The following is a 44183-nucleotide window of genomic DNA, read 5'->3' on the forward strand; positions in this document are numbered from 1 at the left end:
GGCGCCGACGGGACGCACGGCCGGGTCGGGGCCGCGCACCGCGCCGCCGCTGCCGCGCGCGTCCAGGTCTTGCAGCATCTTGTTTATCAGGCTCATTTGGTCAGTGCCATCGTTATGCCGGCGGCCAGCGAGGCGGCCGTGGCCAGCGCCGCGAACCACGGCCAGGTGCGGCGCACGGTACCGAGGGTATCGCGCGCGGCCAGGGTCACGTGGCGCTTCTCCACCTGCTGGCGCCCTTCGCCATAGGACAGCATCAGGGCCTTGTGGGCAATGATGTTGACGAGGCGGGGAATGCCGCCGGTGGCGCCGTACAGCTTGCGCACGGCGCCGCTGGAGAACAGGCGCGCGCCCGTGAAGCCGGCCACGCGCAGCCGGTGCGCCAGGTAGTAATCCAGCTCGTCGCGCCGCAGCGCGCCCAGGTGGTAGTGGAAGGTGATGCGCTGGGCCAGCTGGCGGATGGTGGGGCTGGCCAGGTGGGCATTCAGTTCGGGCTGGCCGAACAGCACGATCTGCAGCAGCTTGCGCTTTTCCGTCTCCAGGTTGGTCAGCAGGCGCAGCGCCTCCAGGCTTTCCAGCGGCAGCGCCTGCGCTTCGTCCAGGCACAGCACGACGTGCTTGCCGCGCGCGGCCAGCTCCAGCAGGCGCACCGTCAGCGACTTGACCAGCTGGTGCTGGTCGACGTCGCGCGGCAGGGTGATTTCCAGTTCGTCCGCCAGCGACAGCATCAGCGCGCGCGGTTCCAGGTAGGGGTTGGGCACGTAGGCCGTGACGAATTCCTCGCCCAACGTGGCCATGAACTTACGGCACAGCAGCGTCTTGCCCGTGCCCACCTCGCCCGTGATCTTGATGAAGCCCTCGCCGCTGCGCGCCGCCACCAGCAGGGTGTTCAGGCCTTCCTGCGAATGGGGGCTGCCGAAGAAGAAGCTGGTGTCCGGCGTGATGGAGAACGGCACCTCGCGCAGGCCGAAGTGGGCTTCGTACATCAGTTGCTCCGCAGCGCAGGATCGAGCTGCTGGATGCGGCGGGCGGCGTCCTGCATGTCCTGCGTCATGCTGCCGGCGCCGTCGACGATGGTGGGCCGGATCAGCACCACCAGTTCGCGCTTCTGCATGCCGCTTTCCTTGTTGCGGAACAGGGCGCCCAGCACGGGCACGTTGCCCACGCCGGGCAGCTGCGACTGGTCGCTGCTCATGGCCTGGCGCATCAGGCCGCCGATGGCGACGATCTGGCCGTCCTTGCCGCGCACCATGCTGTCCATTTCCGACGTGCTGGACGCGGCCAGCGGCAGGTTCAGCGAACCGGCGCTGCCCAGGTTGATGCTCTTGTTGACGGTGCTGACCTCGCTGACGGAAGGATGGACGTGCAGCATGATGTGGCCGTCCTCGTCGATCTGCGGCGTCACGTCCAGCAGCACACCGGAGAAGAACGGCTGCAAGGTAACGTTCGGCGTCGTCGTGTTGCCGCTCACGTTCGAGTTCGTCGTCGTGCTGATGCCCGTCACATAGAATTCGTCCGTGCCGATCTTCAGCACGGCCTTCTGGTTGTTCAGGGTGGCGATGCGGGGGCTGGACAGCACGTGCACCGTGCCCTGCGATTCCAGGAAGGAGATCATGGCGGAGAAATTACTGGTCTGGAAGGCCAGCCCGAACATCGTGCCGGCCGCGCTGGCCGCGTTGTTCAAGGTGGTGCCGGCCAGCGCGCCCAGTCCCGTGCCGGTGGACTGCGAGACGGCATTGCCGCCCACCAGGGTCGACAGGTTGGTACCGGGCGCGATGATGCCGGCCGAGCCGCGGCTGTTGCCGCCCGTGCGGAAGGCGGACCAGTTGACGCCGGACTGGAAGCCGCTGTTGAGCTGCACTTCGAGGATCTTCGCTTCCAGGATCACCTGGCGCTCCACGGCCAGGCGCGTGGCCTTCAGGTAGTCGCCCACGGCGCGCAGCTGGTCTGGCAAGGCGCGCACGACGATGACGCCGGACTGCGGGCTGATGACGACGCTGCGCCCTTCCCCGGCGCCGCCCACCAGCGCGTCCAGCGCGGCCTTCAGCTCGCCCCAGAAGTCCGTTTCCGTGCTGGTCTTGACGTTGCTGGCGTCTTCCTGCACGGCCTGGCCGCCGCCCGGCATGCCGTTCTGGGTCTGGCCGCTGTTGTTGCTCGTCGAGGAGGACCCGCCGCCGCTGCCGTTGCTGCCCTGGTTGGTCGACACATTGTTGATCGAAGTGGACGACACGCGGATATTCGAGCTGCCCTTGCGGCTGGCCGTCAGGTAGTTCACCTGGAACATCCTGGTCTGCATCGTCAGCGGTCGGATCGAGATGCGGTTGCCGTCGATCTTGTAGTCGTAGCCGTACATCTCGCGCACGGCATCCAGCGCCTCGGCGATCGTCACGTCCTTCAGGTTGGCCGTGATGGTGCCGGCCACTTCCGGGTGCAGCAGCATGTTGTAGCGGGTGCCGGCCACGATGGTGTTGAAGAACTGCTGGGCCGGCACATTGTTCAGCGCCACGTTGAAGCGTTCCTCCAGCACGGCCCGGGCCTTGGGCAGCTGGGCCGCCAGCGCCGGCACGGGCGGCAGCAGCGCCGCCTCGACGGCGCCGGGAGAGGCCGGTTGGGCGGCGCTTTTCGCGGCCGCCTCGTGCATCTCGCGGTTGATCGTGTCGTAGGTATCACGCCGCGCGGCCGTGTCGCAACCGGCCAGGGCCAGCGTGGTGGCGGCAACGCAGCCGAACGTGATCAATTTTTGCATGGTGTGGTTCATGGCCCGCTTGTTCATTGTTGTTCCGTCTGCTTCGTTGCCGCGGCGCTGCCGGCCGCGGTGGCGGCGACGGCGGCGCCCCGCGCCGGATACAGCCGCAGCACTTCGCGCGTCTTGCCGCGCCGCAGCACTACCTCGTCTTCGCCCACCCGTTCCACCACGGCGCCCTGGAAGGCGCTGCCCTGCCGTACCATTTCGCCACTAATCACGGCGACGCGGCGCCCGCCTGCCTCGCGCGACAGCAGGATCGACTGCAATTGGGGACGTGCCGGCACCGGAGCGGGCGCGGTGCTTGCCGCCGGTGCCCGCAGCGACGGGGGCGGCAAGGTGGGATCGGCCACCTGGGCCAGGGCGCCGGCATTGCCCAGCAGCAGCAACGAGGCGAGTAAGGCGGTCGATCCGCGCGTCACAGGGCAATCCATTTGTCGTCCAGGCTCAAGGTATACAGGGTCAAGGTCAATGTGGCCTTGTCGTGCTCAGTGGCATCGAGCGCCGCCCGGCCCCAGAACAGCTGGGCCGGCATGCGCTCCAGCGCTTCCATGTAGGCGACCATGTCGCCGTAGGCGCCGGCAAGCACGATGCGCACGCCGTGGCGGTACAGCAACGGCCCCGCCGGATGGGCGGCAGCGCCCGTCGTGTCGGCCGGTGCCGCAACGCCGGGTGGCGTGCTCGACAGCGCCGTCGGCGGCAGCACCGGTCCCGCCATGGCGCCAGGCTCGTCGTCGCCAGCGAAGCTGCCGTCCGTCGTGCCGGCCGGCGGCAAGGTCTTCAGCGATACCAGTTTCAGCCGCGCGTTCTGCTGCACCATCTGGCCCAGCAGCGCGCTCATCCGGGCCGGAGGCACCAGTGCCTTCTGCGTGGCCCGCAAGGACGTGCGCAGCGCTTCGCTGTCGGCCTGCAGGGTCAGCAGGCGCTTGCGCGCCTCCGCATCCGGATCGGCCAGCGCGGCGGCCTGCTTCTGCGCCAGTTCGACGTCGATGCCGGCCAGCTGGGCACGCTGCTGGATGAGGCTCTCCCGCAGGCTGCGTTCGCGCACGTGGGCCGGCTCGATCAGGCCGAAATACACGAGGAAGATGATGGCGGCCGCGCCGCCCAGCGCGATCATTGCCCGTTCACGGATGCTCAACTCTTCGATTTTCACCGACCACTTCAGCCACAGCGCCTTCATTGGCCCTCCCCCTGCACGCTGCCCGCGGCCTGCAAGGTGAACTCGATATAGGGGGCCAAGGCGGGTGCCAGCCCGGCCCCCGGCTCCGGCGGCGCCGCGGTGGCGACGCCTGCCCGCGCGGCTTGTGCCGGGCGAATAATCTCCACGTGGCCGAAGGCCTTGCCTTGCAGCACGGGCTGGCGGGCCAGGCCGTCCAGGTAGCCGGGCAGCAGCTCGGCCTGCAGGGCGCGCCCGCGCAGGCCGATATCGGCGGCGGCGCCGTCGATCTGCACCCCCGTCAGCCACAGGCCGTTGACCCGGCTGCGCGCCAGGGCCTGGAAGTATTCGGAATACCCGCGCGGGTTGCCGACGCGGTTCTGTTCCAGGATGGCGGCAACGCCGTGCAGGGCGCGGTTCTGCGCTTCGGCCGTGGCCAGTTGCAGGGCCACGCCGGGATCCTTCTGGCGCGGCGCCAGCGCCGCCAGCGCGGCCTGCTTGCGCGTTTCGGCCTGCTGCAGCTGGGTGCGAACCTGCGCCGCCTCCGCTTCCAGGCTGGCCATGCGGCCGCGCGCGGCGACGGCAAAGGCGAGCGAGCCGAACAGCGCAACGCCCAGCATCATGGCCAGAGCCGGTGCCGTCAGGTAGCGCTTCTGCTTCTGGAAGCGGGGGTTGAACAGGTTGATCTGCTGGCTCATGGCGCCACTCCCTCGTCGCGCAGGGCGCCGCCGACGGCCAGGAAGAAGGCATTTTGCGCCGCCGCGTCGCGCAACTCGGGCACACCCTCCAGGTCCAGCACCGTGTCCAGGTCCAGCATCTCGACAGGCAGGTACATATTGCTCGACAGGTAATCGGCCAGGCTGCTCGACCCCGTCGGCGCCACCACCAGCTTCGACACGGCCACGTACTGGAACTGCCGTTCGAAATTGTCCAGCGAGCGTTGCAGCTCCAGCGCGATGCGGTCGAAATACTGCTGGCGTGCCTCGGGCGGCCCCTCGACGTGGCCCAGTGCGATATCCATCCGCCGCGCCAGGTACAGCTCGCCCTTGAACGTTACCGTCAACAGGCCGCCGCCGCCGTCGAAGGACAGCATGGCCAGGCCCCGCCCTTCCGGCTCCAGCAGGGCCGAGATATTTCGCTGCGCCATTTCGCCGATATCGATGATGCCCAGCGCCACCTTCGCTTCGGCATACATGTTCTGGTGCGCCTCGATGACGGCGTTGCGGGCCGCCACGGCGAATACCTGGTGGTTGTGGGTCGCGCCGCCGGCAGCGACGGGAATGTCAACGACGTCCAGGGTGGCATCGGCCACGGGGAAGTCGATCATGTCCTTCAGGCGCCATCCGACGGCCGTCTTCATTTCCGCCGCCGGCACGTTGGGCGCTTCCAGCGACAGCAGCTGATACGAGCCGAACGGCAGCATGCTGCTGCAATGGTGCTGGACCGCATGCAGCTCACGGCCGACCTTGCCGATCAGCGCGGCCAGTTCCTCCAGCTTGCCCGGATGGAAGGCGCAGGCCAGCACGGCCGGCCTGGCACCCGCACTGCGCCGCACCACGGCCGCGCGCACGCCATCGCCCGCCGGCGCGATCGCCAGCCAGCCGTCCTTCTTTCCTGCCTTGTGCCAAAACGCCATGCCTTCGGTCTCGTCCTGTGAAGTCGCTTGCAGTTTGCCCTGCAACGGCTTGATTATAGTAAAGATGTGCCCCGCCGGCGCCGTGAAGACGTGCAATCTGCCCCCGCATGTCGCCTATTTGCCCCGGCGCTCAGTACATTTCGCGGATATACGTGTAAATCGTTGGCGAACGCACCACGCCGTAGGTCAGCACACCCTTTGTTGTCGGCAGCCAGCTCTGGCTGTTCAGCCACATTTCCAGCGAGCCGTTGCTGCCTGCGCCCGGCGCGGCCAGCCTCACCGTGCCGACGCCGGCCGTGAAGGTGCCGACGGTCGATGCATCGACCCGCAAGGCCAGGTTGCAGGCCGTGGCGCCGGGCAGCTTGGCGCAGTCTTGGGCGAACTGCGGGCCCGTGGCCGGCACGAAGGTCGTGACGGAATCGGTGCTGCTGTCGTACCAGCCGGCGAAGCCGGCCGCCATGCCGAAGAACTGCGGCTTGACGGGCACGGCCAGCACCTGGTCGGCCGCGCCCTGAGCACTGGGCACGTACATGCGGCCGGCCACGACGCGGATGCCCCCTTCCACTGCGGCGGCCCGTTTGGACGTCACGGCATCAAGCCCGCTCGACTCGATGGCACGGACGTAGGCCGATATCGGCTGCGGCCAGTTGTTGGCGCTGGGTGTTTCCCTTGAATACTTCAGTGCGGTCGGGAAGGTGTAGACCGCCGTCGTTTTCGCCACGCCGGCGGCGAAGGCGCTGGCCGGAATGACGGCGGCACTGAACGTCGACAGCGTGCTGCCCGCCGTGGGCGAGGTCTGCGCCGTCGTACCGTTCGGCTGCGTGAACGCCGTCAAGGTGACGTCACGCGCCAGTTCGAGCCGGTAATTCTGCAGCACGTTGTTGGCCCGGCCCATCGCCTGCACTTCCACCTGGAACGGCTGCTCCGAATAGGCCATCGTGCCGATGGCCGAGACGGGCGCCGTCGCGGCACTGGGGCAGCCGGCGGCCGTGACGCAGGCCATCGGCCCCGTGACGATGGTGTTGAAGTACGCCGGCACGAAACGGCCCACATTGATGAAGGATGCCGCCACGTTGCCGCTGCCCAGGTAGTCCTTGCCCTGCAGGGCCGCATCGAGCTGCAGCACGCCGACGTCGTCGTAGGCGAAGGTGGTGCCGGTAGCGACGCCGCCGACGAAGGCATTGAAGGCGCCCCGGAACGGCACCGGGTCGAAGTAATTGTCCGGTGCGCGGCCCACCACCATGGCCGGGATGGGGCCGGACGCCGTGGCCGCCGGCGTGGCCGTGACAAGGACCTTGACGGGCTCCGTCTCACGGCCGAAGTTCGGTGCCGGCGTGGTCAGTCCAGGCATCATCGCCTGCACGGTGAGCGCGAACGGATCGCCCGCCACGGCGAACTTGGGGTTGGTGGCCAGCGCCGGCGTGGTGGCGGCGTTGTACGACGGTGCCTGCAGCAGCAGCTTCTCGGGGCGCGACACGAAGGAGCCGGTCGAGCCGAGGCGGCCATCGCTGTCGGACACCAGCAGCTCGACCCGGCCCACGTCCTGGTAGCGCAGCTGGAATTCCACCTTCGTGCTGGGCGTGCCGGCGCCGAAGACGATATTGTTCAAGCCGCTCCACGTGCTGGACGTCTGGCCCGGAATGGCGCCCGCGTTCTCGCACAGCGGCAAGTTCAAGACCGTGCTGCTGATGTTGTACGTGGCACGCACGCCCGCGTTCGTCGTCGGGTTGTGGCACGTCATGGCGAACTTCATGCGCAGTGTGGTGTCGGCATTCGACATGGCCGTCGGCACGCCCTTCACGACGTAGGAGATGAACATGCGCAGGTCCGTGTTGGCCAGCGACGGGTCGAAGTTGACGGGGCTGCAGGTCTGCTCCGGGTCGCCGAAGGGCTTGTTGTGCACGCACGGCGCCGTCGTGAACATGAACTGCGGCGTGAAGTCGCCCAGGCCGGCACGCACGCTGAGCGTGGCCGTGTCGTTGGCGTCGTAGTAGTCGAACAGGGGGCCGCCGACGGTGGCACTGTTGGTGACGAGGCCGGAGACGCCCCGCACCGGCGTCACGGGAATCGTGATGGCCGGCAGCTTCTCGTCCACCGCCATCTTCTTCGTCGTGTCGTAGGTGCACGTCACCGTCTGGCCGGACTTGACGCAGCTCCAGCCCGTGCCGCTGGGCGTGCCGACGATCAGCGAAGCCGGCAAGGTATCCGTGACAACGATGGGACCCGCCTCGGGCAGCGGCCCGTTATTCGACACGACCAGGGTATAGGCCGTGGTGGTCGATTCCACCAACGGGCCTTCCAGGGTCATGGCGATGGCCCGGTCGGTGGCCTGCACGTTCGGCGCGGCGATGATCTCCGCGTTCATCAGCACCAGGTCGTTGCCGGACTGGTAGGTGGTCTTGGCCGAGCGCTGGCCGCTGGCGATGATGGGCGAGGCGATGGTGTAGGCATCGAAGTCGATGCCGAAGGAATTCTGGTCGTTGTTGATATTGCTGACGGAATTGAATTGGTTGCCGGCCGGGTTCAGGCTGTCCACCAGCTGGTTACCGTTGAACAGCAGGTTCTCGCCGCCGCCCGACAGCGATGAATCGCCTTCCCACGTCAACGCCCCTACCCTGCCCGTCTGCGTGCCCAGCGGCGAAGGCGTCAGGAAGTTCGCCAGCGTCAGTTCCACCTGCGAATTGCGGATGTACTGCAGGCCTTCATACACATTCAGTACGCGGAATGTGGCGCGCGCATCGTTGGTGTTGTAGACCACCAGCAGCTGGAAGCCGCCCAGCACGCCCTGCACGGCGCAGAACAGGCTGCTGCGGTCCACCGTCAGGTCCGTCGCCGTGTAGTTGGCATTGCCCTTGGCCTTGACCTGGGCCGTCACGTCGGCCGCGGCGGCGAAGTAGTTGTAGCCGACCGTGGTCGACGTGTATTGCCGGTTGGTGGGCGCCGTCGCCGTCTTGCCGTCGAAGGTGACCGTGTAGTCGGGCGTGCTGGACGAGCCCGCCCAGTACAGGTAGGCGGCCAGCACGGTCGACCCGGTCGGCAGGCCGGACAAGGTCATCGTCACGCTGCTGGCGATGGAACAGGCGTCGTTGCCGTTGGCCTTGGTGCGCAGGGATTCCTGCGTGCCCGTGAAATTGACCGTGCCGGCGAAGCTCTTGAACAGCGTGATCGGCGTATCGGCGCGGACGGTGGACGCCGACAGCAGCAACGTCAACAGCGCCAGCAAGGCGCCGGCAAGGCGGGTCATCCACATCGGGGGCGGCATCCTTTTCACAGCGTGGCCTGCACGACGCGCTGGACATAATCGAGGCCCGGCGCAGGATTCGGGCACGCCCCCGCCGCCGTGGGCTGGTTGCAGGCCGTGGCCGTGATGCGCACGGGGGCTAGGTCGGTGACGCCGTCATTCATCAAGAGGGCCGTGCGGCTGCACGTGACGGTGACGGTAAACGGCGCCAGCGGCGCCGGCATCACCACGTTTTCGGCCACGCCCGTGCAGATGTTGGCGGCGCTGGCGAGCCGGTGCATCGACACGTCCACGCCCGTGCGGGCCGCCTCGTAGGCACGCGCGCCCAATATCTCGTAGGCCGAACTGGTGTGCTGCGCCGTCGTCAACGTGACGATGGCCGCGCCGATGCCGGACAGCACCACCAGCAGGAAGATGGCGGTGACGATGGATACGCCACGGCTGCGGCGCAGGCGGCGCGCGACGGACGAACCCTTCATGGCAGGTTCTCCACCTGGGTCTGGCGCACGAGGCTGACGGTTTCGCCGCCGGTGGACGTCAGTTGGAGCGATGCCGTCACCAGCGACGTGCCGGCCTGGGTAGGCAGGGGCAGGTTGCGGAAGGCGCAGGTGGCGCGGTCGGCCAGCAGGGCTTCCGGGCCCAGCGCGTTGATATCGGCGACGCCGGACTTGGGGATGGTCCGCGTGAAATGGCGCACCAGCCTGTTGTTATTGCACAAATATGTCACGGTGCCGGCGGCGATGCGGAAGCGGTAAGGGGGTGGTGCCGCTGCCGCCAACGGCAAGCCCCCGGCCAAGGTGACGCGGTTGCCGGCAATGGCCGTGATGGACACGACGTTGTTGCGGTTCAGCGCATACACATTGGCCGGCGCCGCGCCCGTGTTGTTGATCACCAGCAGGTCATCCGGCACGATGGCGGCGCGTCCCGTCGGTGCCGGGCCGACGATATCGAACTGGGTCGATGCGCCGTCGAAGCGCAGCGGGAGCACGCCCGCCGGTGGGAGATTGTTGACGTCGACATAGCGCCCGCCCGCCTTGGTCAGAACGAACTGCAGCGCCGTATTGCCGTTGGCAACGACCACGCTGTTCGGCAAGGCCAGGCGCAGCTCGCGGTTGATGCGGCCCAGCGCCGTGTCGGCCGTGTCGGCCAGCGCGATGCGGGCAGCCGTGTCGACATGGCTCTGTACGGGCAGGCGGATGAACACGGCAACGAAGGACGCGACAATGCCCGTGATGACGATGACGACGATGGCCTCGACCAGGGTGAAGCCGCGCTGGCGGCGCGAGAGTTCTGTCATGGCCGTCATCGGATACGGTAGCTGGCCAGCACGGTGCTGCTGCCGCCGTAGGTGACGGCGATGCTGATCAAGGCAGTGGCGCCGGCCGTCACGCCGTTGAACGGGTTCGGCTGCGTGATCGTCACGGTGGCCGCGTACCCTGGTGGAAAGGCATTATTGGCGGCATCGGCGGCATATGCCCGGGGCGTGCCGTAGGCGGTGACGTAGTCGTTCACATTGTCGAACGGGCGCGCGTTATTGCCCGCCTCGGGACCGACATTGTCCGGGATCGTACAGGCGACGGCAGGAATGGCGCCGTAGTTCGGATCGTTGACATCGCACAGGGCCATGCCGGCCGAGCGGATTTCGTTCATCAGGCCTTCGGCGATGGCCAGGGCCTGCTTCTGGCGGATCGGGTCGGCGCTGCGGGCCGTGCTCAAGGCGATCACCTGCAGCACGCCGACGACGGCCACGGTGACGATGACGATGAAGATGATCAGTTCGATCATCGTCAGCCCGCGCTGGCGCACCAGCTGCACCGGTGCCTTAATGGACATACCCGGTGGCTGCCTCGATCCGTGTCGCCAGCACGATGCCGTTGCCGCTGACCTGTACGACCAGCGTGGCGAAGGTGGAAACAAGCGTGGGCTGGACATCGGCAAGGGCAAATGGGGTCCCGGCTGGATCGAAATAGAAGGTGGGGTGGGCCGTGACAGCCAGCCCGGCGGGCACGCCTTCGCAGGCCCACCGGGCGTTATTGCAGTGCAGGCGCGTGGCCGCGCTATCGCTGCTGTTGCCCCCGGGCGACTGTACCAGATTCGCCGCCGTACACGCCGCATCGTAGCAAAGGGCCACGCTGCTGCCGTTCAGCCGCACGAACACGCTGCGGTTCTGGGCGATGGCCAGTTTCTGGCCGTAGCGGATCAGGGAGCCGACCTGGTTCGAATACCCGGCCGCGTCGTAGGTGGAACGGTTGAAGAAGCGCTGCGACGCGAAGGCGGCAAGGATGCCGACGACGACGAGGACGATGACCAGTTCCACCAAGGTAAAACCCGACTGGCCGGTTTTGCTGCCGGACAGTCGGGCCGGTGTCACTTGGGCGTTGGCGCAGGTCACGTGGCGGTCGGTGGCCGCCCCATCGGGGCGGCCCATGACTATCAGCAGGAAGCCAGGGCCGGAGCCGCGCCGACCACGGGTGCGGCGGTCGCGGTGGCTTGCGTGTAGGTGAACTGGCAGCTGGACTTGCCCGTTTCCTCGACGGTGGTGACACCGGCCGCATGGGTGATCTTGTAATCGCCGCTCAGGCCAGCGGCGGCAACGATGCCGGTCGCCGACGCGGACGGGTAGCCGTTCGTCATGTCGATCGCTGCGCCTTCCAGCGTCACGGTGGCGGGGGCGTTGCCGCGGACCAGCCACTCGCCATGGGAGATCGACATCGCGCTCAGTACGGAGCCGCGGGCGGCGGCCATCTTGGCCACGCGGGCATCGTCGCCCATGTCGGCGAAACGGGGCAGCGCTGTGGCGGCCAGGATGCCGAGGATGACGATGACGACGATCAGTTCGATCAGGGTGAAACCGGCTTGCTTGGCACGGCTCAGCGAACCCACTTGTTTGAATTGCATTTGAATCTCCAGCGTAAAGAAAGTAATTTGCGACGGCAGCTACACGAGGATGATTTGCATTCTGGTCAACCGTCTACCTGGGTCAGGGCGACACTGCCAACGAGTGGTTGTGTCCCTGGCGGCTTGGCGTTGTTCGTGGGCAAGCGAGTGAATTTTATCGTGAACGCCCACTGTGTCGGTGTTCCCGTATGAAAACTTTTCTTTCCCGTGAATAGATAAACAAGTTTCTGTTGTTTTCTGTCGAAATACCAGCTTCCCGGTGCCAGGGCTTGCTCATCCGGCTTGTCGAATTCGCCCCGATACGACGCCGGCGGCGTTTGCAACAGTGCCATCGGGTTCGAGCCGACCAGTGCGGCGACGGCCGCCGCGTCGCCGGCGATCTCTGCCTGCAGCACGCGCACCAGCAGCAGGCTGCGCAAAGTTGCCACCTGCCGGGTGACGTCGGCGTGCTCCGCTTCGGCCTGGTAGCGCTGCACCCGGTCCAGCAGCACGGCCGCCAGGATGGCAAAGACGCCGGCGCAGACGGCCAGTTCGAACAGCGACGCGCCCCGCTGCCGGCGGCGGGCGTCGGCCCTCATCACTTGCGCAGGGCGACCCGCCCCAGGTCCCAGATGGGCAGGAAGATGCCCAGCGCCAGCACCAGCACCATGGCGCCCAGGAAGGCAATCAGGATCGGTTCGATCTGCGAGGCCAGGGTCTTCAGTTCGTAGTCCACTTCGCGCTCGTACATCTGGGCGATCTCGTCCATCAGGTCGTCCAGCGAACCGGATTCCTCGCCCACGGCGATCATCTGCAGCACGATGGGCGTGAAGATGCCGGCCGTCACGGCCGTACGAAGGATGCTTTCGCCCCGCTCGACGCTGTCGCGCATGGCCTCGACCCGTTGTGACAGGTAGGCATTGTCCACCGTCTGCGACACCACCGTCAGCGCCTGCACGATGGGCACGCCGCTGCGGGCGGCCAGCGAGAAGCTGCGGGCGAAGCGGGCCATGGTTGCCTTGTGGACGATCTTGCCCGCCACGGGCAGCCGCAGCTTCCACCGGTCCCATTTCAGGCGCCCTTCCACCGTGTTCATCCAGCCACGGATGCCGAAGAAGACGCCCACCGCCCCACCCAGCAGCAGATACCAGTAATTGATCGTGAAGTTGGAGCCGGCGATCAGCAGCCGCGTCATCAGCGGCAGCTCGGCATTGAAGCTTTCGAACACCTTGACGAACTGGGGGATGACGAACACGTTGACAATGATCATCGCCGCCACCATCGCGATGACGACGAACATGGGGTAGCGCACGGCGCTCTTGACGCGCGAGCGCATTTCCCTGTCGAATTCCAGGTGCTCGAACAGGCGCAGCATCACTTCGTCGAGCCGGCCCGTCATTTCGCCCACCCGCACCATGGACAAATAGAAGTTATTGAACACGCCGGGGTGGCGCCGCATGGCCGCCGACAGCTCGCGCCCCGCATCGAGCGATTCGCGCAGGTCGCGGATGACCTTGCCGAAGGATTTCGAGATGGCCGATTCCTGCAGGCCGGCCAGGCCGCGCATGATGGGTACGCCCGACTTGAGCAGGGTGTACATCTGGCGCGAGAACAGCTGCACGTCCAGCGGCGTCACGGCCTTTTCCGTCAGGCGGGCCCAGATCCCCTCGACGTCGCTGGCAGGCTGGCGCGTGGCCGTGATCTCCACCGGCGTGGCGCCGGTGCCCATCAGCTGGTCGGCGCAGGCGCCCTGATCGGCTGCTTCCAGCACGCCCTGCAGCAGCTCGCCCTTGCCGTTGCGCGCCTTGTATGCGAAAAATGGCATTACTCTTCCTGCTGGTTACTGATGCGCATGGCCTCGGCGATGGTCGTGCGGCCCTGGATCACCAGTTGCACGGCGTGGCGGCGCAGGGTCTGGCCTGCCATGGCCTGCCCGGCCGCCTTCAGGAAGTTGGCCGGGTCCGGATCGTTGGCGGCATCGACGACGGCGCTCGTCATTTCCAGCAGCTCGTAGACGCCGGTACGGCCCCGATAGCCCATGCCATTGCAATGGGAGCAGCCCTTGCCGTGAAAATATTTCGCCATGCCCACCTTGTCGTTCAGTTCCAGGCGCAGCCATTCCAGCTCCGTCGGCGTGGGCGTGTACTCGGTGGTGCAGCTTTCGCAAATGACGCGCAGCAGCCGCTGGGCCAGCACGGCCTGCAGGGAGCTGGCCACCATGTAGCGCGGCACGCCCATGTCCATCAGCCGCAACGGCGTGCTGGCGGCGTCGTTCGTGTGCAGGGTCGACAGCACCAGGTGGCCCGTCATGGCGGCGCGCAGGCCGATCTGGGCCGTTTCCTGGTCGCGCATCTCGCCCACCAGCACGATATCCGGGTCCTGGCGCAGGGCCGAGCGCAGCACACGGGCAAAGTCGAGCTCGATCTTCTCGTTGACCTGCACCTGGTTGATGCCGGGCAGCCGGTACTCGACGGGGTCTTCCACCGTGATGAGCTTTTTCTCCACGGAGTTCAGTTCCGCCAGTGCGCTGTAGAGCGTCGTCGTCTTGCCCGAGCCCGTCGGGCCCGTCACCAGCACGAGCCCGTTGGGGCGCTGCACGATGGCGCGGAATTTCTCCATCATGGGCCGTGGCATGCCGATCGCGTCCAGGCGCAGGTTGGTGTTGCCCTGGCTCAGGAGTCGCATGACGATGGATTCGCCGAACTGCGTCGGCATCGTCGAAATACGCACATCGATGCGGGTGCTCTTCACGCGCACGGCGAAGCGGCCGTCCTGCGGCAGGCGCTTCTCGGAAATATCCAGGTCGCTCATCAGCTTCAGGCGCAGCGCCAGCGCCGGCGCGATCTTGATGTCGGCCTGGGTCTGCAGGTGCAGCACGCCGTCGATGCGAAAGCGGATGTGCAGGCGGTTTTCCTGGGGCTCGATATGGATGTCCGAGGCCCGCACCTGGGCCGCGTCGTCGAACACGGACTGCAGCAGCTTGACGACGGGCGCCTCTTCCAGCCCCGGGTTGACGGCCAGCGCGCCGAAGTCGACGGACACATCGCCCATCTCCTGCTCCAGCTCGCGCGCCAGGTCCGTGATGTCCTCGGTGCGGCGGTAGATGCGGTCGATGGCGGCCAGCACTTCCGTCTCGTTGACGACGGCCAGCTCGATGTTCTGCTTCACCAGCCGGGCGATCTCGTCGTAGGCGAACAGGTCGGTGGGGTCGGACATGCCCACCAGCAGCGCGCCATGGCGGTCTTCCAGCACGAGCGCGCGGAAGCGGCGGGCCTGGGTTTCCGGCAGGAGCCGCACCAGGTCGGCGTTGATATTGTAGAACTTCAGGTTGATATAGGGGATGTTCAGCTGGCGCGCCAGCGCGCCCGCGATCTGCTCCTCGGTAACATAGCCGCTGTCGATGAACACGCGGCCCAGCTTGCGTCCGCTGCGTTTCTGCTCCGCCAAAGCCAGGCCCAGCTGTTCTTCCGACAGCAGCTTCTGCTGCACCAGGATTTCGCCCAGTCTTACCTTCTCTGGCCTTGCCATAACTAATGTTCCTCTAAATCAAGTATCGGCGCATTGTATGCTCATTGTGCCCGAAGGTCATTGCAAGCTAGCGCACTCCGTCTGATCTTTGCTACAGTGGCGGATCGTCACTATTTGATTGTCTGACATGCCCGAGTTCGCTTTGCGTCTAGCCGACGTCGTCAAACGCCATGGCCGGCAGCCGATACTCAATGGTATCTCGCTCGACCTGGCGCAGGGCGAATGCGTGGGCCTGGCCGGCGTCAACGGCGCCGGCAAGACCACGCTGCTCAAGTGCCTGCTGGATTTGTGCAGCGTGGACGGCGGCCGCATCACGCTGTTCGGGGCCGATCACCGCAAGCCGTCGGCCCGCTCCGAGCTGGCCTACCTGCCGGAGCGGTGCAACCCGCCCGCCTGTATGAACGGCAACGAATACCTGCGCTACCTGGCCGCGCTGCACGGCCAGCCATGCGGCGCGGCGCGCCGCGCGGCCATGCTGGCGGCGCTGGAACTGGACCCGGCCACGCTGGACCGGCCCGTGCGGCAGTTGTCCAAGGGCATGGTGCAGAAGCTGGCGCTGGCCGGCTGCCTGCTGCTGGACAAGCGCCTGTATGTGCTGGACGAACCGGCCAGCGGCCTGGACCCGCAGGCGCGGGCCCTGTTCAAGCGGGCGCTGCGCCACGCCCGGGCCAGCGGCGCGGCCGTGCTGATGACGTCGCACGCGCTGGCCGACATCGACGAGTTGTGCGACCGCATCGTCATCCTGCACGATGGCGCGCTGCGCTTCGACGGCACGGCCGACGCCTGCCGCGCGCACTTCGGCGCGGCCGACCTGGAGGGGGCTTTCTTGGCCGCCATCGCATGAGTACCGTCTACCTGCAGCACTTCGGCCTGCAACGGGCGCCGTTCTCGATCACGCCGAATCCCGCCTTCTTCTATGGCGGCCACAGCCGTGCGGACATGCTGGACGCCATGCTGTATGCCGTCACGCAGGGCGAAGGCATCATCAAGGTCACGGGCGAAGTGGGCAGCGGCAAGACCATGCTGTGCCGCATGCTGGCCGGCCGCCTGCCGCCCCGCATCGATGCCATCTACCTCGTCAATCCCCGCCTCGACCCGGACGGCGTGCTGTTTGCCATCGCCGCCGAACTGGGGCTGGACGCAGCCGGCCGGCGCGCCGACGAAGTGCTGCGCCTGCTGAACGGGGAGCTGATCGCCCGCCATGCACGGGGCCGCCAGGTGGTACTGCTGGTCGAGGAGGCCCAGGCCATGCCGCTCGACACGCTCGAGGCCGTCCGCCTGCTGACGAACCTGGAAACGTCGAGCCACAAGCTGCTGCAGATCGTGCTGTTCGGCCAGCCCGAGCTGGACGAGCACCTGGCGCTGCCCGCCATGCGCCAGTTGTCCGAACGGATCACCCACAGTTTCTTCGTGCCGCCGCTGCCGCGCGAGCTCGTTCCCGCCTTCCTGCTGTGCCGCCTGCGCGCGGCAGGGTATACTGGGGGCGCCCTGTTCAGCAATGCGGCCGTGCGGCGCATTGCCCGGGCTTCCGGCGGCATCATCCGGCGCATCAATATCATTGCCGACAAGGCGATGATGGCGGCGTTTGCCGAGGATGCCGTGGCCGTGCGCGACCGGCATGTGCGGCTGGCCGTGGCCGAATGCCGTTTCGCCGCGCCGGCGGGCCGGCGGCCGGCATGGCTGGCCGCAAGCGTGGCCGCGGCAGGCGCGGCGGCCCTTCTGCTGTGGCTGGCATGGCCGCTGCGGGCACATGCCGATTCGCTGCCGCCCATCCCGGCGCCGGCATGGGCAAACGGCCACGATGCACAAACACAATTGATGTTTGACGCGATTTGTAAGATGATTATTGCCTTTACAGCAAATCAACACCACTCGGCACACAATGAATAAAGTCGCGGCAACTCTGCTCTGCTCGCTCCTGGGGGCATGCGCCACGCCTAAGCTGCCGATCTCGCCGGCCCACGTCAGCGAGCCCCAGCGGCCGCCCGGCGTCATCCCCGAGCCCGTCCAGCAAAGTCCCGTGCTGCCACCGCCGCAGGCCAGCCGCAAGACGGAGACCTACAGCGTCACCGTGCACCGGCTGCCGGTGGCGTCGGTGCTGTTCGCGCTGGCGCGGGACGCCGGCCTGAACATCGACATCCATCCCGCCATCGAAGGCGAAGTGACGTTGAATGCGCTGGACCAGACCTTGCCGCAGCTGCTCGAGCGCATTTCGCGCCAGGTCGACATGCGCTACGAACTGAACGACGGCACCCTGCTGGTGCTGCCGGACCAGCCCCATTGGCGCAACTACAAGATCGACTACGTCAATATCGCCCGCAGCACCAGCAGCAGCGTCAATATCGCCACGCAGATTTCCACCACGGGCGGCGCGGCCGGCAGCACGACCAACACCACCGGGTCGAACACGGGCCAGGGCACGATCGCCAGCGCCGGCACCAGCCTGTCCACGAGCGGCAACAACAACTCGACGACCTCCGTCACGAACCGGGCCGACAATAACTTCTGGCACAGCCTGGAAAAGAACATCCGCGACATGCTGCGCCCGACCAACCTGAACGATACACTGGTCGATCCGCTGGCCCAGTTGCGCGAACAGGCGAGCCAGGGTGCGCAGCAGCAGGGCCAGCAGCCCGGCGCCGTCGGCCAGCCGGGCGCCGCTTATCCGCAACCGTACACCCAGCCGGGCCAGCCCGGATTGCCCGGAGCGGTCACGCAGCCCCAGGGCGACGCCAGCTACCCTGGTGTCCAGGCCAGCGCAGCCCAGACGGCCCGCACGGCCCAGCGCGCGGCGCCGTCCGTCATCATCAATGCCGAAAGCGGTTTGATCGCCGTGCGCGCGACGGGTCGCCAGCACGAAAAGGTGCGCGAGTTCCTCGATATCGTGCAGAACGCGTCGAAGCGCCAGGTGATGATCGAGGCCACCATCCTGGAAGTGCGTCTGTCGGACCAGTACCAGCAGGGCATCAACTGGAAGCGCATCAGCAGCAACGGCGAGTCGATCCTGAGCATGGGCGACATCACGAAAGCGCCGTCGGCCGGCTTCAGCGGCCTGACGACGGGCGTCCTCACCTTCAACTACACCAACCCCGTCACCAAACTGGGCGACATCGCCGCCGCCGTCAGCCTGCTCGAATCGTTCGGCAAGGTGCAGGTGCTGTCGAGCCCGAAGATCAGCGTGATGAACAACCAGACGGCCCTGTTGAAGGTGGTCGACAACAACATCTTCTTCACCTTGAAGGTCACGCCGGCCATCCAGAATTCCTCGGGCGGCATCGCCACCCCGGCCACCTACGAATCGCGCGTCGAGACCGTACCGGTGGGCTTCGTCATGAGCGTCACGCCGCAGATTTCCGATGCCGACGAGGTGACCATCAATGTGCGCCCCACCATCACGCGCATCGTCAGCTACGTGCAGGACCCCAACCCGGAGCTGGCCCGGGCCGGCGTCACCAGCCAGGTGCCCGTGATCCAGGCGCGCGAAGTGGAGTCGGTGATGAAGGTGCACAGCGGCCAGACGGCCGTCATGGGCGGGCTGATGCAGGATTCCGTCGACAACACGAAAAACGGCATCCCGCTGCTGTCGGCGATTCCGGGCCTGGGCAACATGTTCGCCCACCGCAACGAAGGCACCGTCAAGACGGAGCTGGTGATCTTCCTGCGCGCCATCGTCGTCAAGAACCCCACGATGGAGGGCGACTACAAGGACCTGCGTTACCTGTTGCCCGGCAATGAACCCTTGAATCGCCACCCTTACACGACGGCGCCGGTACCGGCGGGACAGCCATGAGCCTCCTGATGCAGGCGCTGAAGAAGGCGGAACGGCTGCACCACGACGGCCTGCCGCCGGAAGAGGCGGACAAGGCCGACGGCCTGGCGCTCGAGCCACTGCTGCCGCCGGCGGCAGCAGCACCGGCTTCGTCCGTGCCGCCGCCCGGCGCCGAAAGCCCGGCAACGGGCACGGAACTGGGCCTGGAGCCGCTGGAACGGGCGGACCGTCCGGCCGCGCCGCCCCCCGCTCCGTCCGAACCGCAGATTCCCCTGGTGCCGGCCGTCGAGGCGGCCTACGATCCCGTGCCGCCCCAGGCCCGCCATGAGCTGCCTGGCACACGCAAGGACGGCGCCCAGCTTCCTCCGGCCTCGCCCGGCGTTGCCAAGTCCGAGGACACGGCTCACGCCGAGCCTGGTGTAGAGGCCTTGGCCAGGCCGGGCCGCCCGGGTGCCTCGTATGCGCGTCCGCCCAATCCGAACCTGCCGCGGCTGCGCATTGCCGCGCTGGGCGGCATCCTGCTGATCATCGTGGCGGCGTTCGCCTATGTGTACTGGAAGGCGACGTCGGCACCCGGTCCCGGCGCCGCCCTGCCGATGGTGCCGATGCCACCGCCGAGCGCCACCGGTGCCACCGGCATCGTCGTCGCCCCCGTGGACCAGCCCTTCGGCCAGGCCGCGAACGCGCAGGACGCGGCGGCCGGCGAACTCGGCCAGCGCCGCGGCGACGAGGGCATGGCGTCGTACGCCCAGCCGCCCGTACAGGATCGGGCCGCCTTGCAGGCCGGCGTGCAGGCCGCGCCTCCCGTGCAGGTCACCGATCCGGAAGCCCAGCGGGCCGAAGCGGAATACATGGCGCGCCAGCAGATGGCCGAACCCGCCCGCAACTCCGAAGCGTCCGTGGCGCGCCCGGCCGCTGCCCCCCCCGATAGCGGCGACGTGCACATCGTGCGCAGCAACGGCGCGGCAATCAACCCCGTCGTGCAGAACGCCTACGCCGCCTTCACCGCGGGCGACTACGCCACCGCGCGCAACCATTACGATATTGCCCTGCGGCAGGACCCGAACAACCGCGACGCCCTGCTGGGCAGCGCCGCCGTCGCGCTGCGCGACAACCGGGGCGAACAGGCCGCCGCCGTGTATGCCCGGCTGCTGCAGCTGAACCCGAACGACCCGGACGCGCTGGCCGCCCTTGTGTCCATGCGCGGCGGCGACGCCACCCGCGCCGAGTCGCGCCTGAATGACGTGCTGAAGACCCAGCCGGAGGCGGCCCCCGTGCTGTTTGCCCTGGGCAACCTGTACGCGCGCCAGGGCCGCTGGCCGGAAGCCCAGCAGAGCTACTTCCGCGCCTATACGGCCGCACCCGGCAACCCGGACTATGCCTTCAACCTGGCTGTCGGGCTGGACCGCTTGAACCAGGGCCGCCTGGCCATCACCTATTACCAGAAGGCCCTGGCATTGAACGGGACGGCCGGCTTCGACCGGGCCGCCGTGCAGCGCCGCCTGCAGGAACTCCAGGCCGCCGTGCGTCCCGGTGCAGGCGTGGCCACGGTCGGCTCGGCACCGGCCACGTCGGCGGCCGTGCCGGCGCCCGGCGACAACTGATTGCTACATGGTACAAGCAGAAAAAATACCCCTCGGCCGGCAACTGATCAGGAAAGGCGTCATCAGCGAAGATCAGCTGCGCATCGCCCTGACGGAACAGAAGCGCAGCAGCGAGCCCCTGGGTCGCCTGCTGATCTCGCTTGGCTTCGTCACGGAAGCCACCGTGCGCGAGGCGCTCAGCGAAAACCTGAATACCCAGTCCGCCGACCTGAACAGCCTGGTCGTCGACGGCATCGCCTTGAAGCTGATCCCGAAGGACGTGGCCAAACGCTACAGCGTCTTCCCCATCGTCTACGAGCGCAATACGGACAACCTCGTGCTGGCGATGTCGAACACGAGCAATATCGTGGCGCTGGACCAGATCCACGCGATGCTGGTCAAGGGCATCACCATCACGCCGCTGCTGGTCAACGAGTCGGACATCCAGCGCGCCATCGACCAGTACTACGGCTTCGAGCTGTCGATCGACGGCATCCTGCACGAAATCGAAACGGGTGAAGTGCCCTACCAGGGCACGTCCGACGAATACAGCCACCCGATGGTGCGGCTGATCGACGCGCTGCTGGCTGATGCCGTGCAGAACGGCGCGTCGGACATCCACTTCGAACCGGAGCAGGGTTTCCTGCGCATCCGCTACCGCATCGACGGCATCCTGCGGCAGATCCGCAGCCTGCACAAGTCCTACTGGCCGGCCATGGCCGTGCGGCTGAAGGTCATCAGCAACATGAATATCGCGGAAACGCGGGCGCCCCAGGACGGCCGCATCGCCATCCGTTTTTCCGGCCGCCAGATCGACTTCCGTGCCAGCGCCCAGCCCACCACGCACGGCGAGAACTTCGTGCTGCGCGTGCTGGACCGGCAGAAGGGCATCGTGCCGCTGGACGGGCTGGGGCTGGCCGAGCAGGAGCTCGACGTGCTGCGCCTGATGATCGCCCGCCCGGACGGCCTCATCCTCGTCACGGGCCCTACCGGCAGCGGCAAGACGACGACCCTGTATTCGATCCTGAACCACATCAATACGGAAAACGTCAACATCATGACGTTGGAAGATCCCGTCGAGTACCCGATGAGCATGATTCGCCAGACGTCCGTCAACGAATCGACCAAGCTGGGCTTCGCAGACGGCATCCGTTCGATCCTGCGCCAGGACCCGGACGTCATCCTCGTCGGTGAAATCCGCGACAAGGAGACGGCCGACATGGCGCTGGCGGCGGCGATGACGGGCCACCAGGTCTATTCGACCCTGCACACCAACTCGGCGGTGGGCGCGATTCCCCGCCTGCTCGATATCGGCGTCATCGCCGATGTGCTGGCCGGTAACGTCATCGGCATCATCGCCCAGCGCCTGGTGCGCCGGCTGTGCCCGCACTGCCGGGCACCGTTCACGGCCGACACGCTGGAACGGCGGCTGCTGGGGCTGGCCCCGGAGGCGCCGCCGGCCACCTTGTACCGGGCCGTCGGCTGCGAACGCTGCGCCCACCAGGGCTACCGGGGCCGCCTGGCCATCATGGAACTGCTGCGCATGAATGCCGAGCTGGACGAACTGGTGGCGCGGCGCGCCTCGCTGCGCGAACTGCGCAGGGCCGCCAACGCCAGCGGTTTTCGCACCCTGGTGGACGACGGCATGCGCCGCGTGCTGGAAGGCGTGACGACCCTGGACGAGGTGTCGCGCGTGGTCGACCTGACGGACAGGCTGACCTGACATGCCGAACTTCCTGTACCGGGCCATGGACGCCAGCGGCCAGATCGTGCCGGGAAATATCGATGCGATCAATGCGCTCGACCTGGAACTGCGCCTGTCGCGCATGGAGCTGGACCTGATCGACTACCGCCAGGCCCGCCAGCGGGTGCAGGTGGCCGGCGCACTGGGGCGGCGCACCGTCACCTTGCGCGACCTGATCAATTTCTGTTTTCACATGGAACAGATGGCCAGCGCAGGCGTGCCGCTGCTCGAAGCGCTGAACGACCTGCGCGACAATATGGACCACCTGCGCTTTCGCGAGATCATCACCGACATGATCGAAAGCATCGAGGGCGGCATGCAGCTCTCGGCGGCGCTGGCGGCCCACCCGGACGTGTTCGACCTGACGTTTACGAGCCTGGTGCGCGCGGGCGAGGCCAGCGGCAAGGTCAACGAAGTCTTCCGCGACCTGTCGGACAGCCTGAAATGGCAGGACGAACTGGCCGCCCAGACCAGGAAGATCGTCACCTACCCCAGTGTCGTGCTGGTCGTCGTCACGGCCGTGACGTTCTTCCTGATGATCTACCTGGTGCCGCAGCTGACGGCCTTCATCGGCAATATGGGGCGCGAACTGCCGCTGCACACGAAGGCCCTGATCGTCGTGTCGAATGTGTTCATCGGCTACTGGTATTTGCTGATCGGCCTGCCCGTCGCGGCCTGGTTCGCGATACGCTGGCGCATCGAGCGCAGCGAACGCACGGCGTACGCCTTCGACCGCTTCAAGTTGCACGCGTGGGTGGTCGGCCCCGTGCTGCACAAGATTATCCTGGCACGCTTTGCAACCTTCTTCGCCATGATGTACGCGTCGGGCATCACCATCCTCGAATGCATCCGCCTGTCCGAGGGCATTGTCGGCAACCGGGTCGTGGCCCAGGCGCTGCGCCGCGCCGCGCGGCTCATTTCGGACGGCCACAGCGTCACCGCGGCCTTCGCCACCACGGGCCTGTTCCCGCAACTGGTGATCCGCATGCTCAAGGTGGGCGAGGCCACGGGCGCGCTGGACGGTGCGCTGCGCAATGTCGCCTACTTCTACAATCGGGAGGTGCGCGAACAGGTCGAGCGGGTGCAAGCCATGATCGAACCGGCCATGACCCTTGTGCTGGGGCTGCTCCTGGGCTGGATCATGCTGTCGGTGCTGGGGCCGATCTACGACACGATCAGCGCGATCAGGATCTGACATGTTCCCAAAACAGCTTTTCTACCTGACCAGCGAACAACTGCAGGCCTGGCAATGGCAACGGGGCGCGCTGTCGGCACCGGTGGTGTTTGCCGCCACGCGCGCCGGGGTCGAGGAATTCCGCGCCTACCTGCGCGAAAACAGCACGCGGCCGGCCTACCTCGTCGTCGATGTCATCGAGGAGGATTTCACCCGCCACCTGATGCCGCACGTGGGCGGCAAGCCGGGCCGCAGCCTGCGCCAGCGCCGCCTGTTCCAGCAGTACCGCGAGAGCCCGTTCCGTACGGCGCTGGTGCAGGGCCGCAGCGAGGAAGGCCGGCGCGACGACATCGTACTGCTGACGGCCCTGACCAATCCGGCCCTCGTCACGCCATGGCTCGACGCGATGGAGGCGGCCCATGCGCCGCTGGCCGGCGTCTACTCGGCCACCTTGCTGGCGCCGGCCCTGCTGGACAAGCTGGAGATGCAGCGCCCCAACCTGCTCCTGGTGACGATGCAGTCGGGCGGGCTGCGCCAGACCTACCTGCGCGACGGCCAGCTGAAATTCTCGCGCCTCGTGCAGCCCACCGAAGGCACCGACGTGGCCGCGGCCATCGAGCCGGAGACGAGCCGCACGCAGCAGTTCCTGACGAGCGTGCGCCTGCTGGAGCGGGACGAGATGCTGGACGTGCTGGTGCTGATGCCGGCCGGCGTCGTCGAACAGCTGGGCCGGGTCTGCGAGAACGGTCCCCATACCACCTTCCACTTCGTGCCGCTCGACGCGGCCGCCGCCGCCCTGCAGATGGACGGCGTCCCGGAGCGCGCCGACGAAGTGCTGCTGTACCTGCTGGCGCGCGGCGAACCGGACAGCCACTACCCGCTGGGCGAGCGGGGCGGCGACTACCTGCTGTGGCGCCAGCGTCTGTCGCTGTATGCGTCCAGCGCCGTGCTGGGCGCCGTCTGCGTGGCCTGGACCGTCACCAACCTGGTCGGCTACAACGTCGCCCAGGGCAATGCCCGGGGCCTGCGCTCGGAAACGGCGCACTACCAGGCGGCCTACCGCAACAGCATGTCGAGCATGCCGCCGGCCCTGGACAAGACGGCCAACATGAAGGCGGCCGTGCAGATCGAGCGCATGGTGGCCCAGCAGGGGCCATGGCCCCTGCACATGCTGACGATGGTCAGCGATGCGCTGGAAAAGTCACCGCAGATCCAGCTCACGGAGCTGGAATGGCGCGCCACGGTGCCGGGCGCGCCGACGGAAACGGCGCCGGGCGCCGCCCCCGGCACGCCTACCCTGGTGGCCCCGACGTCGTCGCTGGCGCTGGGCATCCCGAAGGCGCCGCCACAGACCTTGCGGCTGCAGGCCGAAGTTTTGGCCGGCAAGGACAATTACCGGACCGTACTGATCAGCATGAACGCGTTTGCCCAGCGCCTGGCCGGCCTGCCCCGCGTCACCGTGGAGATCGCCGAACTGCCTTTCGATATTCGCCCGAACGCCAAGCTGAGCGGCAGCGTCGGCCGCGCCGGCACGGCGGAAAGCCGGGCCCGTTTCACACTCGACCTGGTGTGGACACCATGATGACGACCCGCCGCAATACCGAAGGACGATCCGCATGAACATCGATACGCCCTCCCCCGGTGTCGGCTCGGCCACGCGCCGCGCGCCGAACACGCGGCCGCGCGTGCCGCTGCCGTTCTGGATCCGCCATTTCGGCCGCGTGCGCACGGCCTTCATCACGCTGGGCGTGACGGCCTCGTTGACGGTCGCCAGCGTGGTGGTGAGCTACTGGCAGCTGTACGATGCCCGCACCGCCGAGGCGCAGGCACGCGACGCGCGCGACATGGCGCGCCAGAGCTTCGTCCACGTCGAGGCGGAAAAGGAAGATATCCGCACCTACCAGCCCCTGTTCACGGAACTACGCCAGCGCAACTTCGTCGGCATCGAGAACCGCCTGGAATGGGTCGAGGCGATCCGGCAGATCAAGGAGCAGCGTCACCTGCTGCCGCTGACCTATGAGATCGACCCGCAGCAGCCCTACAAGCTGGTGGGCCCCGTCGCGACGGGCCGGTATCAGCTGCGGGGCAGCCGCATGACGGTGCACCTGGACATGCTGCATGAGATGGACCTGCTCAATTTCCTGGCCGACCTGCGCCAGCGAGGCGTATTTACCGTGCAGGCCTGCACCATTCGCCGCGCCGCCAGCGCCGGCAATACGCCGCTGGCCGCGGGCATGACGGCCGACTGCACCTTGAACTGGCTGACCTTGACGCAGCCGGCCGCCACGCGCGTGACGGGAGCGCGCCCATGAGCGCCGTTCGCGCGCGCCTGGCCGCGCTGGCCGTGCTGGCCACGCTGGCCGTGCCGGCAGCGGCCCAGACGACATTCACGACGATGGGCCGCCTGTTTACGACGCCGGCCGACCGCATGCGGCTGGACCAGCAGCGCAACGCCGCCGACCTGCGCGGCCAGTACCTGACCGGCGAAGGCGCGGCCGCCCAGAATGCCCAGGCCGGCATGCCCGCGCCCGCCGATGCCTACAGCCCGCCACCGCCACCGCCGGCGCCAAGGCCCGTGCACCTGGGCGGCGTGGTACGCCGCAGCGACGGCAGCGCCACCGTCTGGGTCGACAAGGTGCCGCACGAGACCCGCATGCCGGCAGCATCGGCGGGCAAGGGCATCACCGTCGATATCGAAGGGCGCAGCGTGCAGCTCAAGCCCGGCCAGACCTACGATCCCGCCAATGGCACGGTCATCGATGCGCACTGACCGCCGCCGCCAGCGGGGCGCGGCGCTGTTGCTGCTGCTGAGCGTGTCCAGCGTCGCCTTTGCCGCCGTGCTGATCGGCGTCTTCGGCCGGGGCGACCACGAACGCCGACGCCAGCAGCAGACACTGGTGCGCATGGCCGCCGCGACGGACGCGCTGACGGGCTTTGCCGCCACCCACGGCCGGCTTCCGCGCCCGGCCGTCTCGGCCACCGACGGCCGCGAAACGGACGAGGCCTGTGCCGACGAGGCCGCATGCAGCGGTTTCCTGCCGTGGGTGACCCTGGGCATCGACGGCACCGACAGCTGGGGCAAGCGCCTGCGTTACAGCGTCACGCCCCTGTACACGACGGCGCCCATCGTGCGTCTTTCCTCGGTGCCGACGAAACGGCTGCTGTCGCGCGACGGCAATGGCGCGCTGCGTTACGTGGTCGGCCAGGAAACCTGCACCCTGGCCACGGATTGCGCACCGGCCGTCGTGTTCTCCCAGGGCCGCGACAATCTCGGCACGGGCGCCGACGGCCGGCCCCAGGCCAATGGCGCCCGTGCCAATATCGACGAACTCGGCAACGACGAGGGGGTGCTGGAATTCGTCCAGCGCCCCGCCAGCGCCGATCCGCGCGCACCGGGCGGGCCGTTCGACGACGTGGTGGTCGCGCTGCCGCTGCAAAGGCTGTACGACAGGATGGCCGCGGCCAGGACGCTGCCATGACCGCCATGCATGCCCCCCGCGCACGCCTGGAAGGCTTTACCCTGGTCGAAGTGGCCGTCGTGCTGATCGTCGTCGGGCTCTTGATCGGCGGCCTGATCTCGCCCATCTCGACCCAGCTGGAACAGCGCCGCATCGCCGACACGCGCCGGGCAATGGAAGAGGCGCGCGAAGCGCTGATGGGTTTTGCCGTGCTGAACGGTTACCTGCCCTGCCCCGCCGCGTCCGCCGCCAGCGGCCTGGAAGACCGGGCCGGCGACGACTGTACGGGCGGGCGCCGCATCGGCTTCCTGCCATGGGCCACCTTGGGCGTGAACCGGCTCGACAGCTGGGGCCACCTCTACCTGTACAGCGTCTCGCCCGGCTTCACGGACAGTGCGACGCGCTTCCGGCTCAATACGCCGCGCGACATCACGATCGCCACCCGCGACGCCGCCGGCAACCTGGTGGCGGCCACGGCACCGGGCGATATTCCCGCCGTGCTGCTGTCGTCCGGGCGCAACGGCTACGGCGGTTTCAGCGAGCTGGGCATCCGGACCGCCCCGGCCCCCGCCAATCATGCCGACGAGCGTGCCAACACCATCACGGACGGGTCAGCCTTCGTCGGACGCGACGCCAGCGACAATCCCGCCACCCCGGGCGGGCCATACGACGATATCGTACTGTGGCTTTCGCCCAACATCCTGTTCAACCGGATGGTGGCAGCGCAACGCCTGCCATGAGGGACGGGTCGCGCATGCCCCGCTGGGGCACCTTGCGTGCCGTGCGCGCCATCGCTGCCGCCACCGTGCTGGAGGCGTGGCGCAGCCAGCTGCCGTGGCTGCTGGCCGGGCTGGCGGCCGTTGCCGCGGCGCTGGCTGTGTTCCTGCATGGCGTGGCGCTGGTCGAGGCCGGCCCGACCCGGCTGGCACTGCTGGCGGCCCTGCTGCGCCTGGCCACGGCCGGCATCGTCGCCACGCTGGCCGTGGCCGGTACGGTACGCGAAGCCCAGGACAAGCAGGCTGAGCAGCTGCTGACCCTGCCCATTGCCCGCGCCGCCTGGCTGTGCGGCCGCCTGGCCGGCTTCGGCGCCGTTGCCCTGCTGCCGGCGCTGCTGGCGCTGGCCATCCTGCTGCCCGCGACGACCTCCCTTTGGCCGGCCCTGCTGTGGGCCGCGACACTGCTGTGCGAGCTGTGGATCGTCGCCGCTTTCGCCACCTTCTGCGCGCTGGGACTGGGCAACGTGGCACCGGCCCTTTGCGCCACGTTCGGTTTCTACGCACTGGCGCGCAGCCTGACGGCCCTGCAGCTGCTGGGTGACACGACCGCCCGTGACGCAGGCACGCGCCTGCTGGCGCTTGCCACGGACGTCGTGGCCTGGCTGTTGCCGCGGCTGGATGGCTTCGCCCGCACCGAGTGGCTGCTGTACGGCACCGGTACGCCGTCGGACCTGGGAGCCGTGCTGGTCCAGACCGTCCTGGCGCTGCTGCTGCTGCTGGCCGCCAGCCTGTTCGACTTGTACCGCAGGCAATTCTGATGGCACTGCGGCCCGCTCCCCGATGGATCGGTCTCCTGCTGGCCGGCGCGCTGGCCGCGCACATCGGCTGGCAGGCCATCCGGCCCGCTGCCCGGCCCGTCGCGGCCGCCCTGCCGCCAGCGCCACCTCCGCCCCTGTTGCGCCTTGCCAGCCTGGGCGACGATGCCGCCCTGGCCCGGGTGCTGATGCTGTCGCTGCAGGCATGGGACGAACAGGCCGGCGCCAGTCAACCGCTGCATGCCCTCGACTACGGCCGCGTGGTTGGCTGGCTGCGGGGCGCGCTGCTGCTGGACCCGCGCAGCCAGTATCCGCTGGCCGCGGCAACGGGGGTGTACGGCGCCGTGCCCGATCCGGCCCGGCTGCGCATCATGCTCGATTTCGTCGAGCAGGCCTTTGCTGCCGACCCGGCCCGGCGCTGGCCGTGGATGGTGCAGGCGGCCCTGCTGGCCCGGCACCGGCTGCACGACTTGCCGCGGGCGCAGCGCTACGCCCGGGCCGTGCGGACGCTGGCGCCGCAGGCGCCGCCATGGGCCCGGGAACTGGAAATCTTCGTGCTGCAGGATATGGGTGAGCTGGAGGCGGCGCGCACCGTCGCGGGGGCGCTGCTGCAGGGCGGCGACGTGCGCGATCCGGCCGAACTGCGCTTCCTGCAACGCCGGCTGGAAGCGCTGGAGCGGCAGCGATGACCCGCCACACTGTTTCTGCTGCGCAATCGCCTGCCGCCTAGTAAGATACGTGGAATCTGCAAAATGGAGTTCTTACATGTCACGACCCCAACTTCGCACCAAGGCAGGTGCCGGCTTCACCCTGGTGGAAATCGCCATCGTCCTGGTCATCATCGGACTGCTGCTGGGCGGGGTGTTGAAGGGGCAGAGCCTGATCGACAACGCCAAGGTGAAGAACGTGATCCAGCAATCGACGTCGCTGCAGGCGGCCGTCAATGCCTACCAGGATAAATTCCGCGCCCTGCCCGGCGACGACGCCCAGGCCATCGCCCACGTGCCCGGCGCCAGCGGCAACGGCAACGGCGACGGCCAGATCGCCGAATACCAGCTGGCACCCCAGCACCTGGCGCTGGGCGGCTTCATCACGGGCTCGTTCAACGGCACCACCGACTTCATGACGAGCGCCCAGGGCGGCGCCGTCTACGTCTTCAACGACGTCGTCGGCAACCGGGGTGGCAACGGCATCCGCTTCGACAACCTGCCCGACACCTTCTCCGAGCAGCTCGACTCCAAGCTCGACGACGGCAAGGCCGACAGCGGCGCCGTGCGCGCCACCGGCCCCTACACGAACAACGGCACCATCATCACCCGCACGGCGGTCTTCTTCTGATGCCGGCGCCCCTGTCCGGCCGCCGCCGTATCTACCTGATGCGCCACGGCAGCGTCACCTACTTCGATGCCGCCGGCAAGCCCTTCCTGCCCGAGACGGTGCCCCTGAACGAGGACGGCCGCGCCCAGGCCGCCAGCGCCGGCCGGGCCTTCGCCACCCAGGGCCTGCGCTTCGACCGGGTCGTCGTGTCGGGCCTGCCCCGCACCGTCGAGACGGCGCAGCGGGTACTGGCCGAGACGGGCCAGGCCATCGACATCGAACAATGGCCGGAGCTGGTGGAAATTCGCGGCGGCCGGCTGTCCGCCATTGCCGACGCCGACCTGCACGAGGCCTTCACGGGCGCCTTCGACGGCCTGGTGGCCGAACACAAACGCTTCCTCGGCGGCGAATCCGTGGCCGAGCTGATAGACCGCGTGTTTCCCGCGCTGGCGCGCCTGCGCGCCGATCCGGCCTGGGACACGGTGCTGCTGGTGCTGCACGGGGGCGTCAATCGCGCCATCCTGTCGTATGCGCTGACGGGGCAGCGCCTGTTCCTGGGCAACCTGGCGCAGGCGCCCGGCTGCATCAACGCCCTCGACGTGGGCAGCGCGCCGGCCGACTGGGTGGTGCGCTTCTCGAACTTCGCGCCGCCGGCGCCGCTGCACCCGGACACGCGCAGCACGACGATGGAGCAGTTGCTGGCGCAGTACCTGAAGTCGCGCAGGAGCGCCTAGGAAGGCCGGCGCCGGTGAGAATGTGTGTATTTTGCAAGCCTGCCGCCGTGGTATGTTGCCGGTTCATTCAACCACCTGCCGCCAGGCACCGCGAGCGCCATGACCTTCACCGAATCGATTACCACCTGCTTCAACAAATACGCCACCTTCGACGGCGTCGCCACCCGCTCGGAATACTGGTGGTTCGTGCTGGCCTGCTGGATTGCGTCCCTGCTCGTCGGCATGGTCAGCAACAATCTTGCCATCGTCGTCAACCTGGCCACGATCGTGCCGTCGCTGGCGGCCGGCTGCCGCCGCCTGCATGATACGGGCCGCAGCGGCTGGTGGCAGCTGCTCGGACTGGTGCCCGTGATCGGCTGGATCGTGCTGATCGTGTTCATGGTCCAGGAAGGCAAGCCGAACCGCTACGACGTCACGGCGGCCCAGGCCTGAACGCTGCCGAAAAATAAATAGCACGCCCGTTCGCTCTTCCGGCACTTCCGCGCTAGAATCCTGAGACAACAATTCACAGGAGACTGCATGTTCGAGGAATTCATGGGCACCAAGCCCGTGTCGGAGCGGCACCGCTTCGACACGGCCGCGCTGGACCGGTGGCTGCGCGCGCACGTGGACGGCTACCCCGCCGCTGGCGAGCTCACCGCCACCCAGTTCAAGGGCGGCCAGTCCAACCCCACCTTCAAGCTGGCCATCGGCGAGGCCCGCTACGTGCTGCGCACCAAGCCGGCGCCGGCCGCCAAGCTGCTGCCGTCGGCCCACGCCGTGGACCGCGAATACCGCGTGATGGACGCGCTGAACAAGGCCGGCTTCCCGGCGCCCCGCCAGTACGCGCTGTGCCTGGACGAGGACGTCATCGGCCGCGCCTTCTACGTGATGGAGTTCGTCGAGGGCCGCGTGCTGTGGGACCAGGCGCTGCCCGGCATGACGCCGGCCGAGCGGGCCGCCATCTACGACGAGCAGAACCGGGTCATCGCCCAGCTGCACACGTTCGACTACGCCGCCATCGGCCTGGCCGACTACGGCAAGCCCGGCAATTATTTCGGCCGCCAGATCGAACGGTGGAGCAAGCAGTACGTGGCCTCGCAGACGGAAACCATCGACGCGATGGACCAGCTGATTGCCTGGCTGCCCGCGCATATTCCACCGGGCGACGACACGGCCATCGTCCATGGCGACTACCGGCTCGACAACATGATCTTCCACCCCACCGAGCCGCGCATCCTGGCCGTGCTGGACTGGGAACTGTCGACCCTGGGCCACCCCTTCGCCGACTTCAGCTACCACTGCATGAGCTGGCACATCGAGCCGGGCCAGTTCCGCGGCATCGCCGGTCTGGACCTTGCCGCGCTGGGCATCCCGTCGCAGCAGGAATACATCGCCCGCTACGCCGAGCGCACGGGCCGCACGATCCGCCTGCAGGACTTCAACTTCTACCTGGCCTTCAATATGTTCCGCCTGGCCAGCATCATGCAGGGCATCATGAAGCGCTATGTGGACGGCACCGCCGCCAGCGCCCAGGCCTTGGAGTCGGGCAAGATGGCGCGGCCGATGGCCGAACTGGCCTGGGCCTACGCCCAGGGCAAATCAATCGCTTAAGGGGACGGCATGGACTTCGAGTATTCCGCACGCTGCACCGAACTGCAGGCCAGGCTGCTGGCCTTCATGGACCAGCACATCTACCCCCGTGAAAACGCCTTCTACGCCGAGGTCGACGAGAACGGCCGCGCCCAGGGCAACCGCTGGCTGCCCACCGCGCTGATCGAGGAACTGAAACCGCTGGCGCGCGCACAGGGTTTGTGGAACCTGTTCCTGCCCCGCTCGCCCCGCGCCCCGGAAGGCCTGTCGAACCTGGACTACGCGCCCCTGTGCGAGATCATGGGCCGGGTGCCGTGGGCGCCGGAGGTGTTCAACTGCGCCGCGCCCGACACGGGCAATATGGAAACCCTGGAGCGCTATGCCAGCGAGGCGCACAAGGCCGAATGGCTCGAACCCCTGCTGCGCGGCGAGATCCGCTCGGCGTTCGCGATGACGGAGCCCGGCGTGGCCTCGTCGGACGCCACCAATATCGGCACGGCCATCGTCCGGAATGGCGACGACTACGTCATCGACGGCCACAAATGGTGGATCTCCGGCGCGGGCGACCCGCGCTGCAAGCTCTTCATCGTCATGGGCAAGACGGACCCGGACGCTCCGCGCCACCAGCAGCAGTCGATGATCCTCGTCCCCGCCGACACGCCGGGCATCACCATCGTGCGTCCGCTGCCCGTGTTCGGCTACGACGACGCGCCCCACGGCCACTGCGAGATCCGCTTCGAGAACGTGCGCGTGCCGGCGGCGAACCTGTTGCTGGGCGAAGGGCGGGGTTTCGAGATCGCCCAGGGCCGCCTGGGACCGGGCCGCATCCACCACTGCATGCGCGCCATCGGCGTGGCCGAACGGGCGCTGGAGCTGATGTGCCGCCGCTTGAACGCGCGCGTGGCCTTCGGCAAGCGCCTGTCCGAACAGGGCGTGTGGCGCGAGCGCATCGCCGAGGCCCGCATCCGCATCGACACGGCACGCCTGTTGACCCTGAAGGCGGCGTGGCTGATGGACACAGTCGGCAACAAGTCGGCCCAAGCCGAGATCGCGATGATCAAAGTGCTGGCACCCAACGTGGCGCAGGACGTGCTGGACTGGGCCATCCAGGCCCACGGCGCGGCCGGCGTGTCGGGCGACTTCCCGCTGGCCTACCAGTGGGCCGCCAACCGCACCCTGCGCCTGGCCGACGGCCCGGACGAAGTGCACCGCAATGCTATTGCCAAGCTGGAGCTGGGGAGGCATGGCGTTTGAGCCAAATAGTGGCATGCCCGCACCACGCAGCCTCCGCTGGCTTACCTCTTCGGTGTCAGCACCAGCAGCCGGCCGCTCGGACCGTCTTCCAGCAGCCAGAGCGCACCATCCGGCCCGGTGCGCACGGCGCGGATGCGTTCGCCCATGTCCCAATGGTCCGCCTTGGTCGCGTTCTCGCCGTCGAGGGCGATGCGGTCCAGTGACTTGCCCGACAGACCGGTGATGAAGAGGGAATTTTTCCACTTCGGGAACAGGTCCGCATCGTAGTAAGCGAGGCCACCTGGCGAAATGGCAGGATTCCACGACACCTTCGGAGCCTCGAAGCCGTCGCCAGGCGCGTGGTCGGGGATATCCCGGCCGTCATAGTGGCTGCCGTTCGATGCCCTCGGCCAGCCATAGTTGAGGCCTGGCTTGATCAGGTTGATCTCGTCGCCATGGCGCGGGCCCATCTCCATTTCCCACAGGCGCCCCTGCCTGTCGAAGGCGATGCCCAGCAGGTTGCGGTGGCCATACGACCAGACGGCTGCATGAAAGCCCTTGGCCGCGAGCGGATTGCCGGCGGCCGGCGTGCCGTCGAGGTTCAGGCGCAGCACCTTGCCCAAGGTCGACCTGGGGTCCTGCGCCGGATCGAGCAGCTGGCGGTCGCCGCTGGTGAAGAAGAGATACTTGCCATCCGGCGAGAAGCTGATCCGGCCCGAATAGTGTCCGCCCGTCGATGCATCCTGGCCGCGGAAAATGGCCCTTGTATCCTTGAGCGTGCCGCCTGCCTGATCCAGCGTCGCGCTGGCGAGCACGACCCGGCTGTCGCCACCGGGGCCCGCCTCGGAGTAGCTGAAGTAGAGCCGCTTGCTGGCCGCGAAATCGGGAGCGGGCACGATGTCCATGAGCGCGCCCTGGCCCTTGCTGCTGACGGCGGGGGTACCGGACACTGTCCGCCTGGTACCGGTTGCGGGATCGAGCAGGGTCATCGTGCCCTCCTTTTGTGACACCAGCACATTACCGTTCGGCAGAAATGCCATGGCCCAGGGGCTCTTGAATGTGCCGACCGGCTTGGCCTCGAAAGGCAGGCCGCCGGTCGCGGAAGCAGTGGCCGGCGCGGCCGCGGCCGCTGGGGCAGCGGCGGACGCGAACAGGGCCAGCGAGAAAGTGGTGGCAAGGCCGAGCGTGCTCAAATTCATGTTTTCCAGATCTCCATTCGAGGATTGATGCCGGGTTATCGGAGCGGACGGTATACCGCCGCGCCGGTGCAGCACGCGGATGCCTCCAGCACGGTGGCTTCGACGGCACCCAACGCCCGGACCGGCCGCACGCCGGGCATATACGCGACGACCGGGTCGAGGGAAGTGTAGAGCAAAACTCGTATCGCAGACGCTGCGCTGGTCGCGGCAGCCCGCGCTTTGCCTCAGGCGTGCGGCGGCCCACGGGGCACGCGACAGCGCCGCGACTCGTACGGATTGCCCGCTCGAACCCGGGCGTTCGAGCGTGATCCCGACTGAATGCCACCAGCGACCGTTCGCTGCGGGTCCGACTCCGGACGCGCAGCGGCCCGCCTTGGGGTTCGATCCCTTACGCGCCCAGCGCCAGCCACACCCCGGCCAGCGAAATGGCGGCGCCGCTGCCGCGCAGCCACGCGCCCCGTGCCGGGGCAAAGCGGCCCAGCCACAGGCCGGCGCCGTGCAGCGCGGCGCTGGCGGCGATGAAGCCGGCCGCGTAGGTCCACGCGCTGCCCGCCTGCGGCATCTCGAGGCCGTGGGCGAAGCCGTGGAACAGGGCGAAGGCGCCGACGATGGCCGCCGCCGGCAGCGCCGCCATGTTGACGGCAAAGCCGATCAGCACACCGAGGATCAGCACGGACGTGACGATGCCGGCCTCCACCAGCGGCAGGCCCACGCCCGCCATGCCCAGCGCGCCGCCGACGGCGAGGAACGCGACGAAGCTGGCCGGCAGCAGCCAGCGGGCCTGGCCGCCCAGCTGCCTTGCCCACAGGCCCACGGCCAGCATCGCCAGCACGTGGTCGAGCCCCGTCAACGGGTGCAGCAGGCCAGCCAGCGCCCCTTCGGGGTGCCCGGGGTGGGCCATTGCCGCGCCGCTCCAGGCCAGCAGGGCCAGGGTGGCCGCGCCGCGTGCGGCAGGGGAAGAATTGAACGTCATGCTTGCTCCTTGTGAAATGAATAAGTAAGTGTCTCGGCCATCAGCGCCAGGTCGTACCCGTGCCGGCCGACAGCAGCGCGGCCACCTGGGCGCGGCTGATGTGGTAACCGATAAAGACCAGCTGCGAGCGGCGTGCTGCGTTGCCGGCGGCCGCGTCCGGGCTGACCGCCACGCGCGTGCGCACGCCCTGCACCAGCACCGAGCGATCCTGCACGCGCACGTGGCCCTTGCAGCGCAGGACCGGCTGGGCCTTGGCCACGTCCACCAGCGCCGCCGTCAGGGGCTCGACCTCTTGCTCCGCATCGCTGCGCAGCACGAACGACAACCATCCCGGGTCCTGCTCATGGAAATGCTTGTGGGTGGCCAGGCCGTGGCTGTGCGCCGCCAGGCCGGAATGGGCGTGGCCGTTCAGCCGGTACTGGCTGGCCAGCGGCGTCGCATTCGCATCGGGCAGCGGCGCGAACGTGTGGCCATGGTCAGTGCGCGTGCCCTGGTGCAGCCGCAGTCCCAGCGCGAGGCGGATGTCCAGCTGCGCGTTGTAGGCCAGTTCCAGGAAACGCACGTTCGGCGCGCGCCGGCGCACGCGCGTCTCGGCCTCCAGCAGCGCCGCTTCGTCCAGGCCGTCGATCTTGTTCAGCACCACCACGTCGGCAAATTCCAGCTGCTGGTCGAACATGGTGGCCGCGGCATCGGCTTCGGCGCCGTGCTCGAAGGCGCCGGACAGCAGCAGCGGCGTATCGACCACGGCCAGCGTGGCGTCCAGCACGAAATCCGCCGCCAGGTCCGCGCCCTGCAGCAGGGCCATTGCCGCCGTCGGCAGCGCAAGGCCGGACGTTTCGATCAGCACATGGTCGACATTGGCCCGGCGCCGCGCCAGCGCCTGCATGGCCGGCACGAAGCGCGTGTCGTCGCCATAGGCGATCAGGCCGTGGGCGAAATCCTCGATCTGCACGTGGGCGTCGCCCTCGCTGGCTGCGCGCACCAGGGCGCCGTCGACGGAAATCTCGCCGAACTCGTTGATCATCAGGGCCAGCCGGCGCGTCTGGCGCCGCTCGATCAGGCCGCGCAGCAAGGTGGTCTTGCCGGCGCCGAGGAAGCCCGTGACGATGGTGACGGGGATGGGAGCGGCGGCCGTCATGCCGCGCCTCCCTCCAGCTGGCGCAGCACGTCATCGGCATCGGCGACGGTGGCCGGATAGTCCAGCTGCGGACGCGCGACGACGAACAGGGCGATGCCCAGCTCGCGCGCCGCCGCCACCTTGGCGCGGTAGCCGCCGGCGTCGCCGGAATCCTTCGTGACGACGGTATCGATGCCCCAGTCGCGCCACAGGGCCAGGTTGAAGCCGGCCGAGAACGGCCCCTGCATGGCGCAGATGCGCTCGCGGGGAATGCCTTGCGCGATGGTGCGCTCGATCAGTGCCGGTTCGGCCGTCTGGCGCACGAACCATTCGCGCTCACCTGCGCCGGGCGTGCCGAGGAAGGTGGCCACGTCCTTCGAACCCGTCGCCAGGAAGATGCGCCGGCCATGCGCGACGGCCCGTTCGGCCGCTTCCGCCATCGAGGCGCACAAGGTGCCGTCGGCGGGTGCGAAACTGGCGGGGCGCTGGTAGCGCAGGTAGGGAATGCCCAGTTCGCGCGACAGGCCGATCAGCTGCTCGGACATGGCGCTGGCATACGGATGGGTTGCGTCGACCAGCACGCGCGCGCCGTTGGCCTGCAGTGCCTGGCGTCGCGCTTCCACGCCCTGGCGGCCGGCCCACACGGTCGCGCCGGGGCAGTCCTGGCGGGCAATCGCCCCGCCGTGGTCGCTGGCGGCCGATACCACGACGGGCATGGCCGCTTTCGCCGCCAGGCTGGCCGCCAGCGCATTGCCGTCGCCCGTGCCGGAGAAGACCCAGGCCGCGCCTTGCGGCAGCGCGATGTCCTGCGCCGCGCCCGGCGCCTGGGTCCAGTCGTTGTAGCCACGGGGCGTGTAGATCCAGCCCCGCTTGCGCGCCGTGAAGCGGTTGCCGATGACGAGGGAGGTCAGCATGTCGAACTTCAGGCCGGGCAGCTCGTCCAGCCGGTGGATCGCCACCTGCTGGTCCGGCCGGTAGGCATTGCGCACGACGCCGCACAGGGTCGATGGCGCCTTCGACTCCAGCATCAGTTCCAGCACGCGGTAGACGCCCTGCTGCCGGCTGGCGCTCTGCACGTTGTACATGACGCAGGCCAGGTCGGCCTGGGCGATATGGCGGGCCCGGTGCTCGATCCACTCCCATGGGCACAGCAGGTCGGAGAGGCTCAAGGTGGCGAAATCGTGCGACAGCGGAGAGCCCAGCAGCGAGGCGCAGGCGTTGGCCGACGTAATGCCCGGCACCACGTTGACGTCGTACGTATCGTCCTCGCGCATTTCCTCGAAGGCCAGCGCGGCCATCGCATAGATGCCGATATCGCCGCTCGACACCAGGGCCACCGTGCGGCCCGCGCGGGCGTGTTCGATCGCCAGCAGGGCCCGTTCCCGTTCCTGCGTCAGCGGCGGCGAATGGATTTCCTTGCCCTCGATATGGGGCGCGATCCACCGCAGGTACAGCTCATACGCCACGATCACGGCACTGCCGCGCAGGGCCGCCACGGCCCGCGGCGCGATCAGGTCCTCGAAGCCGGGTCCCACCGAGACCAGATTCAGCACACCACTCATTGTTGTTCCATCCTGTTCAGTTCAAATTGGTCACGGACGATGGCCACGGCCACGCCGTCCATCGCCGTTTTCGGTACCACCAGCGCGCCGCGCGGCGAAGCGAGCAAGGCGCACGGCTCGCACACGCCATCGACGCCCACGTTCTGCCGCACCCAGTCGGACGGGCGCGTGACCCAGCCGCGCGCGGCCAGCGTAGCGCGCGCGAACACGCGCAGCGGCACGCCGTGCTGGCCCGCAAACGCCAGCAACCCCGGCTCGTCCGCCTTCAAATCCACCGTCGCCAGCTCGCGCACGTCGGCCATGCCGAACGGCCCCGCCAGTGCCAGGGCGTGGCGCACGGCGGCTTCGATGCGATCGGCCGGCACGCCCTTGCGGCAGCCGATGCCCACCGTCAGCGGCTTGACGGCCTCGGTGGCCGTCGTCACCACCGGCACGGCGCCGACGGCGTTGGCGACCCGGCCGGCCAGCGCATTCGCACCGCCCTCATGGCCGCCCAGCAGCGCGATGGCGTGGCGCGCGCCCTCGTCGATCACGACCAGGGCAGGGTCGCTGCGCTTGTCGTTCGTCAGGCCGTCGAGAAAACGCACGGCGATGCCGGTGGCGCCGATCAGCACCCACTGCGCATGCATCGGCCAGCGCGCGGCGAATTGCGCTTTCTGCGGCGTTGCCGCATCCAGCCAGGGCCGGTACACGGTACCGCCGAGCGATTCCTGCAAGCGCGCGGCGAGTGCCTCGCCTTCGGCGCGCACCAGCCAGATGCCCGGTTCGCCGTTCAAGCAACGTCCTTCTGCTTGGCCACGACACGGAACAGGTGCGTGAAGTCCTTCGAGTACAGGCTCGACTCGGCGGCGATGCTCCGGTCCAGCGCGGCGCCGACCAGCATCATCGTCGTCAGGTTCCACGCGCCCCGCCTGGTTTCCTCCAGCACCGTGCCCAGGGTGCCCTGGTAGACGCGCTGCTCGGGCCAGCTGGCCCGGTGCACCAGGCTCACGGGCGTCTCGGGCGGGTAGTGCTGCAGCAGGTCCGTGACGATCTTCTTCAGGTGCGGGCCGGACAGGAAGATGCACATCGTGGCGCGGTGCTCGGCCAGCCGGGCGATCGATTCCAGCTCCGGCACGGCCGATGCGCGGCCCGATACCCGCGTCAGGATGACGCTTTGCGACACTTCCGGCTTGGTCAGCTCGGCGCTGATGGCCGCCGCCGCCGCCGTGAACGAGGACACGCCCGGCACCACTTCATAGGCGATGCCCAGGGCGTCGAGCCGGCGCATCTGCTCGGCCGTGGCCCCGTAGATGGCAGGGTCGCCCGAATGCAGGCGCACCACGTCGATGCCGGCGTCGCGGGCGCGCACGTAGCAGGCCTGCTGCTGCTCCAGGTCCAGCTGGGCCGTATCGATCAGTTCCGCGCCCGGCTTGCAATGCTCCAGCATGGCCACGGGCACCAGCGAGCCGGCATACAGCACCATGCTCACCTCCCCCAGCAGGCGGGCGCCGCGCAGGGTGATCAGGTCGGCGGCGCCGGGGCCGGCACCGATGAAATACACCTTCATGTCAACGTTCCTTTCGTGCGGTGCGGCGCACCAGCAGGGTGGCCAGGTAGCCCATCGCATCGTCCGCCACCAGGGCCCCGACATCGTCGGACAGCAGTTCGCCGGGCAGGCCGATGCGGCGCGCGAAGGCGCAGTGGCGGGCGATATCCATGTCGCGCAGCAGGTCCAGTACCCATGGCAGGCGTGCGCCCACCTTCATCAAGACGACGATGTCGTGGGTCTCGATCTCGCGCCGCAGTTCTTCCGGCGTGTCCGGGCATGGCAGGATCAGTACGCGCTCCTTGCCTTCGCCCAGCGGCCAGGCCAGCGCGGCGGCCGCAGCGGCGTAGCTGGTCACACCGGGGAAGGTGCGCTGGGGCAGCTCCGGAATCCGCGCACGCAGCGCCGCCAGCACGTAGCCGTAGGTGGAATACGTCAGCGAATCACCGATGGTCAGGTACGCCACGTTACGCCCCGCGCGCAGTTCCGCCGCAATCGTGTCGGCCAGCGCCGCGTAATGCTCGCTCAGCACATCGCGGTCCGGGTCCATATTGAATTCGATCTCGCGCAGCTGCTCGGGCTTGGGGGCGAAGCCCGTGCCGGCCAGGCATTGCAGCGCCACCGAGTCGGCCACGCCGCGGGCGCGCGGCGCGTACACCAGGTCCGCCTGGCGCAACGCCTCCAGCGCGGCGATCGGCAGGTAGCCGGCCGGGCCCGGGCCGACGCCCACGCCCCAGAAGGTGCCAAGACCAGTCATTGCCCGGCCCCCAGGAGATTGCCGGCCAGGTCGAACAGCCGTACTTCCAGCTTGCGCACCGACGGCGCGCGCGCGTGCGCCAGCGCGCCAATGCGCCGTTCGACTTCGCGCCAGAATGCCCCGGCGCCGGGTTCCTGCTTCAGTATGTCCATTGCTGCTTCCACCGTATTTGCCTCGTCGATTTGCCGCACCATGTGCGGCCCATAACCCCACTGCCCTGCCACCCGCGCCACGCCCCCCATCGCCATCGTGCTTTTCGACGAGTGGGTGTCCCAGTGCCCGTCCAGCACCTTGGCCAGCTTGCCCGGGTGGCCTGCCAGCCACAGTTCGTCCAGCATGCGGCCCTCTTCCCGCAAGGCCCGCTCCGTGAAATCGAGCGCGTCGCCGAGAAAATTGGCAATCTGCACCGTGCGCTTCTCCGGCAGGCCCAGCGCGTCGCGCGCGAACTCGCGCCCGATCTTCCCCGGCAGGTAAGCCACCTTCGGCTGCCCGCCCGCCAGCGCCACCCGCACGTACACTTCGACGGAGGCGATCCACGTCGCCAGCGACATCGGTTCGACGATGCCGGACGTGCCCAGGATCGAAATGCCGCCGACGATGCCCAGGCGCGGGTTGAAGGTCTTGCGGGCGATGACTTCACCTTCCTCGCAGCCGATGGTCAGGTCGATGCCGGCGCCCTCCCCCAGCAGTTCGGCCACCACGGCGCGCATCATCTGGCGCGGCACCGGGTTGATGGCGGGCTCGCCGACCGCCACGCGCAGGCCCGGCGCGGTGGCCGTGCCGACGCCGCGCCCGGCGAAAAAACGCACCTGGCCCACGTCGTTGCGCCGCACTTGCGCGAAGATGGTGGCGCCGTGCGTGTTGTCCGGATCGTCGCCGCCGTCCTTCAGCACTTCGGCCCTGGCCTGGGCGCCCTGCCGCTCCACCCGCTGGATCGGCACGGCCAGGTAGTGCACGCCGTCCGGCAGGTCGATATCGACCGAGTCGTGCCGTTCCCCCCGCAGCAGCAGGAGCAGCGCCGCCTTGACGGCAGCTGTCGCGCAACTGCCCGTGGTGCGGCCCCGCCGCAGGCCGTTCATGGCCGGCACGGCCAGGTCGACGGCAATCCGTTCAGCCGGCTCCACTGGCGGCGAGCCCGTTCAGCGCGTCGATCAGGAGGCCGTTGACGACGCTGGCCGCCCATGGCGAGCCGCCGCGCGTGCCGCTGTTGGTGATGCGGGGCACCTGCAGGCAGCGGCGCAGTTCGTCCTTGCTCTCGCGCGTGCCGACGAAGCCGACGGGCAGGCCGATCACCAGCTGCGGGCGCCAGCCATGGTCGCGGATCAGCCGCACCGCCTCGACGATGGCCGTGGGCGCGTCGCCGATGGCCACGACGACGTCGTTGCCGAACTTTTCCCAGCCGCGCCGGATGCCCGCGGCCGCGCGCGTGATGCCGTGCTGTTCCGCCATCAGGTGGGTTTCCCGGTCATGCACGCCGCACCACGTGTCGATGCCCAGTTCCTCCAGCAGCGCGCGCTTCAGGCCCGTCTGCACCATCGTCACGTCCGTCACCACGCGCTTGCAGCGCAGCAGCGCGCGGATGCCGCTGTCGATGACGCCGGGCGAGAAGTACAGGTCGTCCACGGCATCGAAGTCGCCGGACGTATGGACGATGCGCTGCAGGACGGTGAGCTGCTCCGGCGGGAAGGCCGACCAGTCGCGCCCGGCCGCGATGATGCGAAAGCTCTCCGCCTCGATCGGGTGCGGCACGTACTTGCCATACGCCGCCGGCGCCGGCACGGGCGCCGCTTGTGCCGACAGGCCCCGCACGGCCAGGTGGTGGGCGCGCTGCGGCTCGCCCACCTGCTGCTCGAAGCCGACGATCTGCACGCGGTACTTGCACAGCGAGCAGTTCATCGCCGCCCGCCCCGCCACGGCTTCGCGGGCCCGGTCGATCAGCACGTCCGCCACCAGCGGATGGGCGCCGAAGTACTTCGCCTTCAGCACTTCCAGCCCCGGTTCGCGCTCGCACAGCGCGTCCGCCGCCGCATAGATGCGCTTGACCAGCACGCCGTCGAACAGGAAGAAGGGCAGCACGACGATGCGCTCGTAGCCGAGGCGGGCCGCGCGGCGCAGGCCGTCCGCCACCAGCGGCTGCGCCGTGCCGGAGTAGCAGACATAGGCTGCGCCGAAGCCCATGCCCTCTTCCAGCATGCGCGCCAGCTTGGCCACCTCGCCGTTCGCGTCCGGGTCCGTGGTGCCGCGTCCGACGACGACGAGGCAGGTATCCTGCCGGCGTACCGTGCGGGGCGACGTGCCTTCGGCCTCGACGATGCGTTCCTGGGCCAGCTGCAGCAGCTTCGGGTCCAGGCTCATCGGCGCACCGAAGTGGAAGTCCTTGTCCGGAAAATCGCGCGCCAGTGCCAGCATCTCGACGGGCATGTCGTTCTTCGCATGGCGCGCCGCCAGCAGCACGGCCGGCACCAGCGCCACCTGGTCCGCCCCTTCGGCAACGCAAGCCTGGGCCGCTTCGCCGATGGTGGGCGTGGAGAACTCCAGGTAGCCGTGCGTGACGACGTCCTGCGATGCGCGCTCCTTGATCAGCATCACCAGCGACTCGAACTCGCGTACGGCGTCCGGATCGCGGCTGCCGTGGCCGGCGATGACGATGCCGGAGCGCGCGCTGGTCGAAAGCAGCGCGTTCATGGCGCCGGCTCGATCTGGCTGGCCATCGGCGCCAGAGTGCGGACCAGCATGATGCTCATGTCCGAGCAGCGGTGCCCGGCGCACTCGGCCAGCGTGCCGTGCCACTCCGCTTCGCCGCGCGTCAGGTTCTCCCACACCTCGGTCGGATGGTCGGGCGAAATGCCCTGTTCCATCAGGTAGGCGGCGATATGCCAGGGCATGAACGAGCGGGCTTCGTCCCACGGGCAGGGAATCACGATGGCGTTGCGGCCGTCCTGCAGCACGTGCACCAGGTGGCGCTTGAACGGTGCCAGGTCGCCCCGGCGGTGGAAGGTGATGAAGGTGGTCTCGTCGAAGCACACGCGGGCGCGCGAAGCGAGGATCTGCGCCGACGAGATGCCCGGCAGCGATTCGACCGGGTGACCACAGGCCCGCTCGACCCGTTCCAGGTACTGGAAGCCGCTGAAGTGGATGTCGCCCATGAGGACCACGGCGCAGCGCTTGCCGGCGTGGTGCTCCAGCGCCACATTGTCCAGCTGGGCCACCTGGTCGCGGTAATTCATGTTGATGACGGTGGCGCCGGCGGGAATCAGGGCGCGCACGACGTCCAGCACGGCATCGAAACCGGCCACGACGTCCGCCTCGCGGATCAGTTGCGCACCGCGCTGGGTCAGGTAGCCGGTGTCGCCCGGTCCCGCCCCTATACATACGATCATTGCATCTCCATTGCGTTCTCTAGGGCATTGGTCAATTCGCTGACAGGCGGGCGCGGATGGTCAGCGCAAGCTTGTCGCCGTTCAGTTGTTCCAGCGCCAGGCACTCGGCGCCCAGTGCCTGCGCCAGTTGCGCTGCCCGGCCCAGGCGCAGGTAGCCGTTTTCCGTGTCGATGACGAGGGCCGGCACGCGGCGCTCGGCCAGTTGTGCCGCCAGCGCCAGCGTTTCGCGCCAGGGATCGCCGCCCGCCTGGACGGGCACGTTGGCCCGGCCGTCGGTCAGCAGCACCAGCAGCGGCGGCAGCATGCCGGCGGCGCGCGCCAACGTCTCCATCGCCAGTTGCAGCGCGTGGGGCAGCGGCGTGCGCCCGCCCGTC

At 68.3% G+C, this 44183-nt stretch carries 44 protein-coding genes; 18 read left to right on the forward strand and 26 right to left on the reverse strand.

The annotated features are described in order from the left end of the window. Positions 1-92 precede the first annotated feature (92 nt). The 15 genes from GM672_RS16730 to GM672_RS16800 form a co-directional block, all read right to left on the reverse strand. Entirely contained in the window at positions 93-983 is an 891-nt protein-coding gene (locus GM672_RS16730) for an ExeA family protein (RefSeq protein WP_155471677.1), read from the reverse strand. Continuing rightward, entirely contained in the window at positions 983-2743 is a 1761-nt protein-coding gene (gene mshL, locus GM672_RS16735) for a pilus (MSHA type) biogenesis protein MshL (protein ID WP_170300102.1), read from the reverse strand. Before mshL (GM672_RS16735) ends, GM672_RS16730 begins: the two co-directional genes overlap by 1 nt. 23 nt (positions 2744-2766) lie before the next feature. Continuing rightward, complete coding sequence (locus GM672_RS16740) at positions 2767-3162, reverse strand: MSHA biogenesis protein MshK (RefSeq protein ID WP_229427740.1); 396 nt, start codon at positions 3160-3162, stop codon at positions 2767-2769. Next, positions 3159-3920 carry a type II secretion system protein M gene (locus GM672_RS16745; RefSeq protein ID WP_155471679.1) on the reverse strand — a complete coding sequence of 254 codons (762 nt, stop codon included), beginning with the start codon at positions 3918-3920 and terminating at the stop codon, positions 3159-3161. Before GM672_RS16745 ends, GM672_RS16740 begins: the two co-directional genes overlap by 4 nt. Beyond that, positions 3917-4594 (reverse strand): PilN family protein, encoded by a 678-nt coding sequence (locus GM672_RS16750; protein ID WP_155471680.1) that lies wholly within the window; start codon positions 4592-4594, stop codon positions 3917-3919. Before GM672_RS16750 ends, GM672_RS16745 begins: the two co-directional genes overlap by 4 nt. After that, positions 4591-5532 carry an agglutinin biogenesis protein MshI gene (locus GM672_RS16755; RefSeq protein WP_155471681.1) on the reverse strand — a complete coding sequence of 314 codons (942 nt, stop codon included), beginning with the start codon at positions 5530-5532 and terminating at the stop codon, positions 4591-4593. The genes GM672_RS16750 and GM672_RS16755 overlap by 4 nt, the downstream gene beginning before the upstream one ends. Before the next feature lie 130 nt (positions 5533-5662). Further along, positions 5663-8776, reverse strand: a complete 3114-nt coding sequence (locus GM672_RS16760; protein ID WP_229417783.1) for a DUF6701 domain-containing protein — start codon at positions 8774-8776, stop codon at positions 5663-5665. Between the two features lie 23 nt (positions 8777-8799). Then, positions 8800-9252 carry a pilus assembly PilX N-terminal domain-containing protein gene (locus GM672_RS16765; RefSeq protein ID WP_155471683.1) on the reverse strand — a complete coding sequence of 151 codons (453 nt, stop codon included), beginning with the start codon at positions 9250-9252 and terminating at the stop codon, positions 8800-8802. Beyond that, entirely contained in the window at positions 9249-10070 is an 822-nt protein-coding gene (locus tag GM672_RS16770) for a prepilin-type N-terminal cleavage/methylation domain-containing protein (protein ID WP_155471684.1), read from the reverse strand. Before GM672_RS16770 ends, GM672_RS16765 begins: the two co-directional genes overlap by 4 nt. A 5-nt stretch (positions 10071-10075) precedes the next feature. Next, positions 10076-10606: a hypothetical protein gene (locus tag GM672_RS16775; protein ID WP_155471685.1), complete on the reverse strand. Its 531-nt coding sequence runs from the start codon at positions 10604-10606 to the stop codon at positions 10076-10078. Continuing rightward, positions 10596-11201, reverse strand: coding sequence for a prepilin-type N-terminal cleavage/methylation domain-containing protein (locus GM672_RS16780; protein WP_155471686.1), 606 nt, complete (start codon positions 11199-11201; stop codon positions 10596-10598). The genes GM672_RS16775 and GM672_RS16780 overlap by 11 nt, the downstream gene beginning before the upstream one ends. Before the next feature lie 5 nt (positions 11202-11206). Further along, the gene (locus tag GM672_RS29755) at positions 11207-11671 is read right to left on the reverse strand and encodes a type II secretion system protein (protein WP_155471687.1); all 465 of its coding nucleotides are present in this window, start codon (positions 11669-11671) and stop codon (positions 11207-11209) included. A gap of 65 nt (positions 11672-11736) precedes the next feature. Beyond that, positions 11737-12249: a type II secretion system protein gene (locus GM672_RS16790; RefSeq protein WP_155471688.1), complete on the reverse strand. Its 513-nt coding sequence runs from the start codon at positions 12247-12249 to the stop codon at positions 11737-11739. Further along, positions 12249-13475 (reverse strand): type II secretion system F family protein, encoded by a 1227-nt coding sequence (locus GM672_RS16795; protein WP_155471689.1) that lies wholly within the window; start codon positions 13473-13475, stop codon positions 12249-12251. Before GM672_RS16795 ends, GM672_RS16790 begins: the two co-directional genes overlap by 1 nt. After that, entirely contained in the window at positions 13475-15178 is a 1704-nt protein-coding gene (locus tag GM672_RS16800) for a GspE/PulE family protein (RefSeq protein ID WP_155471690.1), read from the reverse strand. Before GM672_RS16800 ends, GM672_RS16795 begins: the two co-directional genes overlap by 1 nt. 127 nt (positions 15179-15305) lie before the next feature. On the opposite strand from GM672_RS16800, the gene GM672_RS16805 reads away from it, so the two are divergent. The 18 genes from GM672_RS16805 to GM672_RS16890 all read left to right on the forward strand — a co-directional run bounded on the left by GM672_RS16805 (position 15306) and on the right by GM672_RS16890 (position 33314). Continuing rightward, on the forward strand, positions 15306-16022 hold the full coding sequence (locus GM672_RS16805; protein ID WP_155471691.1) for an ABC transporter ATP-binding protein: 717 nt from the start codon (positions 15306-15308) through the stop codon (positions 16020-16022). Then, on the forward strand, positions 16019-17068 hold the full coding sequence (locus GM672_RS16810) for an ExeA family protein (RefSeq protein ID WP_155471692.1): 1050 nt from the start codon (positions 16019-16021) through the stop codon (positions 17066-17068). Before GM672_RS16805 ends, GM672_RS16810 begins: the two co-directional genes overlap by 4 nt. Positions 17069-17198: 130 nt before the next feature. Then, positions 17199-18968 (forward strand): pilus (MSHA type) biogenesis protein MshL, encoded by a 1770-nt coding sequence (gene mshL, locus GM672_RS16815; protein WP_371867077.1) that lies wholly within the window; start codon positions 17199-17201, stop codon positions 18966-18968. Then, a complete protein-coding gene (locus GM672_RS16820; protein ID WP_155471694.1) occupies positions 18965-20551 on the forward strand; it encodes a tetratricopeptide repeat protein in 1587 nt (528 codons plus the stop codon). The genes mshL (GM672_RS16815) and GM672_RS16820 overlap by 4 nt, the downstream gene beginning before the upstream one ends. A 7-nt stretch (positions 20552-20558) precedes the next feature. Continuing rightward, positions 20559-22253: a GspE/PulE family protein gene (locus GM672_RS16825; protein ID WP_155471695.1), complete on the forward strand. Its 1695-nt coding sequence runs from the start codon at positions 20559-20561 to the stop codon at positions 22251-22253. 1 nt (position 22254) lies between these two features. Then, entirely contained in the window at positions 22255-23469 is a 1215-nt protein-coding gene (locus tag GM672_RS16830; RefSeq protein WP_155471696.1) for a type II secretion system F family protein, read from the forward strand. A 1-nt stretch (position 23470) separates the two neighbouring features. Further along, a complete protein-coding gene (locus GM672_RS16835; protein WP_155471697.1) occupies positions 23471-25030 on the forward strand; it encodes a hypothetical protein in 1560 nt (519 codons plus the stop codon). A gap of 34 nt (positions 25031-25064) precedes the next feature. After that, positions 25065-25760, forward strand: coding sequence for a hypothetical protein (locus tag GM672_RS16840; protein ID WP_229417784.1), 696 nt, complete (start codon positions 25065-25067; stop codon positions 25758-25760). Then, a complete protein-coding gene (locus GM672_RS16845) occupies positions 25757-26218 on the forward strand; it encodes a hypothetical protein (RefSeq protein ID WP_155471698.1) in 462 nt (153 codons plus the stop codon). Before GM672_RS16840 ends, GM672_RS16845 begins: the two co-directional genes overlap by 4 nt. After that, entirely contained in the window at positions 26208-26927 is a 720-nt protein-coding gene (locus GM672_RS16850) for a hypothetical protein (RefSeq protein ID WP_229417785.1), read from the forward strand. Before GM672_RS16845 ends, GM672_RS16850 begins: the two co-directional genes overlap by 11 nt. Further along, a complete protein-coding gene (locus tag GM672_RS16855; protein WP_229417786.1) occupies positions 26924-27646 on the forward strand; it encodes a prepilin-type cleavage/methylation domain-containing protein in 723 nt (240 codons plus the stop codon). The genes GM672_RS16850 and GM672_RS16855 overlap by 4 nt, the downstream gene beginning before the upstream one ends. Positions 27647-27660: 14 nt before the next feature. Then, positions 27661-28440 (forward strand): ABC transporter permease, encoded by a 780-nt coding sequence (locus tag GM672_RS16860; protein WP_155471700.1) that lies wholly within the window; start codon positions 27661-27663, stop codon positions 28438-28440. Continuing rightward, complete coding sequence (locus GM672_RS16865; protein ID WP_155471701.1) at positions 28440-29126, forward strand: hypothetical protein; 687 nt, start codon at positions 28440-28442, stop codon at positions 29124-29126. The genes GM672_RS16860 and GM672_RS16865 overlap by 1 nt, the downstream gene beginning before the upstream one ends. 76 nt (positions 29127-29202) lie before the next feature. Beyond that, a complete protein-coding gene (locus GM672_RS16870; RefSeq protein WP_155471702.1) occupies positions 29203-29775 on the forward strand; it encodes a prepilin-type N-terminal cleavage/methylation domain-containing protein in 573 nt (190 codons plus the stop codon). Further along, positions 29772-30488: a histidine phosphatase family protein gene (locus GM672_RS16875; RefSeq protein ID WP_371867078.1), complete on the forward strand. Its 717-nt coding sequence runs from the start codon at positions 29772-29774 to the stop codon at positions 30486-30488. Before GM672_RS16870 ends, GM672_RS16875 begins: the two co-directional genes overlap by 4 nt. 99 nt (positions 30489-30587) lie before the next feature. Next, complete coding sequence (locus tag GM672_RS16880; protein WP_155471704.1) at positions 30588-30920, forward strand: DUF805 domain-containing protein; 333 nt, start codon at positions 30588-30590, stop codon at positions 30918-30920. 87 nt (positions 30921-31007) lie between these two features. Beyond that, the gene (locus tag GM672_RS16885; RefSeq protein ID WP_155471705.1) at positions 31008-32081 is read left to right on the forward strand and encodes a phosphotransferase; all 1074 of its coding nucleotides are present in this window, start codon (positions 31008-31010) and stop codon (positions 32079-32081) included. A 9-nt stretch (positions 32082-32090) separates the two neighbouring features. Next, positions 32091-33314, forward strand: a complete 1224-nt coding sequence (locus GM672_RS16890; protein ID WP_155471706.1) for an acyl-CoA dehydrogenase family protein — start codon at positions 32091-32093, stop codon at positions 33312-33314. A gap of 41 nt (positions 33315-33355) precedes the next feature. Here GM672_RS16890 and GM672_RS16895 read toward each other — a convergent pair whose 3' ends face one another. The 11 genes from GM672_RS16895 to GM672_RS28390 form a co-directional block, all read right to left on the reverse strand. After that, a complete protein-coding gene (locus tag GM672_RS16895) occupies positions 33356-34492 on the reverse strand; it encodes a PQQ-dependent sugar dehydrogenase (protein ID WP_155471707.1) in 1137 nt (378 codons plus the stop codon). A gap of 388 nt (positions 34493-34880) precedes the next feature. Further along, positions 34881-35465, reverse strand: coding sequence for a HupE/UreJ family protein (locus tag GM672_RS16900; RefSeq protein ID WP_155471708.1), 585 nt, complete (start codon positions 35463-35465; stop codon positions 34881-34883). Positions 35466-35505: 40 nt separating this feature from the next. Beyond that, positions 35506-36603 carry a CobW family GTP-binding protein gene (locus GM672_RS16905; RefSeq protein WP_155471709.1) on the reverse strand — a complete coding sequence of 366 codons (1098 nt, stop codon included), beginning with the start codon at positions 36601-36603 and terminating at the stop codon, positions 35506-35508. Beyond that, complete coding sequence (cobJ, locus tag GM672_RS16910) at positions 36600-38144, reverse strand: precorrin-3B C(17)-methyltransferase (protein ID WP_155471710.1); 1545 nt, start codon at positions 38142-38144, stop codon at positions 36600-36602. Before cobJ ends, GM672_RS16905 begins: the two co-directional genes overlap by 4 nt. Beyond that, on the reverse strand, positions 38141-38920 hold the full coding sequence (locus tag GM672_RS16915) for a cobalamin biosynthesis protein (RefSeq protein WP_155471711.1): 780 nt from the start codon (positions 38918-38920) through the stop codon (positions 38141-38143). Before GM672_RS16915 ends, cobJ begins: the two co-directional genes overlap by 4 nt. After that, positions 38917-39693, reverse strand: a complete 777-nt coding sequence (gene cobM / locus GM672_RS16920; RefSeq protein WP_155471712.1) for a precorrin-4 C(11)-methyltransferase — start codon at positions 39691-39693, stop codon at positions 38917-38919. The genes GM672_RS16915 and cobM overlap by 4 nt, the downstream gene beginning before the upstream one ends. A 1-nt stretch (position 39694) precedes the next feature. Then, entirely contained in the window at positions 39695-40429 is a 735-nt protein-coding gene (gene cobI / locus GM672_RS16925) for a precorrin-2 C(20)-methyltransferase (protein WP_155471713.1), read from the reverse strand. Further along, complete coding sequence (gene cbiD / locus GM672_RS16930; protein WP_229427739.1) at positions 40426-41553, reverse strand: cobalt-precorrin-5B (C(1))-methyltransferase CbiD; 1128 nt, start codon at positions 41551-41553, stop codon at positions 40426-40428. Before cbiD ends, cobI begins: the two co-directional genes overlap by 4 nt. Beyond that, a complete protein-coding gene (locus GM672_RS16935; RefSeq protein ID WP_155471714.1) occupies positions 41540-43114 on the reverse strand; it encodes a precorrin-8X methylmutase in 1575 nt (524 codons plus the stop codon). Before GM672_RS16935 ends, cbiD begins: the two co-directional genes overlap by 14 nt. Beyond that, on the reverse strand, positions 43111-43809 hold the full coding sequence (locus GM672_RS16940) for a cobalt-precorrin-7 (C(5))-methyltransferase (RefSeq protein WP_155471715.1): 699 nt from the start codon (positions 43807-43809) through the stop codon (positions 43111-43113). The genes GM672_RS16935 and GM672_RS16940 overlap by 4 nt, the downstream gene beginning before the upstream one ends. 31 nt (positions 43810-43840) lie before the next feature. Beyond that, on the reverse strand, positions 43841-44183 hold a 343-nt coding region (locus GM672_RS28390), incomplete at its 5' end, for a vWA domain-containing protein (protein WP_503826360.1).

Source organism: Pseudoduganella buxea, assembly GCF_009720835.1.
Classification (GTDB): Bacteria; Pseudomonadota; Gammaproteobacteria; order Burkholderiales; family Burkholderiaceae_D; genus Rugamonas; species Rugamonas buxea.

Bases quoted from the DNA above. Each gene is read 5' to 3' on its own strand.
- GM672_RS16730 (WP_155471677.1), bottom strand. From the start codon at position 983: ATGTACGAAGCCCACTTCGGCCTGCGCGAGGTGCCGTTCTCCATCACG.
- mshL (WP_170300102.1), bottom strand. From the start codon at position 2,743: ATGCAAAAATTGATCACGTTCGGCTGCGTTGCCGCCACCACGCTGGCC.
- GM672_RS16745 (WP_155471679.1), bottom strand. From the start codon at position 3,920: ATGAAGGCGCTGTGGCTGAAGTGGTCGGTGAAAATCGAAGAGTTGAGC.
- GM672_RS16750 (WP_155471680.1), bottom strand. From the start codon at position 4,594: ATGAGCCAGCAGATCAACCTGTTCAACCCCCGCTTCCAGAAGCAGAAG.
- GM672_RS16755 (WP_155471681.1), bottom strand. From the start codon at position 5,532: ATGGCGTTTTGGCACAAGGCAGGAAAGAAGGACGGCTGGCTGGCGATC.
- GM672_RS16760 (WP_229417783.1), bottom strand. From the start codon at position 8,776: ATGACCCGCCTTGCCGGCGCCTTGCTGGCGCTGTTGACGTTGCTGCTG.
- GM672_RS16765 (WP_155471683.1), bottom strand. From the start codon at position 9,252: ATGAAGGGTTCGTCCGTCGCGCGCCGCCTGCGCCGCAGCCGTGGCGTA.
- GM672_RS16770 (WP_155471684.1), bottom strand. From the start codon at position 10,070: ATGACAGAACTCTCGCGCCGCCAGCGCGGCTTCACCCTGGTCGAGGCC.
- GM672_RS16775 (WP_155471685.1), bottom strand. From the start codon at position 10,606: ATGTCCATTAAGGCACCGGTGCAGCTGGTGCGCCAGCGCGGGCTGACG.
- GM672_RS16780 (WP_155471686.1), bottom strand. From the start codon at position 11,201: ATGGGCCGCCCCGATGGGGCGGCCACCGACCGCCACGTGACCTGCGCC.
- GM672_RS29755 (WP_155471687.1), bottom strand. From the start codon at position 11,671: ATGCAATTCAAACAAGTGGGTTCGCTGAGCCGTGCCAAGCAAGCCGGT.
- GM672_RS16790 (WP_155471688.1), bottom strand. From the start codon at position 12,249: ATGAGGGCCGACGCCCGCCGCCGGCAGCGGGGCGCGTCGCTGTTCGAA.
- GM672_RS16795 (WP_155471689.1), bottom strand. From the start codon at position 13,475: ATGCCATTTTTCGCATACAAGGCGCGCAACGGCAAGGGCGAGCTGCTG.
- GM672_RS16800 (WP_155471690.1), bottom strand. From the start codon at position 15,178: ATGGCAAGGCCAGAGAAGGTAAGACTGGGCGAAATCCTGGTGCAGCAG.
- GM672_RS16805 (WP_155471691.1), top strand. From the start codon at position 15,306: ATGCCCGAGTTCGCTTTGCGTCTAGCCGACGTCGTCAAACGCCATGGC.
- GM672_RS16810 (WP_155471692.1), top strand. From the start codon at position 16,019: ATGAGTACCGTCTACCTGCAGCACTTCGGCCTGCAACGGGCGCCGTTC.
- GM672_RS16820 (WP_155471694.1), top strand. From the start codon at position 18,965: ATGAGCCTCCTGATGCAGGCGCTGAAGAAGGCGGAACGGCTGCACCAC.
- GM672_RS16825 (WP_155471695.1), top strand. From the start codon at position 20,559: ATGGTACAAGCAGAAAAAATACCCCTCGGCCGGCAACTGATCAGGAAA.
- GM672_RS16830 (WP_155471696.1), top strand. From the start codon at position 22,255: ATGCCGAACTTCCTGTACCGGGCCATGGACGCCAGCGGCCAGATCGTG.
- GM672_RS16835 (WP_155471697.1), top strand. From the start codon at position 23,471: ATGTTCCCAAAACAGCTTTTCTACCTGACCAGCGAACAACTGCAGGCC.
- GM672_RS16840 (WP_229417784.1), top strand. From the start codon at position 25,065: ATGAACATCGATACGCCCTCCCCCGGTGTCGGCTCGGCCACGCGCCGC.
- GM672_RS16845 (WP_155471698.1), top strand. From the start codon at position 25,757: ATGAGCGCCGTTCGCGCGCGCCTGGCCGCGCTGGCCGTGCTGGCCACG.
- GM672_RS16850 (WP_229417785.1), top strand. From the start codon at position 26,208: ATGCGCACTGACCGCCGCCGCCAGCGGGGCGCGGCGCTGTTGCTGCTG.
- GM672_RS16855 (WP_229417786.1), top strand. From the start codon at position 26,924: ATGACCGCCATGCATGCCCCCCGCGCACGCCTGGAAGGCTTTACCCTG.
- GM672_RS16860 (WP_155471700.1), top strand. From the start codon at position 27,661: ATGCCCCGCTGGGGCACCTTGCGTGCCGTGCGCGCCATCGCTGCCGCC.
- GM672_RS16865 (WP_155471701.1), top strand. From the start codon at position 28,440: ATGGCACTGCGGCCCGCTCCCCGATGGATCGGTCTCCTGCTGGCCGGC.
- GM672_RS16870 (WP_155471702.1), top strand. From the start codon at position 29,203: ATGTCACGACCCCAACTTCGCACCAAGGCAGGTGCCGGCTTCACCCTG.
- GM672_RS16880 (WP_155471704.1), top strand. From the start codon at position 30,588: ATGACCTTCACCGAATCGATTACCACCTGCTTCAACAAATACGCCACC.
- GM672_RS16885 (WP_155471705.1), top strand. From the start codon at position 31,008: ATGTTCGAGGAATTCATGGGCACCAAGCCCGTGTCGGAGCGGCACCGC.
- GM672_RS16890 (WP_155471706.1), top strand. From the start codon at position 32,091: ATGGACTTCGAGTATTCCGCACGCTGCACCGAACTGCAGGCCAGGCTG.
- GM672_RS16895 (WP_155471707.1), bottom strand. From the start codon at position 34,492: ATGAATTTGAGCACGCTCGGCCTTGCCACCACTTTCTCGCTGGCCCTG.
- GM672_RS16900 (WP_155471708.1), bottom strand. From the start codon at position 35,465: ATGACGTTCAATTCTTCCCCTGCCGCACGCGGCGCGGCCACCCTGGCC.
- GM672_RS16905 (WP_155471709.1), bottom strand. From the start codon at position 36,603: ATGACGGCCGCCGCTCCCATCCCCGTCACCATCGTCACGGGCTTCCTC.
- cobJ (WP_155471710.1), bottom strand. From the start codon at position 38,144: ATGAGTGGTGTGCTGAATCTGGTCTCGGTGGGACCCGGCTTCGAGGAC.
- cobM (WP_155471712.1), bottom strand. From the start codon at position 39,693: ATGAAGGTGTATTTCATCGGTGCCGGCCCCGGCGCCGCCGACCTGATC.
- cobI (WP_155471713.1), bottom strand. From the start codon at position 40,429: ATGACTGGTCTTGGCACCTTCTGGGGCGTGGGCGTCGGCCCGGGCCCG.
- GM672_RS16935 (WP_155471714.1), bottom strand. From the start codon at position 43,114: ATGAACGCGCTGCTTTCGACCAGCGCGCGCTCCGGCATCGTCATCGCC.
- GM672_RS16940 (WP_155471715.1), bottom strand. From the start codon at position 43,809: ATGATCGTATGTATAGGGGCGGGACCGGGCGACACCGGCTACCTGACC.